This window comes from Lactonifactor longoviformis DSM 17459, assembly GCF_900129135.1.
In the GTDB taxonomy this organism is placed as follows: domain Bacteria; phylum Bacillota; class Clostridia; order Lachnospirales; family Lachnospiraceae; genus Lactonifactor; species Lactonifactor longoviformis.
This window is the reverse complement of the sequence record NZ_FQVI01000009.1, coordinates 1-57,671: the sequence shown is the minus strand read 5'-3', so window position 1 is coordinate 57,671 and position 57,671 is coordinate 1. Positions and strand designations below refer to the sequence as shown.

The following is a 57,671-nucleotide window of genomic DNA, read 5'->3' as shown; positions in this document are numbered from 1 at the left end:
AAGTGGCAGAACTGGTGCAGGAGATCCGCAGGATGAAGGGGTGCGAGGTTGCTGTTGCAGCAAAAGACGCCATGTATATCGAACGGGCAGATACAGGCCTTTATGATCTGCTGGTAAATGGGTATCACAATCAGGTAAAGGTGGTTGAGGATGTTTTAAAAGAGGATATCCCCATTATTAAGGTATCTATTTACTGCAAAGACGGCGTGGACGGAATAAGTCAGGGCGTGAAATCGCGGTGGGAAGGCACCTTCCGCACCATGCTGGCCGGCCGGATCTGGATTGACTTCGCAGACTACAGTGCTGACAAAGGGAAAGCGATCCAGAGTATTCAGAAATCACTTCTGATCGACCGCTCGGAAACCATGGCATTTGGTGACAATGGAAACGATCTGGGTATGCTGGCAAATGCGGAGGAAAGCTATGCCATCGGAAATGCCAGGGAAGAAGTAAAAGAGGCAGCAAAACACATTGCGGACACTAGCAGAAATGATGGGGTAGTAAAAGTATTAAGAAGCCTGGTGGAGACAGATGGAAATTAAAGGGAACGGGGAATTCGTATATGAGGTCACTGGAGACGGCGTAAAAGTTTTACGCTGTTTTTCCTTTGGGCAATATGCGGGAATTCCCGGGGAGATAGAGGGAAAACCTGTTGTGGAACTTGCTCCTTATGCATTTTCTGAGCATTTGGATGGAACAATAAAAGAAAAGATAGATGCCGCAGGGCCTGCGGACCCTCTGAGCGCCCGGCAGGCACTCTGCGGAGAGCGGCTGAGGGAAATCTCTCTGCCTGAAACCCTGGAGAGAATCGGACGTTATACTTTTTACAACTGCAGCAGTCTGGAAAGGATTCAGTTTTACAGCAGGACGAGGGACATAGGAGCTGGTGCCTTTACCGGGTGCCATCGGGTGAGGACCCTGGACTTTACTGTGTGCGGCCAGGATGCGGCAGGGCTGAAGGAACTGCTGACTGAGCTGACGGAAGTCCTGTGTGTCTGCTATCACGGGGAGGAGGATGCCTGTCTGTGGTTTCCGGAATATTACGAGGAGGGGGTTGAGAATACGCCAGCCCGAATACTGGAAACGCATGTGCACGGCACGGGACTTCACTACCGCAATTGTTTTTTTGAAAAAGAGTTTCAGTTTGAAGAATATGATTCCCTGTTTTATCTGGCAAAAGCCCAGGAGAATCCCCGGCTGGCGGCCCGAATGGCTATGGGAAGGCTTCTGTATCCCTTAAGGCTGACGCCGGAGGCAGGAGAAAGGTATATAGAATATCTAAGAGAGAATGCCGAAGGCGTAGGATGCTTTCTCATAGAGAAAAAAGAGCTGAATCAGCTGGAATTTCTGGTTAGGAATTGTCTTCCCGAGGGTCAAAACGGCAGAGAGGTGCTGCGTGTTTTGACAGAGAAGGCAGGAGCCGAGGGGGATGCTCAGGCCGGCAGTTTTCTTTTAGATTTCAGCCATACCATGTATCCCTCCGTGAGAAAGCGTTTTGTGTTATAGTAGAAGAATAAAGGAGAGTCTATGAATGCGCTGCAGGAACAGGAAAAACGACAACTAAAGGAACAGGAACTTGGAAAAGAGATTCTCAGAAATGCCAGAAATGAGCTGTATCTGGGGATGCGGTTTCTGGATGTGGCTCTGTCCTCCCTTGCCTTCACCCCTGAGGAGGCTGTGGATGGGGTGGGCTGTGACGGAAGATGCCTGTATTTTCATCCCGGAATTCTTTTGGAAAGATATAAAGAGGGAAGAGTCTGGGTGAACCGGGCTTATCTTCATATGATTCTTCACTGTCTGTTTAGGCACATCTGGGGAAGGAGGGAGCGGGAGGACCGAAGATGGCATTTAGCCTGTGACATAGCTGCAGAATATGCCATTGACGGGTTTCTGCAGAAAAGTATACGGCGCAGACAGGATATGCTGAGAAAGAAGGTATACCAGATCTGCCAGAGCCGGCTGAAGGTAGTGACCGCTCAGGGAATCTACAGAATGCTGGAGGAAATGTTTCCCGGGGAGGATGGAATGATCCGCCTTTCCCACTGGGAAGCTGAATTCTACGCAGATGACCACAGCAAATGGAAGCAGAACCAAAAGGACCCCAGACAGCAGCAGATGCAGCAGCGGTGGGATGACATCAGAGACAGGATGCAGACAGAGATGGAAACGTTCTCCAAGGAGGCATCGGAGGAATCTAAAAGTCTGGCAGAGCAGGTACAGGCTGAAAACCGTCAGAGATACGATTATAAAGATTTTCTCAGAAAATTCTCTGTGATGCGGGAGGAAATCAGGGTGGATATGGATACCTTTGATTACATTTTCTACCACTACGGGATTTCCCTTTACGGGAATATGCCTCTGATAGAGCCGCAGGAGACAAAGGAGATTAAAAAAATACAGGATTTTGTGATTGTAATCGACACCTCTATGTCCTGTAAGGGAGAACTGGTGAAGAAATTTTTGGAGGAGACTTACTCTGTGCTCAGCGGGACAGAGAGCTTCTTTCAGAAGGCAAAGATTCATATTATTCAGTGTGATGACCGGATTCAGCAGGATAAGGTGATCACAAACCGGGAAGAACTGGAGGAATATATGAGCCATTTCCAGATAATCGGGCAGGGAGGAACGGATTTTAGACCGGCATTTGCCTATGTGAATACACTGGTGGAACAAGGAGCGTTTGAAAAGCTGAAAGGTCTGATCTATTTTACGGACGGTTATGGTACCTATCCTGCGGCCATGCCCCTGTATGAAACTGCCTTTGTCTTTCTGAAGGAGGACTATCAGGATGTGGATGTGCCTCCCTGGGCCATCAAACTGATACTGGAACCGGAGGATTTGGTGGACGCAGGGTTAGAAGGGGACTGAGAAATAAAAGGAGACATACATGAATATCAAAAGGGCAAAAGAAGAAATTAAGAATTCTATAGAGGCTTATCTGCTGAAAGATGAGGAAGGGGAATATGTTATCCCGGAAATCCGGCAGAGACCTGTGCTTCTCCTGGGAGCCCCGGGCATCGGAAAGACGCAGATTATGGAGCAGATTGCGAAAGAGTGCAGGATTGGACTGGTTTCTTACACCATTACCCATCATACCAGGCAAAGTGCCATCGGCCTTCCTTTTATCTCCGAAAAGGAGTTTGACGGCAGGCTGTATTCTGTGACAGAGTATACCATGAGTGAGATTGTGGCATCTGTCTACGAGAAGATAGAGGAGACAGGGCAAAGAGAGGGGATTCTTTTCATCGATGAAATTAACTGCGTGTCGGAAACACTGGCTCCTGCCATGCTCCAGTTCCTCCAGTGCAAAACCTTTGGAAATCACGCCATTCCCAGAGGCTGGCTGATAGTAGCAGCGGGGAATCCACCGGAGTATAACAAATCCGTAAGGGAGTTTGATGTGGTAACTATGGACCGGGTAAAAAAAATTCAGGTAGAGCCGGAGTACCAGGCCTGGAAGGAGTACGCTTACAGAGAAAATATTCATGGGGCCGTGATTTCCTATCTGAATACAAAACCCGGGAATTTTTATCAGATGGAGACAACTGTGGACGGAAAGATTTTTGCCACGCCCAGAGGCTGGGAGGATTTATCCAGGCTGATAACAGTTTATGAGACACTGAAGAAAAAAGTGGATCGGGAAGTTGTCATTCAATACATTCAGCATCCAAGGATAGCCAAAGACTTTGCTAATTATCTGGAACTATACTATATGTATCAGGCGGATTACCAGGTGGAACAGGTGCTGCAGGGGAAGATTGACGGTCTGCTCCTGAAGAAACTGTCCCATGCATCTTTTGATGAGCGTCTCAGCGTGATCGGCCTGTTGCTGGAGCGCCTTAGCACTTCTTTCCGGAAAGAACAGGAGATGGAGGCTTACGTAGAGCGGCTTTATCAGCAGCTGAAGAGAATAAAAAAGCATCTGGAGGAAAGTATTGTTCTGGAAGAAGCCGCAGCGGCTCCCGGGAAGGCTCTTACACAGGAGATCTCCCTGATAGAACAGGAATTGGAAAACAAGAAGAAGGCAGAGATTCTGGGGAGGGAAGAGAAGGCGACATTGGTTCGGACAATCAATACACTGGAAGCTTACCGGTCAGTTCTTTGCACTGAGAAGGCAGAGGATGCGGAGACAGCAATTGAGCGGCTTCAGGAATTGTTTCTTGAGGAAACGGAAAAGCTGGAAGCCTGCCAGAAGAAATCAGAGGACAGACTGGAGAATGTATTTGACTTTATGGAGGCGGCATTCGGAGAAAGCCAGGAGATGGTGATCTTTATGACAGAGCTCAATGCCAATGTTTACAGTGTGAAATTTCTTCAGGAATATGAGTGTGAGAGATATTACAGGTATAATAAGCAGTTATTGTTTGAGGAAGCCAACAGAGATCTTCTTGAAAGGATTAACAGTTTATGAATAGAAAAGGAGAGACAAGACAGGTAAAACTGATAGCCATGGATATTGACGGAACGCTCCTGAATTCTCATAAGCAGCTGATGCCAAAAACAAAAGAGATCCTGGAAAAGGCCTCAGCTCAGGGTATTCATGTAGTAGCAGCCACCGGAAGAGCATTTACTGCACTTCCGTCGGCAGTGAGTAAATGGGGGATTATGGAGTATGTGATTACCTCTAACGGCAGCAGTCTGTTTTCCCTGAAGGATCAGATGCGCATCTACGGGCGTGATATGGAGCGCCGCACCGTGGAGGAATTGGCTGGGCTTTTATTCTCCTGTCCGTGTCCGGTTGAGGTATTTATTGAAGGGCAGGCATATGCGCCCCAGTCTTACGTGGAAAACCCCGGAGCATACCGGGTATCCCCGGAAAGCGCAGCCTATGTCCAGAAAACCAGAAAGCCGGTCAAAGATATAAAAGGATTTATAAGAGAGAACCTTGACAGGATAGAGGGAATGGACTTGGTAGTTTCGGATCCGGAGCTGAAAAGGGAGCTGCGGAGCAGGGCAGAACAGATTCCGAACCTTTACGTAACTTCCTCCCTGGACCGGTATCTGGAATTCGGACCGGCTGGTGCCGGAAAGGGCAGAACTCTGGAGGAGCTTCTTGGCAGGCTGGGTCTGAAAAAAGAGCATATGATTGCGTTTGGAGATGGTGAGAATGACAGGGAAATGCTTGAGGCAGCCGGCCTTGGGGTTGCTATGGCTAACGGGAACCCTGAGCTAAAGGCTGCGGCGGATACCGTGACGGCATCCAATGATGAAGAAGGAATCTGGGAAATCTTAAAAGAGTATCTATAAAAACTGCAGGTTTTTGATATAATGAAGATATGCGGGTGAAGCAGGAGTGTGCAGCCCGGTTTCCTATTATGGATGAAGGGATTACAAGGGGGGCTTTTGTCATGACAAAAGAGGAAGAAGCAATACATAATAAGGAGTATGTTTACAGATGCATACCCCATAGGGCGGCCTGTGACCGAGAGGGCAGACTATACTGCAGAGCTGCCAATGCAGTGCTGGAGAATCCGGTTTACTGCAGCTATTGTCCATGCTTTGCAGGGAGAGACGGGAAGGAACAGCCGGTCTGCCGATATTATGATTTCCCATGGCAGGAGAAGACAGACAGCCGTACGCCTAACCAGTGGAAAAAATATGCGGATGGACTGATAGGCGCCGGGCTGGTGCCGGTATTTCCTGATTATATAATAAAGAGGGATGAGACAGAGGAGTCCATTGAGCAGGCACTGCAGTTTGCCGCAGAGGCTCATAAAAGACAGGTCCGTAAGGGGACGGGGATTCCGTATATTGTGCACCCTATGGAGGTTCTTTCCATCTTAAGAGGGATGACAGAGGATCCGGATATTCTTATGGCAGGGGTACTCCACGATGTCCTGGAGGATACCCCCAGCGGGGAACTTGAACTGGAACAGCGGTTCGGGCCGAGGGTGCTGAAGCTGGTGAAGAAAGAGACTGAAGATAAGAGACGGCATCTCCCGGCAAAAGATTCCTGGAAAATCAGAAAAATGGAGATGATCAGCCAGATTAGGAGAGAACCCGCTGAGTTAAAAAAAATAGTGCTTGCGGATAAGCTGTCCAATATGAGGGCTACCAAAAGGGGCTACGACAAAGAAGGCGAAGCAATATGGCAGAGGTTTAATGTCACGGATCCCGGCATGCACCGGTGGTATTATATGACAATTGGGGAAATTCTGGCAGAGTTGGAGGATACCCAGGCTTATCAGGAATACATGCATCTGTGCAGAGAAATTTTCGGACAAGTACGGTCAAAAGGATAGAAGGTCTGGATATGAACTATGACATCCTGTACAGCGCAAGAAAGACGCTGTGCATACAGATTACAGAAAAAGCAGAACTGCTGGTGAGGGCACCCATAGGGTGTCCAAAGAAAATAATAGAAGAATTTGTGGCTGCGAAAGAACCCTGGATTCAAAAGAAAATTGCCGGAAGAAGGGGAGAGCTTAAGAAAGAGGCGGCCCCTCCCTACTCCCCGGAGGAAAAGCAGCGACTGATTGAGCAGGCGGGAAAAAAGATCGGGGAAAAGGTGCGGGTCTACTCCAAAATCATGGGAGTTACCTGTACACGGATTACCATTCGGGAACAGAAAACACGCTGGGGAAGCTGCAGTGCAAAAGGCAGCCTGAACTTTAACTGGCGGCTGATTCTGGCTCCGGAGAAGGTGCTGGAATATGTGGTGGTACACGAACTTGCCCACCGGAAGGAGATGAATCACTCCCCTGGGTTTTACCGGGTTGTGGAGGATGCCATGCCGGACTACAGAATATATCAGAGGTGGCTGAAAGAGCATGGCAGGGAACTGTGGGAAAGAGCATAAGGAGGTCAGTATGGAAGCGTATTTAATAGAAGAGATGGCTGCTGAGGCAGGCTTTACAAAGGCTAAAGTGATAAAAGTGGAACAGCTGGTATTCAATGCCGATTTCCGGCGCTACTGTGAAGAGAACCTCTGCGGCAATTACGGGGACAATTATTCCTGCCCTCCGGACTGTGGTACACCGGCACAGATGGAGGCCAGGGCCAGAGAATATGAAAATGCACTGGTATTTCAGACGGTCTGTGAGGTGGAAAACATGAATTCCCAGGAAGAGCTGGCAGGTTTGAAAAAGGAACATAATAAGAGATCCAGAGCTTTTATCAGGAGGCTGAAGGAGGCGGGACTTACCGGTCTGCCTATGCTGGCCGGTCCCTGCGATCTGTGCCGGCCCTGCAGAAGAGAAAAGGGGGAGGACTGCGCCTATCCGGAACAGATCAGCTCCTGCCTGTCTGCCTACTGTGTACAGGCAGATAAAATGGCAGAGGCCTGTGATATGATATACTGGGGAAACGGAAGACAGATATCTTATTTTAGTCTGTTCTTATATCATTAGACAACAGGAAAGGAAGAGAGAATGGCAATTACTATTGTACAACGTCAGAAATTGCTGCAGCAGGTAGAGCGTGTACTCCATGTACCGGGTAACTTTACCAAGGAAATACTGGAGATGGCGCTGGTACTGGATTGCGCAATGGAAAAGGAAGAATTAGAGGAGACTGTTATAGAGCTTGTAAAAACTCTCAAGGGCCACGGACAAGTGTTCCGCAATGTCAGGCTGAATGTACTCTGGTGGAAGGAAGACGGAAAGGTGGAATCCACCGTGGCGGCTATGCCCCGTCTGATGATGCCTGGGTTTTACCAGGAATTTGAACCTGTGAAAAGAAAAAAGACTCTGGAAAAACTGGCGGGATATCTGAAAATGTATTATGCCAGGTCTAAGCTTATCATAGTTGTGACGAACGGAGCATATGAAATCGGAGATCAGGACCAGGCCAAAAGAAACGGAGAGCCTTTTTTAAAGCGGAAATTTCTGCTCTGGAGGAAACAGGAGGTATTCGATTACAGAGAGACGCTGCTGTTAGGATAAAAAAGAGAAAGCTGTAGTAAAATACGGCTTTCTCTTTTTTTAGATCTCCTCGTCCATCAGATTTATATTGTGCGGTTCTTTGTAAGTTGAGAGAACGATATTGGTACTGGTTTCTCCGAACTTCTGAATTTTGTTCAGAAAGTTATCCAGATCCATGGTGCTCTTGAAGAGTACTTTCAGCAAAGCAAAATAATGTCCTGTAATCCCGTGACACTCAATGACATTGGGACAGGTCTGTACATAGGAATAGAACTCATCTCTGGCTGCAGTTTCCACAGCCACACTGATAAAGGCTGTCACCATAAATCCCACAGCTTTATTGTCCAGATTGACAGAATAGCCTTTGATAATATTATCTTTTTCCATTTTCTCTATTCTTGTTTTGACTGCAGGGGAGGTGAGTCCTACAGCCTCAGAAATCTGTTTAAAAGAAGTTCTCCCATTTTGGCTTAATATTTTAAGTATTTCTTTATCTAATTTGTCCATGAATATTCCCCGCCTATGGTTTCCCCGCTTCATGCATACTGAAGCAGAGAATGATTTTCTGCATGTATATGATACCATAAGATACTCTTCTGTTGTTAGTATTATTTTCGGAAATCAACAAAATTTTATTTTTCCGTCTTTTTCAAAGGCAAAGCGTGAATTCGCAGTTGACAAAGCAACTAATTTCTGCTAAGATTTCCCTAACGGAATTACTAAAACATACTATTTAGGTGGTTAAACTTTATAAAATAAATTTTTTATCCAAGCATACTTTATTTTATAAAGAATAAGCTGTGAAAAAACCAGAATGAACCGGTGGATACAGCAGCCTAGAGGAATGATTGCAAGGTAATTTACAAAAGATTATGGAGGCAATGCTATGAAAAAAAGAATTAGTTTGCTGTCAGCCCTGATATTGTCAGCGGCGCTTGTACTGTCAGGATGTTCAGACGCCCCTGCGGAGTACGGAGATTCCAAAGGGAGCGGGGAATCGGATACCTCGGAGGCTGCGTCATCAGGTGTGCAGGATACTTCCAAAGAGACAGATGGGGATCAGTTGATTGTGGCCATTCAGTCTGACCCCAGCGGGCTGGATCCCCATATGGTGACCGATAAGGCGGCAGGGATCTGTATTGAGAACATGTACAATACGTTATTTACATACACGGAGGCATACGGGGAGGTAGCTCCTTCTTTGGCTGAATCCTATGAGGTTTCAGAGGATGAGCTTGTGTATACCCTTCATCTTCAGGAGGGAGTTAAGTTTCACAGTGGGAATCCTATGACCAGTGAGGACGTGAAATATTCCATCGAGAGAATTATGAATGGGGGAGCACGGGCATCCCAGTTTGACAAGGTTTCGTCTATCGAGACGCCGGATGAAAATACTGTTGTGATTACACTTTCCTCCCAATATGCACCGTTTCTTACCTATCTTGCCAATTCACTAAATGCCATTGTGGAGAAGGCAGTAGTAGAGGAAAATGGAGGAAGTCTTGCCAATGCAGACGCAGGGTCAGGCCCTTATAAACTAGAACAGTGGACGGAGGGCAGCAGTCTGAACCTGACAGCCTTCCCTGAATACTGGGAGGAAGGACTTCCAAAAGTAAACAGCCTTGTGCTGAAGACAATTCCAGATGCCACGGCACGTGCAACTGCCCTGAGAAACGGCGAGATTCATATGATTATCGATGCCATAGATCAGGAGATTGCAGTTCTCAAGGGCGCAGAAGGGGTAACCATGGAATCTGTTCCGGGAACCTTCTGGGAATATGTAGGCATGAATTGTGAGTCAGAATATCTGAAGGATGTAAAAGTGAGACAGGCTGTTGCCAATGCAGTTGACAGGGATGCCATTAATACTGCCGTAAAAATGGGGAATGCCGAAGTACTAAAAGAGGCTAATATTCCATCCACCCATGAGTACTACGGCGGTGATGAAGTATATCCTGCCAGAGATTTGGAAAAGGCAAAAGCTCTGTTAAAAGAAGCCGGCTATGGGGAGGGCGAGATAACATTAAAAATCACGGTCGGTTCTGACTGGCAGTATCAGGTAGATGCGGCTCAGATGGTGAAGCAGCAGCTGGCAGAGGCAGGCATTGAGTCTGAGATTTCCGCACTGGAGTCAGGCGTTTATTTTGACGGTCTGAATCAGGGAGATTTTGACTTGACAATCTGCGGCTGGTCAGGCTTTGTAGATGCAGACGAATATTTATATAACCTGTTTACCACAGGAGGGGCGTATAACCAGCAGAAGTACTCCAACCCTGCGGTAGATGAGCTGTTGGAACAGGGCCGTTCCACTCTGGACAAAGAAGAGAGAATGGCAATTTACAAAGAAGCACAGAAAGTAATTGCAGAAGATGCCCCCATGGCGTTTTTATACATGAACAATTTTACGGTTGCCATGCGGGATAATGTTAAGGGTTATACGGTGCATCCAACCGCTACTACCATTTTCCTGAAGGACGTTTATTTTGAGTAAATTATGAAATTCCGGAAAGAGTCTGATGCGTCAGGCTCTTTCCTGTATTTTGCATATCTGTGAAAGGAGAAGAGAATGCTTCGATATATTCTGAAACGGTTGGTTAGTATCATTCCCGTGCTGCTGGGAATCTCTGTGGTAGTCTTTTTTGCCGTGCGGCTGATTCCGGGTGATTATGCCACGGTTACTCTGGGAACCCAGTACACGGAAGAAGCGGCAGCTGCGCTGCGGCAGAGATATGGGCTGGACCAGTCTATAATTACCCAGTATTTTATATGGCTTAAAGGGATTCTGACCGGCGATTTTGGATTTTCCTATATTTCTAATCAGCCGGTAGCTCTGCTTTTGTTTTCCCGTGTGCCGGTTACGCTGGAGCTCACACTGTTCAGCCTGCTGATGGCTGTATTAGTGGGAATCCCCATGGGCTATTGGGCAGCCTGCAAGAGAAACCGTATGCCCGATTCTGCGGTTACTGTCTTGGGACTTCTCGGGATCTCAATCCCGGGGTTCTGGTTGGGGACCATGCTGGTCCTGTTATTTTCCCTGACCTTAAAGTGGTTCCCCTCCGGGGGATTTGTCCCTCTGTCGGAGGGAATACTGGCGAATCTGAGATGTATGTTTCTGCCGGCGCTTGCTCTGGGGGTGGCAGTCAGCGCTGTGGTAATGCGTTCTTCCCGGTCAGCGATGATTGAGGTGGTAGATCAGGAATATATGAAAATGGGAAAGGCAAAGGGCCTGTCCCAAACCAGGCTGATCTTAAAACACGGGGTTAAGAATACAATGATACAGGTGCTGACGATCTTGGGTCTGCAGACAGGGTCTCTCTTAGGAGGGTCTGTGGTAATAGAACAGATATTTTCCCTTCCGGGCGTTGGCTCCCTCGCTTTGCAGGCGATCAATAACAGAGATTACCTGGTGCTCCAGGGAACCGTATTGTTTATTGCTGTTATGTTTGTATTGATTAATCTAATCGTGGATTTGCTGTATTGCGTGGTAAATCCTCAGATTCGTTATTAGGAGGGCTGGTATGAAAGAGTTTATGCATCGTTTTTTACATAATAAGCTGGCTGTGGCAGGAAGCCTTATCCTGCTGCTGTTTCTCCTGTCAGCCGTTCTGGCCCCTGTGATTGCTCCTTTTGATCCTTACTATATGGACAGTACAGCCGTGCTGATGCCGCCCGGGGGAAAGCATCTTCTTGGGACGGACAATATGGGGAGAGATATTCTGTCCAGAATCATCTATGGTTCCAGAATCTCCCTTCAGGTGTCTCTTGTCTCTGTGAGCATTGCCACAGCAGCAGGTGTATTTCTGGGGGTGCTGGCCGGATACTTCGGCAAACTTACGGACGGGATCATTTCCAGAGTGATTGAGATTATGTTTGCTTTTCCTGAGGTACTGCTGGCACTGCTGATTATGGCTATTCTGGGTCCGAGCCTGAATAATATTATGATTGCCATTGGTATTGTCTATACTCCTATTTTTGCCAGAATAACAAGGGGGGCTGTCCTTACGGTAAAGGAATCCCTTCATGTGGAGGCGGCCAGATCCATAGGTGTATCTGACTTCTCTATTATAGTGCGTCATATTCTCCCCAATGTGCTGGCCCCTATCCTGGTGCAGATTACCCTGTCTCTGGCCTTCGCAATCCTGTCAGAGGCAGCCTTAAGCTTTTTGGGGATTGGCGTGGAGCCTGACATTCCTTCCTGGGGAATTATGCTGAACAACGGTAAATCATGGATTGAGATTGCCTGGTGGGTAGGGGTATTTCCTGGAATCGCCATAGCCCTGGCTGTGCTTGGATTTAATATTCTTGGGGACGGGCTGCGGGATGTTCTGGATCCCCGTCTCAGGAATGTGGAAAATTAGAGAGGGGGAACTGCTGTGAAAGAGGAAAATAATATTGAGAACCTTCTGGAGGTTAGAAATCTGCAGGTAGAATTCGCCACCAGACAGGGACATATGCATGCGGTCCGGGGCGTGAACTTCTCTCTGAAAAAAGGAGAAATCCTGGGCCTGGTAGGAGAGTCCGGATGCGGAAAATCTGTGACAGCCAATTCTCTTCTGGGATTGGTGGGTAAGAAAAAACATGAAAAAGTAACCGGTGAGGCCTGGTTTCACGGTGAAAATATACTGGATAAGCCGGAAAAGGAGCAGCAGAAACTGCGGGGAAATAAAATCGCCATGATTTTTCAGGACCCCATGACTTCACTGAATCCTGTTCTAAAAGTGGGGAGACAGGTGGGAGAGGTTTTGGAGATTCACCAAAAGAAAAAGAAACAAGATGCCCTGGAGGAGGCAATTATCCAGCTTCAGAAAGTGGGAATCCCCTCTGCAAAAGAGCGGGCGGAGGACTATCCTTTTCAATTTTCAGGGGGAATGCGCCAGCGCGCTATCATTGCCTCCTCTCTGATGTGTCAGCCGGAGATTCTGATTGCGGATGAACCTACCACAGCCTTGGATGTAACCATACAGGCACAGATTCTAGACCTTTTGAGAGAACTCAGAGATACTTACAAAGTTGCCATTCTTCTGATTACCCATGATCTGGGTGTGGTAGCGGAGTTGTGTGATACGGTGGCTGTTATGTACGCGGGAGAGATCGTTGAGAAGGCTTCGGCAGGAGAATTGTTTTCACATCCCCTGCACCCCTATACCAAAGGGCTGATGGCCTGCGTTCCGGTTCTGGGGAGAAAAGAAAAGCTGATCCCGATTCCCGGACAGCCTCCAAAATTATATGAAGAGAAGGCAGGATGTCAATTCGCGGACCGGTGCCCAAAGCGGAGGCCGGAGTGCAGCCGGGATACCTCACTTTTGGAGATTGCTCCCGGACATTATGTTTCTTGCAAGGAGGTGGGCAGGATTGGATAGAGAAATAATACTGGAAATCAGCGGCCTGTCCAAAGAGTTTGCAGTCAAGGGAAGAATGTTTCCCTATAAAAAAGAAATGCTCAAAGCAGTACAGGACGTTACCTTAACCCTTGAAAAGGGTGAGACTTTGGGAATTGTAGGTGAGTCGGGCTGCGGGAAATCCACCCTTGGAAGGCTGATTATGCGTCTGATTGAACCTACCCGGGGAAGTGTGGTTCTGGAAGGAGAAAATCTGACGGAATTATCCTCCCAGAAGCTTCGGAAACATAGAAAAGACTTTCAGATGATTTTTCAGGATCCATATGCTGCATTTGATCCCAGAATGAGCATAAAGGCAATTCTGGAGGAGCCTCTGCGGACACACGGCATTCCAAAAGAACAGTGGGAAGAGAGAATTACCCGAATGCTGGAAATGACAGGAATTCCTCTGGATGCTTTGAAACGGTATCCCCATGAATTCTCAGGGGGACAGCGCCAGCGGATCAGTATTGCAAGGGCAATTCTTCTGAATCCTAAGGTTATCATTGCAGATGAGCCGGTGTCAGCCCTGGATGTATCCATACAGGCACAGATACTAAATCTTTTGAAGGATCTGCAGGAAAAATTCCAGATGACCATGCTCTTTATCTCTCACAATCTGGCATCTGTCCAGTATGTGAGCCATAGGGTAGCGGTTATGTATCTTGGAAGAATTGTAGAGATTGCTCCATCAGATGCTTTGTACGAACGGCCGCTGCATCCCTATACTCAGGCCTTGATCTCTGCGATTCCTGTACCGGTGCCCGGCGCTGGGATACAGAGAAAGAGGCTGACGGGAGAGGTTCCAAGTCCCATTCATCTGCCCCGGGGCTGCGCGTTCCGGATGAGATGTCCCTATGGGGACGAAGCATGTGCCGGAAAAGTACCGGAACTTACAGAGGCAGAGCCTGGCCATTATGTGGCCTGTGACAAATATAAAAGTGCGGAGGTAATCCATGAAATTTAATACATATTCTATTATTGCTGTGTGCAGAGAGACCGGATGCATGGGGGGCGCGGCAGCCTCTTGTTTTCCGGGGCTGGGGGCGTTCTCGCCTTTCATCAGAATCTCACACGGGATCATAGCTTCCCAGGGATGGGTAAATCCTTTTCTGAACGAGGATGTAATGGGAAGAATCCAGCGGGGAGCGTCCGCGGAGGAGGCGCTGCACAAGGCACTCCAGGAAGATAAGGGAAGGGAACTGAGGCAGATATCTGTGGTAGACTATAAAGGCAATACAGCGGCCTTCACAGGGAGTGAGAACGATCCGGTAAAACTTCATCTTCGGGGGGACGGGTATGTGATAGCCGGCAATATTCTTACAGGGAAAGAGGTGCTTCTGGAGATGGAGGAGGCATTTCTAAAGACCAGAGGAAACCTGGCAGACCGGCTGATGAATGCGCTGTCCGCAGCGGATCGGAGCGGCGGAGACCGCAGGGGAAAACAGGCAGCCGTTATCCGGGTAGATAAGATCCAGGGATTTCCCTATATAGATTTCCGTGTAGATGATGATCCGGAGGCAGTATCAAAGCTGAATCAAATCTACCAGAAGAATAAGGAACATATTTTTGAGACCTATGACAGCTGGGTAGATAATGTGAGAAAAGGGATTAAAGGGTAACGATTATGTGTAAAGAGAAGAAAATGGATATTTTAAGCGAGGCAAAGAAGCGGCAGGAGGAGCTGGTTTCCACCAGGAGGTATCTTCATCAGCATCCTGAGGCAAGTATGCAGGAATATGAGACGGCAGAATATGTCCGCCGGAGGCTGGATGAAATGGGGATTCCATGGTTAGAGGCCGGAAAAACAGGAACGGTAGGCATGATTGAGGGAAACAGCCCGGGCAGAATCCTGGGCCTGAGAGGAGATATCGATGCACTGGAGATGACAGAGCTGAATCCGTGCAGCTATGCTTCGAAAAATCCCGGCCTGATGCATGCCTGCGGACATGACGGGCATACGGCTGCCCTCTTGGGTGCCGCCGCCTATTTGCAGGAGCACAGGGATAGAATCCCGGGAAAGATAAAACTGATTTTCCAGCCGGGAGAGGAAAACGGCCAGGGGGCCAGGACGGTGGTGGAAAGCGGCGCAGTGAAGGATGTGGACGGCATATTTGGGCTCCATGTATCGAATTCTCTTCCTATAGGAGAGGCAACCATACGAAAAGGGGTGATGTCCTCTGCTAATGATAAGTTCCGCATCTGGATCAAAGGGAGAGGCTGCCATGGTTCTGCGCCGCAGAACGGTGCAGATGCTTTGCTGGCGGGGGCATCTCTCGTTCAGTCTCTGCAGAGTGTGATTACCAGGGAGAGCGATCCTCTGAAACCAACAGTAATGACTGTTGGGATCTTCCAGAGCGGAACCGCCTTTAATATCCTTCCGGAAGATGCTTATATTGAAGGCAGCATCCGGGTGCTGGAAGAGCGTCAGAGAGCAGTGAACAGAAATGCCATCCGCAGAATCGCGGCAGCTACAGCAACTGCTTACAAATGCCAGGCGTCCGTTGACTTTGAGATTACCGCGAAAGTGGTGTTCAATGACCATAAAATGACAGACACAGCCATCCGTGCAGCATCGAAAATACTGGGGGCGGAGGCGGTAAAAGAACAGGAACTGAGTCTGGGAGCCGAGGACTTTGCGGAGTATCTGGAGACAGCTCCGGTAACCTACATAAATATAGGATCCAGAAATGAAGAAAAAGGAATTTCCTCCCCTCACCATCACGGAACCTTTGATATTGACGAAGACTGCCTGCCCATCTGTATGGCCATGTATATACAGTATGCATGGGAATATTTTGGCATTGAGTAAACAGCATCACAATTGCATATAAAAGACAGGAAAACGGTATCCCTATGCTTAAGCGTGCAGGATACCGTTTTCCTGTCTTTTATATTTCATCTGCTCTTCTTAGGATCTCTTCCAAATGAATCTCGTTTTGCAGGGCTCCCGGGCGTTCCACCGCGATGGACGCAGCAGCATTGGCATATCTTGCACATACCTTCAGCCCCCGATGATTCAGGAGTCCATGGATAAATCCGCCTGCGAAAGCATCCCCGGCGCCTGTGGTATCCACACAGCGGGCGCCGGGATAGGCTCTGGTATAAAAACGTTCTCCGGCAGAGGCACACAGACATCCCCTGGCCCCCAGTTTAATGACAATATGGCCAACCCCAGCCTGAAGAAAGGCGTCTGCAATCTGTTCCGGATCCTTCAAACCGGTCACAAGCCTGGCTTCCTCCAGATTAGGGAAGAGGTAATCCACATAAGGCAGATAAGGCCGCATATCTTCTATCGTCTCTTGGTTTTTGCGTTTTGTCATATCTGCGCACAGGATGGCGCCGGCCTTTTTAGCTGCCTGAAAAATGGCGGCCAGTTCCGGTGCCCTAAGATAAGGAAAGACAAAGATGCTTGCAAAGGATATCAGACTCGTATCGGAGAAAATATCCAGGGGGATATCCTCAAGCGTTAATCTGCGCAGACTGCCTCTTTGACTGGTGATAAAGCTTCTCTCTCCGGCAGCGTCTACCAGCACCAGATTAATGCCGGTGGAGATAGCTGGATCACGGATTACATGCTCTGTATTGATAAATGTCTGGTGGCAGTAGTCCAGTATCATCTGACCGGGAAGATCAGCGCCTATTTTGCTGATGAGTTCCACCGAGTGGCCCAGATTAGCAAGCAATGCAGCCTGATTCATAGCATCCCCTCCCAGAGACATGGTGACAGACGGTACGGGATGGGAACCAGTTTCAAAGACAGATGCGTCTACCGGACCAGCCGGGATATCTATAATAGCAGCGCCGATGATGGCAGCGTCGAACGTTTTAAGCATGTGAATCCCTCCTAAGTCGGAAATATCGCAAGAATCAATAGATTTCCTGTTTCTAAAATACTATCTCACATAGGAGAGAAAGTCAATAAGCCCAAATGGATTCTGCGGACTGACAGAGAAAAGTATGAAAACATACAAAGTTCCTATCAAAACCTATTTACAGCAGAAACACAGAAAGAAAATGTACATTTTGCATAATAAAATTACAAAAACAGAGGGGGACGGTTGTTATAATTGTATAAAATAGGAGGCCGATTTCATGGGAAAGGGGGTCAGGATACGGTACGAGACAGAAGGGAGGGATAAAACACACAGCATTTAGTTTGACATTGGGAAATGAATAGAAAGAAGGAGGAGTAAGAGGATGAAGCAAAAGAAACTGATGTCAGGTTTTTTGGCAGGTGTGATGGCACTTTCTGCGGTGATGGCAAACAGCACAATCGTAAGCGCAGAGGGTAATGAACAGGGACTGCCTCAGCCTGTAAAGACCTATTCCTTTGAGAATGCACTGGACGGCAGTTCCATGCACGGGAAAAAGATGGCGGCGTATACCGGTGAGGCTGTCTATGCGGAAGGGTATGACGGACAGGCTGTCAGACTGGGAGACTATGGACTGAAACTGAATCACCCCTATACGGGAGAGGAATACACAGTATCTATGTGGGTCAATCCATCACAGGCGGTGCCGGTAAATGGCTCCCTGCTGTATATAGGAGCTGCGCTGGGTGCAGAAGAACAGTGGGTATCTCTGGCCGGCGATAATAACGAAGTCCTCAAAGTCTGGACAAATGATAAGGTGACCGGTGAGTTTGGATACAAAACCCCCATCTCTAATGTAAATCTGGAGAAAAACCATTGGACTTTGGTCACGGTAACCCAGTCAGGCTATGATCTTACCCTGTATCTAAATGGCAGTCCGGCAGGCTCTGGACAGGCAGCCAAGGCGCTGACAGCAGAGAGCAACGACATCAGCATTGGGGTGAATAACTGGGATGATTTATACAAGGGACTGGTTGACGAGGTACAGGTATACGATCAGGCTTTGACGCCCTCCCAGGTTTACCAGCTGTATGACCCCAGAAGTGCAGAGGAAATCTTTGAGGAAGAGGGATTCACGGCTGACGAGAGAATCACGATGTACGAGGGAAGCACCCAGCAGATCCAGGTGAATCTGCCGGGCGGTGTGACAGAGGAAAATGCTGAGATATCTTTTGAGGCTTTGGATGGCACCATAGCTTCTGTGGCTGAAGACGGTACCGTACTGGGGCTGAAAGAGGGCAAGACAACGGTGACTTCCACAGTGTCTGTGGGAACAGTCACACAGACAAAGGATACAGCGGTAATTGTAGTAAAAAATCCTACAGAGCGGGAAGAGGGCGTGGTAGCTGACTATACAATGACAGCGTCCATAAACGGTGTAATTCCTGACGCCTCCGGCCTTGGAAATGACGCCTCCATTGTAAACCCGGAGACTGTGAGGTTTGTAGGAGACGGCGAAAGGGATGTGATGGAAATCACCGGCAATAAAAGCTATATAACCCTTCCGTCCGCTATCTACGAAAGCCTTACGGATAAAGAAAATTTTACAGTGGAGGCTACGTACGCCAGGAGTCCAAAATCAGGAGCAGCTTCCTGGCTCTTCTGCATTGGATCGATTCCGCAGGGTACAGGAACAAATTATATGTTCTATGCTCCATACTTCCAATACAGCGGCGGCAGCATCCGGGCAGGAATTAAGAATGCGTCTTCCGAAAATCTGATCAATTCATCTCAGGTGCTGGCGAATGATGAGTACTATACCGTAGATATGGTTTTTGAAAATGGGAAAGTATCTCTGTTTATTGATGGGATAGAGGCAGGGCCTGCGCTGGACACAGGCTTTAGTATGGAGGAAATTGTTACTGCAGGGACTAAGGACGGAATCCTGGGATACCTGGGCAAATCCTGCTGGAGCGCAGACAGCAATTTTATTGGAAAGATCGATTCCTTTAAAATCTACGATAAGGCCCTGAGCGAGGAAGAGATACAGCAGGCGGATCCTTCGTATCAGGAAGCACTTCAGGCAAAGGTGGACGCTGCTCTGACAGAAGACAAGATTCTGGGAAATAAAAATACCGGACTTGATAACGTAAGCTACGATCTCAGTCTGCCGTTAAAATTAGACGGTCTGGATGTAAGCTGGTCAGCGGAGAGTGATCTCATAGCTGCAACCGGAAAGGTATATAACGGGGATACTGACCGGGAGGTAACGCTGACGGCAACTGTTACCGCGGGCACATTGAAAGCAGAAAAGCAATTTATTATTACGGTGAAGGCATTCGATGCAACAGCGCTGAACCAAAAACTGGAACAGGCAAATGCGCTGGATCTGAGTAACTTTACAGAAAAGTCAGCCAACGCCCTGCGGGATGCTGTGGCAGCGGCTTCCGGGGCAAAGACCCAGACAGAAGCGGATACCGGGATTGCCAAAATAGACCGGGCGGTGCAAAAACTTGTGTTTAAGCCGGAATATCAGGATCCTTGGGCGGTAATTGACGCCAGTGCGCCAAAAGAGGAGGTGGTATATAAAGCCGGAACCTCAGAGAAGCTCTATACAGTTCCTGACGCGGTAAAGGGTGCGGTGAATGTGACGTATGCATCCGATAATGAAGCAGTGGCAGTTTACAAGGACGGAACAGTAACTGCAGTTGCAAACGGGACTGCAATGCTGACCACGAAAATTGAGGCAAAGAGCAACGGATTCACTATGGAATACACAACATACGTGATTGTAAGTGAAAAACCAGAGCCGCAGCTGAAACCTGGCTGGAAGCTGTCTGATGGCAAGTGGTATTATTACGAAGATGGGAAGAAAAAAACAGGCTGGTTCTATGACGCTAGCTACGGGAGCTGGTTTTATCTTCAGGAGGAAACCGGAGCCATGGCCACAGGCTGGCTGCTGGACGGAACAACCTGGTACTACCTGAAGAGTAACGGGGCGATGGCTACGGGCTGGCTGTTGGACGGAACAACCTGGTATTACCTGAAGAGCAATGGGGCAATGGCTACGGGCTGGATACAGCTGGGAGGAACCTGGTACTATCTGAAGGACAGCGGAGCGATGGCTACGGGCTGGCTGCTGAACGGGAATATCTGGTATTATCTGAGAAGCAATGGAGCGATGGCCACAGGCTGGTTGCTGGACGGGGGAACCTGGTATTATCTGAGAAGCAGCGGAGCGATGGTCACAGGTTGGCTGCTGGATGGAAGAACCTGGTATTACCTGAAGGGCAATGGAGCGATGGCTACAGGCTGGCTGCAGTTGGGCAGCCAGTGGTACTATCTGAAAAGCAGCGGAGCTATGGCTGCCAATGAATGGATAGGCAGATATTATGTGAATGGCAGCGGAGTATGGTCAAGAACAAGGCAGACCTCCTGAAGACAGGAGAAGCAGGTATATGGAAAGGAGAAAATATGAAGTTATCAAGTGCAAAACGTATCTTAGCCGGTGGTTTATGCGGCATTATGCTTGTATCGGCAGTTCCCCCTGCAGAGGTCATGGCAGCGTCTGACATCTCATCCGTTGTAGAGTCAAATCTGAATATAAAAGAATCCCAGATTCGCCAGCAGCTGACAGGGGATCTGGTTCTTCCGGATACAGTGGAAGGGCTGGATGGAGCTTCTATACAGTACAGTGTGGCAGAGGAGGACGCCCCTTATGTGAAAGTGGAAGGGAATACTCTTAAAATTACCCGTCCTTATGCGGGGCAGGGAAATTATGATTTTACTCTGACAGCAGCTGTGACGGCAAATGATGCCAGCTGTGTAAAAGAATTTCCCATGACCATTAGAGAGGGAAATAAGGATGACTCTTATGCGGGATATCTGTACGTATGCTTTGCCAACAAAGGGGGAAGCGATGTGCAGCAGATTCACTTTTTTCTCAGTGAAGATGGTCTGAACTGGACAGCGCTTAATGGCTGTAATCCAGCGTTTCTTGCGGGGAGTGATTATACGGACCGCGTGTATAAAACAGACAATGTAAATTATGCGGTGGCAGAGGGAACTGCCATAGAAGAGACCACTGCAGGGGATGCTTCTGTCTTGTTTCCCTTCGAGGGCGAGGATCAGGGAATCCGGGATCCGTATATGCTGCGGGGGGCTAAGGCAGACGGCAGCGACTCTGATAAAGTATGGATTCTGGCAACGGATCTCAACACTATGGCCCCCCAATACGGGGGAAACTGGGGCACTATGTCACACGATGGCAGTACCAGCCTTTTCATCTATGAGACAGAGGATTTTGTAAACTGGACAAGGCGCTGGGTAGACGTTGGATCTGAGATAGAAGCAGGCGCTGCCTGGGCTCCGGAAGCCATATACAATCCGGAGAAAGACAATTATCTGATATACTGGTCCTGCCGTGTCGCTACAGACGGATACTCCAGAAACCGTATTTACTGCAACGAAACCGAAGACTTTGTAACCTTTGGCCCTACAAAAATGTATGAGCAGGAAGCTTTTTATAAGAATTGGGGCAAACTGGTGAATGCCAATGACGGATATGGCAACATTGATACTTCTCAGCTCTGGGTAGCAGATACAGAGACCGGAGATCCCTACGGAACGGTCTACCGGGTGGTCAAGGATGAGACGGACAACCACATAGAACTGATGAGTGCGGACTCTGTTCTGGATCCCAACGTGGAGTATGACAGTAGTGCTCCCGGCAGAATTACTCCTTATGAAAAGGACGGTACCCTGTTTACTACACTGGAAGAACTGAATGGAGCAGGATATAACGACTATCAGAGAGCGGACGTGGTGTGGAACTGGTTCAGGAATGAGTCTACAGGCAATCATTTCCAAAAAATTGATCAGGCGGGTATGGAGAAGTACTCCGGCGCCTATGAAGGTGCCACCATGTTTAAGTTCTTTGACCGTGAGGAATGGTGTGTCATGATCGACTACTACGGAAGAAACAGTGTGCGCTATGAGCCATATGTGACATATGACCTTTCCCGGCCAGACAGTATCCGGAAGGTTTCCGACGGTTACGGAAGAACCGGCGGGGATGTAGGATGCCATGGGGGGATGATTCCTGTTACACTGGAAGAATACAATACTCTTCTGGATACCTACAACAGTGATGCCGGTGTGGACAACTATCATGCACTCAACTATATTTCCGTGGATAAAAGAGAACTGGAAGAGGTTCTCGGACAGCTGGATAAGGCGATCAGCGATACAGAACATTATACAGCGGCCAAGATTCAGAAAATGAAAAACTGGAAGAGTCTGGGAGAGTCTTATGCAGAGGATCCCACGGTTTCATTTGAAAAAATCAGTCAGGTAGTGGCAAATGCCAAAAATCTGATAGGCGAGGTAAAACCTGAAAAGTTAAATACCTGGAGCTATGAAGAGGGAAACTGGTATTATTACAATGAAGCAGGTGAGAAGGCTAAAGGCTGGCTCAAGCTTCTGGATACCTGGTATTATTTGAAAGATGACGGCGTGATGGCCACAGGGTGGCTGAAGCTGGGGAACACCTGGTATTACCTGAAAGGAAACGGAGCGATGGCCACAGGGTGGCTGAAGCTGGGGAACACCTGGTACTATCTGAAAGAGAGCGGGGCGATGGCCACAGGGTGGCTGAAACTTGGCAGCACCTGGTACTATCTGAAAGAGAACGGAGCGATGGCCACAGGGTGGCTGAAGCTTGGCAGCACCTGGTACTATCTAAAGGACAGCGGAGCGATGGCCACAGGCTGGCTGAAGCTTGGCAGCACCTGGTACTATCTGAAGGACAGCGGAGCCATGGCCACGGGTTGGCTGAAGCTTGGGAATACCTGGTACTATCTGAAAGACAGCGGAGCCATGGCCTCCAGCCAGTGGATTGGAAAATACTATGTAAATGCCAGCGGAGCCTGGATTAAAACCAGGTAAGACGAAAGGGCGCATTCCCTGGGAGGAACGCGCCCTTTTTGCGGAAAAGGAAGCGGAGATACGATTTTATCCTTTCATGTGCCAATAAAATGTGGTATTCTTAGTATACTTGGGGGAGCACCCCTGCTATATGCTCTTTGGGAAGGCATCAGGATATGTTCTGACTGCAGATATGAGGCGGAGAATGATTTCGAATACTGCCCAAAGTGCGGGAAAAGACTTGAGGAGTGATAAACATGGAATATATAGCAAGATTGGGAGAAATCGTGCATGAAGCGGCCGCGCCGGCTCTGCTCATATGTACGGTGCTGGGACTGATAAACTGCTTCTTCGGACTCCGTCTTCTAAAAATGTGGGTAAGCATGATAGGATTTGGTATTGGCATGACGGGCGGTTATATGCTTGGCATGCATTTTGGAAATACGATAGCAATCGCTGTAATCTGCGCCTTGATAGGGGGGATTCTGCTGGCAACCCTGGCATATTGTATCTACCGGTGGGGAATCTTTCTTCTGTGCTTTTTAATGGGTACGGCTGTGTGTTATCTGTTGATTCATCCTACATCCTCGGGCAGTTTTTTTGTCTGCCTGATGGCCGGGGCAGGGGTTGGCGCCCTGGCGCTGAAATTTGTTGAGCCTGTAATTATTATCAGCACCAGCCTTCAGGGAGGAATTATGGCAGGAACCTGCATTGGCAATCTTCTTCATGCCGGGGAAAAGTGGATGGGATACGCGCTGGGAGTACTGTTTGCCATTCTGGGAATTCTAATCCAGTGGCTTGGATGGAGGCGCAGGCTTCGGGATGAAGAAATGGAAGAAAATACTTTTCAAGAAGATGGAATTGATGATACAATAGAAGAGCGATGAGAGAAAATACATAGAAGGCCGCACTCTGCTGAGTGGGGCTTTTATCAGAAAGGATCATGGAAAGACAATGGACAAAAACCAAGTGTTAAAGAAGCTGCAGATGATGGAGGTTATGTACGTACCATATGCAAGAGCAACCAATATGCCTTTTATTGTCTGCGATGAAGAGACGTATAACGATCAGATATTCATATTCAGAGAAGAAAAGGATGTACAGATATTCGCCAAAGAATATACCGCCAAGAGCATTCCCCTTATGGGCGTAAAGTTTAAAAACGACCAATTTCTGAATTTTTATACCAGTCTGTTTACTATGGGGGTAAATGCCATCGTATATACAGAGGGTGAGGAATCTGTGGAACTGGAGCTGCTGGAGTTGGTGCAGCCGCCGGACTATTCCCAGCTGCCGGAAGAAAAAAGACCGCTTTCCAATCCCCAGCTTCAGCTTACCGGTCTTTATTTTATGCAGGAACTGCGCAGAAAAGTGGACAATGAGGAAAAAAAGAATCTTCCGGAGCTGGAAGAAGAGATGGCGGCCAACCTGGTGAAGGCCCGTTATATTGTCTCCATGCGGGTAAATGAAAAGGATGACCAGGAAGTAGAGGGGGGCAAAAAATCAGAGGTACAGGTGCCCTTTGTAAAAAATAACAATGGTGAGATCTTTCAGCCGGTATTTACGGATGTGGGTGAATTTAATAAATTTAACAGGGAGAAGAATCTGAAGGGAGTAGTAATGAACTTTGATAAGCTCCAAAGTATTCTTATGGAGCAGAGCAAAGGGATCGTGGTAAATCCTCTTGGATTTAATCTCATTATTTTAAAGGAGCAGATTCCGGCGTTCGTGAAAAGATTTGAACAGGAGTAAAATGCAGGAATGATAATAGATTTTCATACGCACATATTTCCGGACAAAATTGCAAAACCTACCATAGATACATTGGCGGTGAATTCTGATGCTAAAGCTTATACAGACGGCACCAGAGATTCACTTCTGGCATCCATGAGGGAAGCCCATGTGGATCTCTCTGTGATTCTTCCTGTGGTTACCCGGCCGGGACAGTTTCCGTCTGTGAACCGTTTTGCCCGGGAGATCACTGCCCGGGAGTTTTCCCTGGGAGAACCCAATCTGATATCTTTTGGGGGAATCCATCCGGAGACGGGTAATTATAAGCAGGAGATTGATGATATAGCGGCAATGGAACTAAAGGGAATAAAACTCCACCCGGATTACCAAAAGCTGTTTATCGATGATATCAAATATCTCAGGATCATTGACAGAGCGGCCGAAAAAGGTCTGATTATCAGTGTTCACGGAGGCAGAGATGTGGGGATACCCGGTGAAATCCACTGCACGCCCAGGCGTGTGCAGAATCTCCTGAAACAGTTAGATCCGGATAAACTGATTATCGCTCACATGGGCGGGTATGACTGCTGGGATGAGGTGGAGGAATACCTGGTAGGGCGGAAGCTTTATTTTGATACAGGGTATTCTCTGGGTATTATGCCTGACGACCAGTTTCTGAGAATTGCAAGAGGACATGGCACAGATAAGATATTGTTTGCCACAGACAGTCCGTGGAGCGGCCAAAAGGAAAATATAGAATGCATCAGAAGACTGAAGCTGAAACCAGAGGAAGAAAACGCTGTATTCAGCGGCAACGCCGTCAGACTTTTGAAAGGATAGAGGGTTAGATATGACCGTTTATTTTATTTATCACAGCAGCTTTCTCGTGGAGACAGAAGAGGTATATTTGCTGTTTGACTATTTTAAGGGGGATATTCCTGTGCTAGATTCCCGGAAACCCCTGTTTATTTTTGCAAGCCACAGACATCAGGACCATTTTTCTGAGGAGATATTCCGTCTTCCTGCTGCAAAAGGACGGAAAGTAACCTATATTCTTTCCGATGATATCTGGAAGAAAAGAGTTCCTCCGGATAAAAGAGATGTGACAGTTTTTCTGGGACCGGGAGAAACCCAGAGCTTCGGAGCGGTGGAAGCAGAGACATTAAAGTCTACGGATGAAGGTGTCGCATTCCTTGTGTCCGTTGGGGATCATGTCATCTATCACGCAGGGGACTTGAACGACTGGCAGTGGGAAGGGGAGCCTGAGAAGGTAAACCGCTCATACAGGGAACAATACCGCAGTGAGATTCAGAAGTTAAGGGATAAGAAAATAGAACTGGCGTTTTTACCATTGGATCCCAGGCAGGATACATATTTTGCCGACGGATTTGACTGGTTTATGAAGCATGTATCCGTTCAGTGGGTATATCCTATGCACTGCTGGGAGGATGAAACTGTCACGGAGAAACTCAAGGAGCTGCCTTGTTCCAGGGAATATGCAGATAGAATTATAGTAAAAAGCCCTTTTAAAACGGACTGAAATTAGATACAATATTTATATAGAACACGATAGGAAGGAGCGCTTGTCATGAAGATTGACATGCATTGCCATACAAAGGAGGGTTCCCTTGATGGAAAGGTCCCCATTGAGGAATATATTGAAAAGCTGAAATCTGAAGGGTTCGGCGGAATGCTGGTAACAGACCATAATTCATACCACGGTTACCGTCATTGGAAAAAATATATTAAGGGCAAGAGGCATACGGACTTTCTCGTGTTAAAAGGAATCGAGTATGATACGTTTGGGGCAGGACACATGCTTGTAATTATGCCCGAGACAATTAAACTGCGTATTCTGGAACTGAGGGGTCTGCCGGCACATCTGCTGATCTCTATCGTTCATGCCTGCGGAGGGATTATTGGTCCGGCCCATCCCTGCGGAGAAAAGTATCTAAGTATTACGAACACAAAGTCTTATTATAAAGACCCGAGGATTATCCGAAGATTTGATTTTATTGAGGCATTCAATGCCTGTGAATCTGAGGAATCCAATGCGTCTGCGGCGAAGCTTGCGGAAAAGTACGGAAAGCCCTGTTTTGGAGGAAGTGATGCCCATAAGATAGAGTGTGTGGGAAAAGCTTACACAGAGGTTCCTGACGAAGTAAAAAGCGAATCAGATTTGATAGCCTGCGTAATGAAAGACACTCCCTTCAAAGTTGGCGGCAGCTATTATAATAAGACAACAAAGGAAAAGATGGGTAAGGCGAATAAAGTGCTGGTATATTCCTTCTGGGTATATAATAAGGTGGCCGGGCTGTCAAAAGCACATAAAAGAAATGAAAAACTGAAATCAGAGTATTCAGAAAAGGAATTATAACAAGGGAAGGAACATCCCTGGATGTGAGGATATAAGTATGGAAAAGAAAACAATTCAGGTAGCTCTTCTGGGCCTGGGAACCGTGGGCACAGGAGTTTATAAGGTACTTCAAAATCAGAGGGAGGAGATGCTCTCTAAGCTGGGAGCCGAGGTGGAAATAAAAAGAATTCTGGTACGCAATCTTGAGAAAGCGGCAAAAAAGGTAGAGGATGACTCAGTACTTACCAATCGCTGGGAAGACATTATCCATGACGATGCCATATCTGTTGTGATAGAAGTGATGGGTGGAATGGAACCTGCCCGCACCTATATTATGGAAGCGCTGGCAGCAGGGAAGCATGTGGTGACGGCAAACAAAGACCTCATAGCAGTAGACGGCAAAGAACTGCTGGATATGGCGGGAACCCATCACAGTGATCTGCTTTTTGAGGCGGCGGTAGCAGGAGGAATTCCCATAATCCGCCCGCTGAAACAATGCCTGGCAGGCAATCATATTACGGAAGTAATGGGGATCATAAACGGCACCACGAACTTTATTCTGACCAAGATGACAGAAGAGGGAATGGAATTCGAGGAAGCATTGGCTCTTGCCACTGAGCTGGGGTATGCGGAAGCGGATCCCACCGCGGATATTGAAGGGTATGATGCAGGACGAAAACTTGCCATCATGGCCTCCATTGCTTTTAACTCAAGGGTTACGTTTGACGACGTCTATACCGAGGGCATAGCCAAAATCACTGCCAAGGACATTAAATACGCAAGAGAGATGGGCTGTGATATAAAGCTTTTGGGCGTGGCCAGAAACACGGATACTGGGATCGAAGTGCGGGTACATCCTATGCTGATTCCGAGTGCTCACCCCTTAGCCTCAGTAAAAGATGCATTTAACGCAGTTTTTGTCCACGGGGATGCCGTAGGGGACACGATGTTCTATGGCAGCGGTGCAGGCGAGATGCCGACAGCAAGCGCCATTGTAGGTGATGTCTTTGATATAGCCAGAAACATCCGGTACCAGTGCAGCGGCAGAATCAGCTGTACCTGTTATAAAGAACTTCCCATCAAACAGATTGGGGATATCCGCAGCAGGTATTTCCTGCGCATGCAGGTGGATGACAAGCCGGGGGTTCTGGCAAGCGTGGCCAGTGTTCTGGCTAATAACTCTGTAAGTATTGCCCAGGTCATCCAGAAAGCAAAAAGCTCAGAGACTGCTGAGATTGTGGTGATCACAGACTCTGTGGAAGAAAGACATTTTAATGATTCCCTGGCAATCTTTCAGGGGATGTCCGTGATAAGAAAAATCTCTTCCGTAATCCGAGTGTATGGTGAATAATGCCGTTTTATGCCGAATAATGCAGTAAATCTTAACACATCTTAACTACCGGTATCTTTCACTGCCCTTTATAATTATTTCTGTATAGAAGATCGTGAGACAGGAAAAAGGAAAGGGAGGTCAGGGATGAATGAGGCAGTATTGAGGGATGAGTTAAAGAAACTGCAGCAGGAGAACAGTATGTTAAAAGAAAGCATTATTGTTCTGAAAAAAATAATTACGGTAAAAAATCGGACCATAAACAGGATGCTGGACCGTTACATACTGCAGCAAAAATAGGAAGAGGCTGAAACCTCTTCCTATTTTTGTATGTCCCAGACGGTTCCTCTGCCGGAGCCGGGAAAGGAGAAAACGACGTGAATGATTCTGTAGAAGAAGATAAAATTTCTGAGGACTGTCCTCTGGTCCAGGTTATGACCCTGGAAGAGTACAGAAATTCCCGGGAGAGGGTTACCCAGGAGCTGATTTTTGAGAGAAATCTTAATCACATTCATTACTGCAAAGCAGATTGGCTGGATCAGGCAATCTTCGGGACCTTTTTAATACCGAGAAAGGAAGCACTGCTGGGGGATAAAAGCGGTTTCAGTTTTTATCTGGATCGAAAACGGCTGCTGTTTATTGATGACACTGGCTTTGCCCAGTCACTTATGAACAGCATAGCAGAGGAGAAAAGCTCAGAAAAAACGTCACTGGTACATTTGCTTTTTCAGTTTATGGAATACATGATTCGGGACGATGTCCTTTTCCTTCAAAAGTATGAGGAAAAGCTTACCACTATGGAGGAAGAACTTCTGGATAAAGGATTGGACAATGTGAACCGGGCAATTCTGCGATGCCGCAAAGAGCTCCTGCGGCTGAACTCCTATTATGAACAGCTTGCCGATATGAGTGAGACTCTGGTGGAGAACCACAATGGCTTTCTGGATGAAAAGGACTGTTATCTGTTTCGCCTGTTCGGGGACAGAGCATCCCGGCTGTATTCTAACACGCAGGCCTTGAAAGAATATACGATGCAGATTCGCGAAATGTATCAGTCTCAGATTGACATCAGACAGAACCGCATCATGTCTTTTCTGACCATTGTTACCACGGTTTTTATGCCCCTTACCCTTATCACTGGGTGGTATGGAATGAATTTTGATAAAATGCCGGAGCTTCACTGGGAATATGGATACCCTCTGATTGCCTTTCTGAGCCTTTTCATTATATTGCTGGAGATCTGGTATTTTATAAGGAAAAGGTGGTTAAAATAAAAGAAGAAGGCGGGAATATTCCAGCTTTTTTTCTTTCATTGACAAAGTGTGACAAAAATCTTAATTTTTGTTAAGATCTTTGTTTTCCTCTGCTATCAGAAAAAAAATTATGCTATAATGTTAGCGTTATTGTGAAGAGAGTAGGAGTGTAAATAGAGATGTCGAAGAAAAAAAAGAAGCTACAGGAGAATCAGGTAGAAGCAGCAGGTGCCGTGGATCCGCGAATTGACGAGGCAATGGCCAAGATCGTTCAGGACACCATAGGCAATGATACCGTATATGACCAGCCTAAGAAAAAAAAGAATAGAAAGGCTGCAAAGGCCTCTGGCCAAAAGTCTAAGATGAAGAAGAAAAAGAGTAAAAATACGGCGTTAAAGGTGACCGGTATCGTTGCAGGTGTTGTTATATTGCTGGCAGGTGCAGCTTATGGGGTCGGCGCATACTACTATCACGACAAGTTCTTTAAAGGAACAGAGATTAACGGGATTAACTGTGAGAATATGACTGTGGAGGAGACAGAAGATCTGATCCGCAGGCAGGTAGAGGATTATAAGATAACTGTTCAGTTCAGGGGAGACCAGGCTCAGGAGATTCTGGGAAGTGATATCGGTTATCAGTATGTATCCAACGGAGACGCAGAAAAGATTTTAAAGGAGCAGAATCCGCTGCTGTGGATTAGAGGCTATTTTAAGCCGGAAAAATACGAGGCGGCTAAGAATATATCCTTTGACGAGAATCAGCTGAGAACCAAACTGGATTCCCTGGACTGTATGATAGCCGAAAACCAGGAGGCGCCCCAGGATGCCTATGTTACCTTCCAGGAGACAGAATTTGTTATAGTGGATGAAGTACAGGGCACAACCATTGATGAAAATACCATGTTTGAGGCGTTAAAGACTGCGGTCTCTGAAAGCAGGCCTGATGTCTCTGCTGAGGAAGCAGGTGCCTATGCCGCACCTTCCGTTACAAAAGATAATCAGGATCTGATCGCCCAGAGAGATATGCTGAATACTTATGCCAAGGCAAGCATTACCTATACCTTCGGAGAGCAGACAGAGCTGCTGGACGGATCTATTATAAAAGACTGGTTCGATTATGACGAGAACGGCAATATAATTGAAAATGAAGATACCTTTAAGGCAAATGCAAAAGAATATGTAAAGTCTCTGGCTGCCAAATATGACACCGTGGGGAAAGAGCGATCCTTTCACAGCACGGCAGCAGGTGCTGACATTACGGTGAAGGGCGGCTCATATGGCTGGAAAATCAACCAGAAGAAAGAGGTAGCACAGCTGATCGAGGAGATTAAAGCTGGTACAGTCACTACAAGAGAACCGATCTATTCGTCAACTGCCGTATCCAGAGACGGCAATGAAATAGGCAATACGTATGTGGAGGTTGACCTGGGAAATCAGCATATGTGGTTTTATAAAGACGGACAGCTGATTGTAGACTCTGACTTTGTATCGGGAAATATGTCATACAAGGACCGTGTAACTCCTTCCGGTGTATATTCTCTCTATTACAAGCAGAGAGACAAGACACTGAGAGGAAAGAAGAATCCTGACGGAACTTATGAATATGAATCACCGGTTAAGTACTGGATGCCTTTTAATGGAGGAGTGGGACTTCATGACGCTTCCTGGAGAAGTAATTTCGGCGGGAATATCTATAAAACCAGCGGGTCTCACGGATGCATTAACCTACCAAGAAGCAAAGCGCAGGTGCTGTATGAAAACATTGAAAAGGATGTACCGATTGTCTGCTTCTATTAATTAAGCAGTATACCTATCAAAGACGCCCCGGGGCAGAATACACCGGGGCGCAGTTATCATTAGAATACATAGTGTTTAGGAGGATAAGAATGGAACTAATGAAATGTCCCCAATGTGGCTCTCAGTTTCCTGAGAATACCAGAAAATGTCCGGTCTGTGACTATATCCTGGATGGAAGCGGCTATTATGAACCGGAGAGTGATATTTCTCAATATGAGCCCCCCTATGGGTCCGTGTATGAGGAAAGACCGGAGCAGACGGGAGGGACCGGTTTGGCCATAGCTTCTATGGTCCTGGGAATCGTTGCTATTGTACTTACTTGTCTGTTTATTGGAATTCTGCCAGGCATAGTGGGATTGGTATTGGGAATTGTCTCTATTGCCAAGGATAAGCCCGGAAAGGGAATGGCGGTGGCCGGGATTGTAACATCGGCCATCGGAATTGTCCTTTTCTTTTTGATGTTTGCAGTGATATTGGCAATTCCCACATAATGTTTTGGATAAAAGGGGTGATGCCGCGGCTGAATTAACCGCGGCATCACCCTTTTTTGAATTAGAAGAAAGGAGGCGTATATTCATTGTTATTTTTTAGAAGCCATTCCCAAAAACTTTTTCTTGAGAAGCACCACTGCTGCCCCGGCAGATACAGCTGCCATCAGAGAAAGCATAAGTATGGGTGCAGGATCTCCTGTTTTGGCAGCTTTTAATGTTTTGGTTTTGCTGTCAGAGTCATTGGAAGAGGAGACGGATTTTACAAAGGTGGCAGTAACTGTGACATCTTCTGCCGGCATGACAAAGGAATTTCCCTTTATGGCTTTTTTATTCACAAGTATATTTTTGAGCTTATATCCTTTGCTGGCCTTTGCAGTGACTGTGATCTTATCTCCTTCTTTTGCAGTTGTCTTAGAAACAGTGATCGTTCCGTTTGACGGGTCTTTCACTGTAATCTTATAGGTTTTCTCTGATACACTTATCTTCTGTTCTGCAGTTTTGCCTTTATAGGTGATCGTGACCGTTTTGTCACTGGTTTTCAGCGCTCTGTCAGGGGAAATTGAGAGGTCTTTGCTGTCAATTGCCAGCTTGGTAGAATCGCTGAAGACAGCGGTGACTTCCATTCCTTTTGTGCTGAACGTTTCCCCTTCGGTGTACTTTGTCTTATCCGGTGGGGTGGTAATGGTAATCTTCTCCAGGGTGACAGCAGCTACGACCTGAATCTTCTGTTCTGCGGTTTTGCCCTTGTAGGAGACAATAACTTTTGTATCGGTGGTTTTCAAGGCACCGTCAGGGGTGATGGACAGCTCCTTAGTATCTAAAGCCTTTCTGGTACTGTCGCTGTAAACTGCAAATACCTCCATTCCCGCAGGATCAAAGACTTCACCCTCTGTATAATTTACTTTCTGAGGGGGAGCAGTAATCTGGATACGTTCCATCACAAGAGCAGGAAGTACTTTAATATCCAGTGTGGCCGTCTTGTCCTTGTAGCTCAGGGTGATTTTTGTATCTTGGAGCGTCAGGTCCTCCTCAGGGGAGAAGCCGATATCTTTCGTATCCAAAGCCTTTTTTGTAAGATCACTGTAAACAGCACTGACCTCCATACCCGAGGGATCAAAGCGTTCCCCTTCTGTATAAGTCAGTTTATCCGGCTGATGAGTTACTTCAATACCTGTGAGGGTGACAGCCGGCTGTACCGTGACAGAAAATGAAGTAGATTTACCCTGGTAAGTAATGGTTATAACGTTGTCGCCGGCGGTCAAAGGCCGGTCAGGAGTCATAGTCAATTCCTGACTGCTGATGACTTTCGGCGCCCCGCTGGTAAAAAAGGCGGAGACTTCCATACCTGCCGGGTCAAATGTCTCTCCCTCTGTGTAGGAAAGCGTATCCGGCAGTTTGGTCACCTCGATCCGATCCAGTGTAACCGCAGGTGCTACACGGATAGGGAAGCTGGCTGTCATTTGACTGTAGCCTACAGTAACCAGTGTGTCAGTTGTTTTCAGATTATCAGTAGGTGATATGGTATATTCTCCGGGGGAGAGAACCTTTGGATCTCCTTTATCGTACACAGCTGTGACAGTAAGTCCTGTGATATCAAGGCTGTCTCCTTCCTCATAATCGGTACGGTCAGGAGGAGTAAGCCTGAGCTCAGTCAGGACAGGAGGGGGATCCTCCTTTGGCTTCTGCTCCTTTACAACGGTTATGGGCTGAACGGCCGTGAGCCCCAGATAAGTAATGGTTATCTGGGTATCTGCAGGGGTCAGACTGCCTTTGGGAGCAATGGTATAGTCAGAACCCGAGAGCACCTCAGAGGGAACCTGACTGTCCTTTTTATATACGGCTGTCACTGCCATGCCGGCAGGATCAAACGATTCCCCTTCTTTGTATTCGGTCTTTTTGGGAGGGGATGTTACGGTAATCTTTTCGGGAGCTGATTTGACAATTACTTTGACTTCTTTGCTTTTCAGGGCCGTTTCCGGGGATGCCGCAAGCTTGGCTTCCACAACATAGATGGTAGTTCCGGCTTTTTCAGTGTCCGGAGTGTAGACCGCACTGGAAGCATTCTTAAGCGGCGAGAGCTTTCCTTCCGAGGAAGTATACCACTGGTAGACGACAGAACTGCCGTCTTTGGCAGTGGCTGTGCCGTCAAGGGCTTCTGGTGTTTTGCCTGTACCGTACGTAAATGTTGCTCCGTTTTTCATATAATCCTTTGCAAAGGCCAGACCGTCTGCAGCATCTTCGGCCCATGCAGTGACGGGCACACTGCCTGCCGTTAACAGTAATGTTAAAAAGATAGATAAAATACGTTTCCTGGTTTTCTTCATATCCATTCGCCTCCAATCTATAGTGGGCACAGCGCACCTTTCGCTGACCGCCTGGCTAATTCTGAAAAGTGTAGAAGAAGAACATAAATAGTCTGTATTTATATAAGTATTATATAATTTATTATGACTAAAGTAAATTAAGATTCAATGAATTTTGCTTAATATCTTAGGTAATAATTACTGAAAATGGAGGCATTTTTTTGGCGTGATTCAGGAAAGAAATAAGCGGGTCAGATCCCCAAGAGCGGCAATGCTGTAATCGGGATCCTCTGTGGTTCCAAAGCCATAGGAGGCAAATACAAAGGGAATCCCTGCTTCCCTGGAGGCGCAGTGATCGCCGTCTGTATCCCCCACATAGACTGGTGCCTGCAGATGGTGGCGGCGAATGATTTCTTTGATATTAGCGGCCTTAGCATTGCCTGTATCCCCCGGGCAGAGGTGGTCCTGAAAGTAGTGTCCGAATCCAGTATTCTCAAGAAATACTTCAATATATCCTCCCTGGCAGTTGCTGACAATATACAGGGGATAGACCGCTGACAGCTGCTCTAGCGTACACTCCAGGCGGGGATACAGAGGTACCTGAGCCCGAAGCAGCACCTCATGTTCTCTCTCACAGCACAGATGAATTAGTTCCAGCTGTCTTGCAGGAGATTCATTGGGAAAGAGCGCCCTGGCTATATCCGGAAGTGTACGGCCAAACAAAGATTTGAGAGTTTCGGCTGTGAGAGGAGGAATGGAAACCTCCTCCCGGATCCGGATCTGGTTCCACGCTTTTGCCACCAAATGAGTGGAATCCCACAGGGTTCCGTCTACATCAAAAATAATACTATCTATTGGTTTCATATTCGTTCTCCTTTGTAGTATAATAAGTCCTGTGACCGGACCGTCTGTATGCAGATGCTGCAGAACGCCGGCGCATGTGAATATTGTAAAGAAACTCATCTAAAAAAGCAAGAAATATTAGATACGGGGGATACTATGAGATACAAAAGTGTACAGGAGGGGATTTTCTTGAGACGTCCCAACCGGTTTATCGCCCATGTGATCACTGAGGGAAAAGAGGAGGTCTGTCATGTGAAGAATACAGGCAGATGCAAAGAGCTCCTGATTCCCGGGGCTAAAGTTTATCTGGAAAAGAGCAGCAATCCCAACCGGAAAACAAAATTTGATGTGATAGGTGTAGAGAAGGGGAATCTTTTGATTAATATGGATTCTCAGATTCCCAACAAGGCAGCGGGGGAGTGGCTTGCCAAGGGGAACCTCTTTTCCGGCAGTGCGCTCATACGCCCGGAGACAAAATACGGCAATTCCAGGTTTGATTTTTATGTGGAAGATTGCGGAAGGAAAGCGTTTCTGGAGGTTAAAGGTGTCACTTTGGAGGATGAAAAAACAGCCAAATTTCCCGACGCACCTACTTTACGGGGCGTGAAGCATGTGTTAGAGTTAGGGGAGTGTGTACGGGCAGGGTATGAGGCTTATCTGCTCTTTGTGATTCAGATGAAGGGGGTAAGGAAGATGATGCCCAACTGGGAGACACACCCGGAGTTTGGAGAAGCGCTGATAAAAGCCCGGGATCAGGGGGTCCATATTCTGGCTTATGACTGTCTGGTGGAAGCGGACAGAATTGAGATTATGGATGCCGTGCCTGTATCCCTGGAGAGACCGGAATAGAAAGGCAGAAAAATGATACCGAGAGAGATTGTACAGCCGCTGCTCGGCTGGTTTTATGAAAACAAGAGAGATCTGCCCTGGAGGAGGGAACCTTCGGCTTACCATGTATGGCTGTCGGAAATTATGCTGCAGCAGACCAGAGTGGAGGCAGTGAAAGAATATTACAGCAGATTTTTGGACGCTCTTCCGGAGATTGAAGATCTGGCCGCCTGTCCGGAAACCCGGCTGCTGAAGCTCTGGGAGGGGCTGGGTTACTATAACAGGGTGAGAAACATGCAGAAGGCGGCCAGGACAGTGGTGGAGCATTACGGGGGAGCGCTTCCTCCGGATTACGAACAGCTTTTGGAGCTTCCCGGCATTGGAAGCTATACGGCAGGTGCCGTGGCGTCTATCGCATTTGGGATTCCGAGACCTGCCGTGGACGGCAATGTTCTGCGGGTAATCGCAAGAATAACGGAAAATGAAGAGGATATTCTAAAGCAATCGGTAAAGACTAAGACAGAGAGGGAACTGGCAGAGATTATGCCCAAGAACGCTCCGGGAGATTTTAATCAGAGTCTGATGGAGCTGGGAGCCCTCGTATGCATACCCAACGGTATGGCAAAATGCGGGGCGTGTCCTCTGGCGGAACTTTGTCTCGCGAGAAAGCATGACCGGGTCATGGAGCTGCCGAAAAAAGCGGGAAAAAAGCAGAGAAGGCTGGAGAAGAGGACGGTTCTGCTAATCCAGGATGGGGAAGACTTTGCCATACGGAAACGGGAGAAAAAGGGTCTGCTGGCCGGTATGTATGAATTTCCCAATCTGGAAGGCTATAAGAGTCAGGAGGAGATTCTGGAGTATGTCCGGGAACTGTCCTGTCAGCCTGTGCGCATCCAGACGCTGACACAGGCAAAGCATATATTCTCTCATGTGGAGTGGGAGATGAAGGGGTACCGGGTACTGATAGAGCCCAGGGAAAAGAGAAATACAGATGGTCTCCTTTTTGTGAACAAAAAAGAGACAAAGGGAAAATACCCTATTCCGGCTGCCTTTGCAGCTTACAGAAAATATCTCGAGGAGGACATATAAATAGATGAAATTACTATCCATAGCAGTTCCTTGCTACAACTCAGAAGCTTATATGCGCAAGTGCATCGACTCCCTGCTGCCGGGAGGAGAGCAGGTAGAGATTATAATCGTAGATGACGGCTCTGGAGACAGCACAGCCGGGATCGCAGATGAATACGCAGAGAAATATCCGGGCATTGTAAAGGCAGTACATCAGGAAAACGGAGGGCACGGCGCTGCAGTCAATACGGGAATTAAAAATGCTACCGGACTGTATTTCAAGGTTGTGGACAGCGACGACTGGGTGAATCTGGAGGCATACCAAAAGATCCTTGACACTATCAAGGATATTGCCGGGGGACCGTATACTCTGGACATGCTGATCAGCAATTTTGTATATGAAAAGCAGGGTGCCAGGAGGAAGAAGGTAATGAAGTACACCAAGTATCTGCCCCAGGACCGTATCTTCACCTGGGAGGATATGAGACATATGGGGACAGGCAAGTACATTCTGATGCATTCGGTGATCTACCGTACAAAGCTGCTTCGGGAGTGCGGGCTGGAGCTTCCCATGCATACCTTTTATGTAGATAATCTGTTTGTATACCAGCCGCTGCCCAGTGTACGGACAATGTATTATCTGAACGTTAATTTCTACCGCTATTTTATCGGGAGGGAAGATCAGTCTGTCCATGAAGACGTAATGATTCGAAGGATTGATCAGCAGATAAAAGTAAACAAGCTTATGATAGATTCTATTGCAATGAAACGTCTCGACAATAAAAGAATGCGGCAATATATGCTGAACTATCTGGATATTATCACGGCAGTGTCATCTATTATGCTGATCCGATCCGGGACAGATGAAAACTTTGAAAAGAAGAAAGAACTCTGGAAATATCTGAAGACGGCAGATGCCCATCTCTACCGCAGACTTCGTTTCGGACTGCTGGGACGGTGCGTGAATCTTCCGGGAAAGAGCGGCCGGGAGGTATCCGTTGCCGTCTACCGGGTCGTTCAGAAGTTTTATGGATTTAACTAATAAAAAGGTTCCTGCCGGTAATCGGAAGGAACCTTTCACATTCTTATTTGGCTGCAGCTTCTGCAGCTTTGGCTTTCTGAGGGGCCGTTCTGGGCTTGTATATGACCTGGTAACAGATAAAATATAAGGCGAAGGCCGTAATAACATCCAAAAGCGTATGCTGTTTTAAAAACACAGTTGCCAGGACAATCAGCACAGTGAGAATCAGAGTGCCGCCTTTGACCGCTCGGTGTTTTTTCAGCCCTTCGCACTTGAAGATGGCCGTACATGCCGCCACAGAATTATAAACATGGATGCTGGGCAGTATATTGGTCGGTGTATCGATCCGGTACAGGTGCTTTACCATGTCCACAAAGATATTATCCCGGGCAAATACTACAGGCCTTAGATCCTGGGCATTGGGATAGACATAAGAGATTACCAGAAACAGAGTCATACCGATTCCCAGCGTTGTGATGAGCCTGTAATAATCGGCTTTATTCTTGTTGATAAAGGTAAAATAAAATACAGTTGCCGCTATGAATGCAAACCATAAGAAGTATGGCACTATAAAGTATTCACAGAAAGGAATGGCATCATCAATTTTCATATGAATGATATGAAAACGTACATTATTCCGCTGTTCCAGGTACGTAAATCCCATCATGTAAAGTATACCGAAAACAGGTATTATCCAGGCGTGTTTGTATTTTTTAATGATATTCAAAGGGGTCACCTCTTTAATTTATTGGTGAATATTTTTAATCAACTGCATTATAGCACAGGGATCTGAGGATAACAATGCAGTTCATTTATATTTAAGAAAACGTTCACAAACTGGCTATTTATCTTGTAAGCAGATAAGACTCCCGCCGCTATTGGTGGTGAGTAAATAACAAAATCGTCTTGATGGGAGTCCAATCTCCTTCCAAGATAAAGCCCCCGGCGGCTCGCAGCAAGTACGCAGAGGCGTACTTGAATTATGAATGGGGTATAAAATTGTCAAAGATCAGGGAATCATACCGGTTCAGGCAGCGTTCATATGCTTTCTGAGATCGTATAGTCCATACCATAGTCATGGTTCCCAGCAGGCTGCGGAGTATGCAGAAGCTTATATTATTAGTGTCTTTATAGCAGTAAGAAATAAAGTCCGGGCGGCTCAGCACGTTGGTGAGCAAATGTTTGACCAGGAAGCTTAACAGGTATCCGCCCTCCGCCACAGGTCTTGTCAGGTTGCTGGACAGCTGCCCTCTTACAACATCCGGCCGGTGCACCCGATACCAGAAAAGGGCCAGAGAATTAAATGATTCAATGCAGTAACTGCCTTTGTAACCAGCCATTGCTTTATCTACCAGTGCGCAGGTAGAGGTGCTGAAACAGGGCAGCTTAATCTCTATCAGGAGCGGCACCTGTCCGTCTACCAGCTTCAGCACCTGGGAGAACAGAGGAATCTGTTCCTTGGTATGCAGCAGAGTGAGCTCTTTTAGCTGCTCATAAGTTTTCTCTCTTACGTGGATATCCAGGCCGCACATACGGCTCAGCGTGCTGTCGTGGAAGACTACCAGCTGCTGGTCCTTGGTGAGCTGCACATCCAGTTCAATTCCATAGCCTTTGCTTACCGCCCGGGAAAACGCAGGTAGAGAATTCTCCGGAATTCCTTTTTCATTGGAAAACAGCCCTCTGTGGGCAAACAGAATATGTCGGAAGCTTCTGCTCTCTCTTCGATGGGTAAACCTTGGGAGAATACAGAATATGTAAAGAAGGAACAGGATTAGCAGGCATGTCAGTATTTTCATTATTATTCAGACCTTTCTCTCTATATAATGCCGTATCATTGGGAGGAGACTCAGCCTGGGGTAATGACAGAAATCTGTTCGCTGGCTGTGGACAGGGAAATGGAATCCGCATATCCGCAGGATTCCCCGTCACTGTGTACCGGCAGGGGACGGTCTGTGTGAATATCTATCTGCCTGCAGGAAAACATATGTATCCCTTTTAGATGAATATGTTTTCCCCAAAAAGCTGTGGGGAGCATCAGAAGAATTTTGGGTTTGCTCAGATTTCCCACAACACAGATATGAAGCTTTCCGTCATCGCTTTTTGCTCCGGGGGCAAACTGAAACCCTCCCCCTTCGTATTTTTGGTTCATGGCTGCGGCAAAATAAAGTCTGGGAAAATGCAGTGTCTGCTTTTTATCCAGGCATATGCGGGCCTGACAGGGTTTGAATAAAAAAAGCTGCCGGAGCGCTATCCCCACATAGGTAAGCTTGCCCAGTCCCAGGTGATTCAGTGTGTCCTTGATGGGGGAGGCGAGGGCTTCATGGCAGATGGCCGCGTCAAAGCCGATACCTGCACTGACGCCAAAGCATCTGGTGTGATACCGGGTTTTCAGGGTGCCGATGTCCATCTCTGCAACGGCGTGGGAAGAAAGTATGAGAGAAAGCGCCTCAGCGGGATCGAAGGGGATTCCCATTCCCCGGGCAAAGTCGTTTCCTGAGCCGGTAGGTATGTAACCTAAAGTAATACGGGCAGGGTGGGTGAGACCGTTCAGAACTTCGTTGACGGTTCCGTCCCCTCCCACGACGACGATGGTGCATGTGTGGTGCCTGTCTTCCAGTTCATGGGCCAGGCGGGCAGCGTGTTTTTTATATAGTGTAAAATAAGCTTCATAGGGAATCCCGCGGGATTCAAGCTCATGCTGGATCTTATCCCAGATCACTGCACCATACCCGGAGCGTGAGCGGGGGTTGATTATAAAATAGTACATAATAGTTCTCCTTATCCTATTCCTATTGTAGCAGTTTGATGCATGCAGAACAAGGAAAAATGAATTTGCATTTGCCGGAAAGTGTGATACTATGAAAAAGGAAATACAAAAGCCTAAGAAAAAGGAGAAAAGCATGAACGAAGATTTTGTGACATTTACCATTCGTAAGAAAAAAAACATTGCATTAATTGCCCATGATAATGAAAAACCAAAATTAATCCAGTGGTGTAAAGATAATTATGAGATATTAAAAGAGCATTCTCTCTATGGAACCGGCACAACGGCGAGGATGATTACGGATAAAGCAGGCCTGTCAGTAAAGGGATACAACAGCGGGCCCCTGGGCGGTGACCAGCAGATTGGGGCGAAGATTGTAGAAGGAGTCATAGATTTTGTGGTATTCTTCTCGGATCCGCTGACTGCTCAGCCCCACGATCCTGACGTGAAGGCTCTGATGAGGATTGCTCAGGTCTATGATATCCCTATGGCAATTAATAAGGCTACGGCTGATTTTATGCTGAATTCCAGATTCATGGCGGAAGAATATGACCATGAAGTCATTAATTTTAAGAAAAGCGTAGACGATCGGGCAGAGACTATGTAAATCTTGTGTGCCCGGATTCCGGCTGCCTGCATACACTAATTATAAAGCAATGCAAGGAGTCTACAATTGGCATATAAGATAGTAATTGATGCCGGACACGGTGGCACGGATCCGGGTGCGGTTTATCAGGGACGGCAGGAAAAGGACGATAATCTTCGCCTGGCACTGGCGGTAGGCCAGATTCTGGAGGATAACGGAGTAGATGTAGTATATACCAGAACCACAGACGTGTATCAGACACCCTTTGAAAAAGCTACCATAGCAAATGAGTCCGGAGCTGATTTCTTTATCTCATTCCACCGTAATTCCAGTCCCCGGCCCAACCAGTATTCCGGAGTGGAGACGCTGGTATACGATAAATCAGGAGAAAAGCTGGATATGGCAGAGAATATCAACGGCGCTCTTGGAGAACTGGGATTCAATGAGCTGGGGGTGACGGCCAGACCGGGGCTTGTGGTATTGAGAAGAACCAAGATGCCCGCGGTACTCATCGAGACAGGATTCATCAATACAGATGAAGACAATCAAAGGTTCGATGCACAGTTTGATGAGATTGCACAGGCAATTGCTGCGGCTATTATGGGAACCTTAGATGAGGAGACCGTGGAGGAACCTACCCTGTATCGGGTTCAGGTTGGTCTCTTCCGGGTAAAGAGCAATGCAGATAATCTGCTGTACGAATTGCTGGATAAAGGCTATCCCGCATTTATGCTGGATGAGGACGGATACTATAAGGTGCAGGTAGGCGCTTTCAGACAGCTGGATAATGCCATTAAGATGGAGCAGAGGCTGCGCAGGGATGGATACAGTACTTTAATTACAACGTAACAGGGTCTGAGACCCATAGGCACATCTGCTGCCTGTGGGTCTCAGACTTTTTTCTGTGCTTTGTCCTATCCTGCAGCTTCTTCGCCCTTCCTCGCTGCTTTCATATCCAGAAGTTTCTTTTCCACACGCATCAGTCCCTGCTCATAATGTTCGATTTTCAGATTCAGCCGATCCAGGGAGGCCTGCATATCGCGCATACGTTCCAGAAGCTGGTCTCTTTGTTCCGTTAACAATGTCTTTCTTGCCTCCAGCGTGGAATCTCCCTTCTGAAAAAGACTTACGTATTCGATCAGGGCGTCAATCTGGACCCCCGACTTTCGCATGCACTTCATAAGCTCGATCCAGGCGCAGGATTCTTCGCCATAATCCCGGATGCCGCTTTTCGTCCTGGGAACAGGGGGGATCAGACCGATCCGCTCATAATAGCGAAGGGTGTCCGCCGACAGTCCGAATTTTTTGCTTACTTCTGTTATCGTCATAGGGAATCTCTCCTTTTTACCTAAGCGTTTGGCTTTTTATTTGTATCATACCATCTGAAGGCGGGGGCAGGTCAAGTAAGTTTGGAAAAACAGGTAAATTTTTCTTGAAATCCCTGCCCCTTAATGATAAAATGTTAACAATTCGTGAGGGAGTAATTGGCGTGGATACGTGGTAAGTCAACATACTGGCCGTGACGGCCTGGCTTATCTTAAATAATGAGACTCATGTATGGTGCCCACTGTACATGCGTCTTTTTTTATTACTCTGAAAAGTTCTTTGAATTTTCTGTGCAATAAAAAGCTCTCTGGGCTGGACGCGCTGCTGCAAAATCTTCCCCATCGTGTGGGAATATCATGCAAAAGCAGAAAAGGGCAGTTGCGGCACACTAGTAGGATAATACAGGAGGATGGAACATGGGAATTATGGAATTGTTTTTGCTGGCAGTAGGATTGTCTATGGATGCCTTTGCGGTGTCCGTCTGTAAGGGGCTGGCCATGCAGAAGATTACAGTAAAAAGGGCCGGGATCGTAGGGCTGTGGTTCGGGGGATTTCAGGCGCTGATGCCTTTGCTGGGATATGTGCTGGGAGTGCAGTTTAAGGAAAAGATCACTGCAGTGGATCACTGGATTGCATTTGTGCTTCTGGCTTTAATAGGAGGGAATATGGTAAGGGAAGCCCTGTCCGGGGAATGCGCAGAGTGCGGTGATACCGATGCATCCCTGGATGTAAAGACAATGTTTCTTTTGGCAGTGGCTACCAGTGTCGACGCTCTGGCCGTAGGCATTACCTTTGCGTTTCTTGAGGTGCACATCATCCGGGCAATTTCCTTCATAGGCATTGTGACGTTTGTCCTCTCGGCGGTTGGTGTGAAAGTCGGAAATATTTTCGGGACCAGGTATAAAGCAAAGGCAGAGCTGGCCGGCGGAGTCATACTCATACTCATCGGTGCAAAGATTCTGCTGGAACATCTGGGATTCCTGTAAGAAAAAAGAAAAAGTTGGGATAATGTGATAAACGTCACCGAACATAAGCATTGGATCCGTTATAATTACTGATGTAAGAAGCGGGACAGGAAAGGGAAGTTGGAGTGTACCGTATGAGGGATATTGTAAGAAATGAAGTGAAGAAGCTAAAGATTTTCCAGGAGGTTCCGGAAAGTTTGATCCAGACAATACTGAACCAGGCACAGATAGTTGACTATGAAAAAAAGGAAATGATATACCGTGCAAAGGAATCAGTGGGATTTGTCTATATTGTGCTGGACGGAGAGGCCGTAGTCTATAATATTACAAAGCACGGCAACCGCAAGGTCATTTTCATCCTGGGGAAGGGCAGCCTTCTCAATTACAATATCATAAGCAAAACCCAGGCGTCGGTCTTCTGTGAGGCGGCAAGTGGGCTGACGGTGCTGAAAATCCCTCAGACCCTGTTTGTTAAAATGATGGAACAGGAACCTGCCTGGATGTGCGCAGTTATGAGAGAATATGAGCGGTACATCTGGCGGCTGAGCCATCAGCTGAAAAATACCACAGGCAATATGTATCTGGAGCGGAAGATTGCAGCGAAGCTGTGGAAGCTGGGCAGAGATTTCGGCGTGCAGACTTCAGCGGGTGTGAAGATCGACATAGAGATGACTATGAATCTTATGGCAGATCTGGTGGGAGCCCCCAGGGAAAATGTCTCAAGGGCATGTAAAAACCTTAGCAACCAGGATTTGATTGTTTATAAAAACAAACATTTCTGGATTCCGGATCCTGAGGAGCTGGCCGGATTTTATAAGGCCTAATCATGGGTCACAGATACAGGCAGAGATGGCTGATATTCAGAAAGGATGGAAACAATGGGTACGTTATTGCAGAGAGAGACAGCAGATGCATTGTTAGAGCGGCTGCTGGAAACTTACCGGGTTTATGCCCCCAAGGTATTTCCTATGGAAGGGTGCTTCTCCGACACGGACAGTATCCGGTACGGAGAGATTCAGGGATGGGACGAGATTGTATGGGATAAAAAGTCAGACTACAGCTTTAAAGAAGTGCTGCTTCCCATCTCCCAGACAATTCTTTATTTCACAGAAGATGAGATGAAGGTCCCAAAAGAGGAAGAGAAAGGTAATCTGATTCTTGTAAGGAGCTGTGATCTTCACAGTGTCAGGCGTCTGGATGAGATCTATTTGAAAAATGGCGCGGAGGATTATTATTATAAAAGGAAAAGGGAGAATACCAGGTTTATCCTCATGGGTTGTCCGGAGTCCTTTGACTCCTGCATCTGTGTGTCTATGGGAACCAACAAAAGCACAGACTATGATGCCTATCTTAAGATGGATAAGCAGGGGGTTTACCTGGAGTGCCAAGATGAGGAACTGGGCAAAATCCTCAAAGCATTTCAGGGTAAAGAAACGGAACTTCCCGTAGAATATGTGACAAAGAACCCGGTTCAGACCGAGATTCCGGAAGACTTGCCGGAAGGAATCCAGAACCACGCAATGTGGAAAGAGTATGCCGGCAGATGCATCGGCTGCGGCCGCTGCAATTTTGTCTGTCCTACCTGTACCTGTTTTACCATGCAGGATATTTTTTACAAGGACAATGACCGGGCAGGAGAGAGACGCAGAGTATGGGCTTCCTGCCAGGTGGACGGCTATACAGATATTGCAGGAAACATCAGCTTCCGGCAGGACCAGGGCCAGAGAATGCGCTTCAAGGTATTACATAAAGTATATGACTATAAGAAAAGATTCGGATATCACATGTGCGTGGGCTGCGGCCGCTGTGAGGATGTATGTCCGGAATATATCTCTTATCTGGCCTGTCTTCAGAAATTAGGCCGGGCGGCAAAGGAGGGACAGGACAATGAGTAATGAATATATCCCTTTTTTATCTCAGATTAAAGAGGTACAGAAACATACAGAGATTGAATACAGCTTTCGTATGTCTTATGTGGGTGACGTACAGCCGGGGCAGTTTTTCGAGGTCTCCATCCCGAAGTTCGGGGAGGCGCCTATCTCAGTGAGCGGAATCGGGGAAGGCGACGTAGAGCTTACCATCCGTAAGGTGGGTAAGGTAACGAATGAAATATTCGAGAACCGTGTGGGCCAGAGTCTGTTTATGAGAGGGCCCTACGGCAACGGTTTCTCCCTGGATCTCTACCGGGGAAAAGAGCTGATAATCGTGGCCGGAGGCACCGGGGTTTCACCGGTCAAAGGGGTGATAGACTATTTCGGAGAGCACAGGGAAGAGGTGAAAAGCCTCTCGGTCATTGCCGGCTTTAAATCCCCCGGGGACATTCTGTTCAAGGACAGCATAAAGCGGTGGGAAAAACAGATGAATCTCACGGTGACGGTAGATCATGCAGATGATCCGGGCTGGAAGACAGGGCTTGTGACTGCATATATTCCGGAGATTCCCATAGAGAATCTTAAGGATGCAGCGGCAATTGTGGTAGGACCTCCTGTAATGATGAAATTTTCAGTGGCAGAATTGCTGAAACGGGGAATAAAGGAAGAACAAATTTGGATCTCACAGGAGAGAAAAATGTGCTGCGGACTTGGAAAATGCGGCCACTGCAAGATGGATGACACATATATCTGTCTGGACGGGCCGGTGTTTAACTATACAAAGGGAAAGAAATTATTCGATTAGGAGGCAGACCGTATGGATATCAATACGAAAAAAGTGAAAAAGAATGCCTTCCGTATTTCAAAAGAAAGAGGGATCACAGCTTCCAGAGTGCGGGTTCCCGGAGGAAAATGCAGCGCAGAAGTATTAGGCGTGGTCAAGGATATTGCAGAGACCTATGGAAACGGAAGTGTACATCTGACTACCAGACAGGGGTTTGAGATTGAGGGAATCTCCCTGGAGGATATGGATAAGGTAAATGAAATGCTGCAGCCCGTGATTGAAAATCTGGGAATCAACCAGGAGATACCCGGCACCGGTTACCCGGCTTCCGGAACAAGAAATGTTTCTGCCTGTATCGGAAACCGTGTCTGTCCCTTTGGAAATTATAATACGGCGGCATTTGCAAAGCGCATCGAGGATGCTATCTTTCCCAATGATCTTCATTTTAAGATAGCCTTGACCGGCTGTCCTAATGACTGCATTAAGGCAAGGATGCATGATTTCGGAATCATCGGCATGACCATGCCCCAGTATGATCCCGGCCGCTGTGTGAACTGCGGGGCCTGTGAAAAAGGCTGCGATCAGCTTTCGGTGAACGCTCTTCGCCGGGAAAATTATAAGGTGGTGCGCAGCGAAGAGAAATGTGTGGGCTGCGGGGTGTGCATTACCAAATGTCCCACCAGGGCATTTACCAGAAGCAGACAGAAATATTACCGTCTTACCATCATGGGCAGAACAGGAAAGAGGAATCCCCGGTTGGGAGAGGACTTCCTGGTGTGGGCGGATGAAGATACAATCGTTAAAGTAATCCTGAATACCTATGGGTTTGTGAAAGAATACATTGACCCCAATGCGCCCGGGGGGAAGGAGCATGTAGGTTATATTATCGACCGGGTAGGCTTTGCCGAATATAAAAAATGGGCGCTGGACGGCGTAAGGCTGCTCCCTGAGACTATTGTAAAGGACCATGTTTACTGGAGCGGTGTTCACTACAGGTAACACTGGCAATAACAAGCAAAAACAGCAAGGCGGATATTGAGCTGCTACGGCGGTAATATCCGCCTTTTTGCTTTCCTTTGCTAAAAGGTGCTGACTGTCACATCCGCTTTTTGGAGGGCAGCGTGACTGGAAGTGATTTACAATGAAAGAAAATGGCGGTATCATTATCATATGTAAAAATTCCAGCCGGAAGGGAGTACCTAATGGAAATTATCAAAGGAAAAAGTGCATTCGCAGCCATTGCTGTGGGAAAAATTGCAGTTTATAAGAAAGAAGACCAGCCGATAAAAAAAAGGCGCACCGAGGATCCGGAGGGGGAAATCGCCCGTTTCCGGAAGGCAAAGGAAGAGGCAGCTGACCAGCTTCAGAAGCTGTATGAGAAGGCGCTGAGGGAAGTGGGGGAGGCCGGCGCCATGATCTTTAAAGCGCACCAGATGATGCTGGATGATGGAGAGTATCAGGATTGTGTTCAGCATATGATTCAGACCCGGAAGGTGAATGCGGAGTACGCAGTGGGGACTGCCGGAGAACATTTTGCGAATATATTTGCCGCTATGGATGACGCTTATATGAAGGAGAGAGCAGCGGATATAAAGGATATCTCAGAGCGGGTAATCCGAAATCTCATCGGAAAGGGAAGGCAGGACAGGGACTTTACGGGCCCGGTGATCGTCGTGGCAGATGATCTGGCGCCCAGTGAAACCGTACAGCTGGACAAAGATAAGGTACTTGCTTTTGTCACCAGCCGGGGCTCTGTCTACTCGCATACGGCAATCCTGGCCAGAACCATGAATATTCCCGCTATTGTCAATACAGGTATCGATCTGGAACAGGATCTGGACGGAAAAGAGGCGGCTGTGGATGGGGTTCGGGGAATCCTATATCTGGATCCCACTTTAGAGGTGCTGGAGGAAATGAAAAAGCGCCGGGAAGAAGAACAGCAGAAAAAAGAACTTCTCCTGGAACTAAGGGGAAAGGAAACTGTTACCCTGGATGGAAAAAGGATAAAGCTGTATGCTAATATCGGAAGTGTTTCTGACATTGCGGGTGTACTAAAGAATGATGCCTCGGGGATAGGTCTTTTCAGAAGTGAATTTCTCTATCTGGAGAAGAAGGACTATCCGACAGAAGATGAGCAGCTTGCTGCATATAAGACCGTTCTGGAAAATATGGGGGGCAAGAAGGTGATTATCCGAACGCTGGATATCGGAGCGGATAAGCAGATTGACTATTTCCATATGGAGAAAGAGGAAAATCCCGCTATGGGCTGCCGGGCTATCCGGATCTGCCTGGAAAGAAAAGACATTTTCAAAACGCAGCTGCGTGCTCTGTACCGGGCCTCTGCTTTTGGCAATCTTTCTATTATGTTCCCTATGATTATTTCTGTGAAAGAGGTGGACGAGATCCTTGAGATTGTGGAAGAGGTAAAAAATGAGCTGAGGGAAGAAGGAATTGCTATGGGGGAGGCGGAATTGGGGATTATGATTGAGACTCCTGCAGCCGTTATGGTAAGCGATGAGCTGGCAAAAAAGGTTGACTTTTTCAGCATCGGAACCAACGATCTCACGCAGTATACCCTGGCCATAGACCGCGGGAATGCCAAGCTGGACAGATATTATGACGCCCATCATCCTGCGGTGCTGCGGATGATCCAGATGACAGTGGAGAATGCTCACAAACATGGAATCCGTGCGGGAATCTGCGGAGAGCTTGCCTCAGATATGGAGCTGACGGAGACATTTCTTGCCATGGGGGTTGATGAATTATCCGTAGCTCCCTCCTATATTCTGGGACTCAGAAAGAAGATACGGGAGATAAAAATAAAAGCATAGGCAGTGACGGCATTCCTTTTTCATTGTTTTTTCAGCGGAAATCAGTATAATAGAGGTATGCAGTCTGTACCCGCATCTGCTGAAAGGAAGAGTGAGCATGGCAATTACGTTAAAAGCGATCCGGCAGGAATCTTACCCTGCCTCCTATACAAGGGGTAATACTCTATATACGAATCAACAGGTGATCACCTGCCGTTCCTGTGAATGGGAGGGGGAGGGGGTCTCTACAGTAAAGGCAGAAGTTCTGGGAAAAGATGAGGAGCTTTACAGGGTAGAGCTTACTGTGGACGAGGCCAATGACAAGATTACAGATTACAGCTGTGAATGTGAAGACAGCCTGATTCACGAAGGGATGTGCAGCCATTGCGTGGCCGCGGCCCTGCACTATTGGAGGGAGTCTATCCTTCAGGAACAGAAGCAAAAGGATATCCTCGGTCAGGCGCCGGGGGAGCTGCCGGCAGTCTCCGGGGCCAGGGTGTCGTCTCCGGAGATTACAAGCTTAATTTACCGCTATTCTATGAGAGAAAAGGCCAGGTATTTTCAACCGTCTGTGGCGGGAAAGGTTGAGCTGGAGCCGGTGCTTAAGAAGTATTCCCAGACGTGGAGGCTGACATTCCGCATCGGCATGGACTATAAATATGCACTGAAAAATATCGGAGACTTTCTGGAAGCAGTGGAAAATGGGGAAAAGATAACTTACGGAAAAAAGCTGTCCTTTATACATGAGAGAAGTGCCTTTACCCCTCAGGCACGGGAGTTCATTTCCTTTTTGGAGATGGCATATAAAGACAGAGAAGAGCTCAGAACAGAAACTTATTACTATTCCAGAGAAAGATACAAGCGTAATCCCCAGGAGCTGAATCTCACGGAAAGAGAGGCGGCAGAGTTTTTTCTGCTGATGAGGGGAAAGAGATGCCGCTTTTCGGACAGCACTGAGAGCGGCGGTGAGCTGTCAGTTATTGAGGGAAATCCCCCTCTTGTAATTGAAATTACCGCCCGGGACGACGGGTGCTGTATGGTACTTCCCCGGCTTGAGGTACTCTCCTCGGATGAATCCCTGTTTGTACGGATGGGGGAAGCTGTGTACTGCTGTTCAGAGGACTTTGCCAGGGATATGAAAGAGGTGTGCCGGTATGGGAACTGGAGGGAGTGCGCTCATCTGGAAATTGCGGTGAAAGATATGAATGCATTCTGCAGTACCATATATCCCATGCTCAGGGAGCATGCAGAGGTGAAACTCCACGGGGATATCGGCGCCTATATGCCCGAAGAGGTGCAGATACGCATCTATCTGGATCTGGAAAGGGAGAAGCTTACCTGCCGCCTGGAGTCAGAATACGGGGATAAGAGCTTTAATATGCTGGGGACTTTTTCTGTGGAAGACATGTACAGGGACATTGCCAGAGAAAGCCGGGCCGTCTATACTGCAAGGGCATATTTTGACAATACCGGGGATAAGAAAGTTCTTACCCTCCCGGTAAACCAGGACGACAGAGTCTACCAGCTTCTTGCCACAGGGATGGATCAGCTGCGTCAGACGGGGGAGGTATTTGTATCCGAAAACCTGAAAAAGCTGTCTGTCCGCAGAGCCCCCAAGGTCACAGTGGGCATTACCCTGAGCGGGGATCTTTTAGAGCTTACCCTATCCTCGGAAAAACTTCCGTTTGAGGAGCTGGAGGCGCTGCTGCAGAGCTACCGCCAGAGGAAGAAGTATTACCGGCTTAAGGACGGTGATTTTTTCCGTCTGGAGGATAATTCTGTGAGCGCTCTGGCTGAGATTATGGAGGGTCTTTCCCTTGCCAGCAGGGATCTGGAAGCGGGAAGCTGCAGGATACCCAGATTTCGGGCATTTTATCTGGACCAGGTCTTCAGGGAGGCGAAGGAAGGCATTGAGATACAGAGAAGCCAATCCTTTAAATCTATGATCAGAAATATGAAGTCCGCGGATGACAGTGACTTTGAGGTACCGGACCACCTGAAAGGGACTCTCCGGAATTATCAGAAGGCGGGCTACCGCTGGCTCTGTACCCTGGAGGCTATGGGCTTCGGAGGGATTCTGGCAGATGATATGGGACTTGGCAAGACCATACAGATGATCGCATTTCTCTGCGCCAGGTACGAAAAGGAAGGGGATGCGGCAAAGCCTTCCCTTATTGTATGTCCGGCCTCGTTGGTGTATAACTGGGAAGGAGAGCTGGACCGTTTTGCCCCACAGCTTAGAAAAAAGGTGCTGGTGGGAGACCGGGAAGAGAGAAAAGAGATTTATGAGCATTACAGCGAATTCCAGATTCTGATTACCTCCTATGACATTTTAAAAAGGGATGCGGAGGATTACCGCAGCCTGAATTTTTACTGTGAAGTGCTGGACGAGGCACAGTATATTAAAAATCATATGACCCAGTCGGCAAAGGCGGCCAAAAGCGTGAGAGCCGGGGTGAAATTTGCACTTACCGGTACCCCCATAGAAAACCGCCTCAGTGAGCTTTGGAGTATCTTTGACTATCTGATGCCGGGAATTTTGGGGAAATATTCCGGGTTCCAGAAGGAATATGAGATACCTATTGTACACAACAGCGACAAAATTGCGGCCCGCCGCCTGCAGAAAATGATAAAACCCTTTGTGATGCGCCGTCTGAAGAAGGATGTTCTGAAGGAGCTTCCGGATAAGATTGAACATGTGGTATATTCTCGTCTTCAGGGAGAGCAGGAGAGAGTCTACGCGGCAAACGTACAGAAGCTGCTGTCACAGCTGGAACAGCCGGCTGGGGCCAGGAGCCAGGGGGAAAAGTTTCAGGTGCTTGCCCAACTCACCAGACTGCGCCAGATCTGCTGCGATCCCGGCCTGGTATACGAAGACTATAAAGGGGAGTCTGCGAAGGTGGATACCTGTATGGAACTTGTGGACAATGCCATAGAGGGGGGACATAAGGTTCTGATATTCTCTCAGTTTACCACAATGCTGGATATTCTGAAAAAGCATCTGAAAAAGAAGAGGATACCATATCATATCCTGACGGGATCTACGAAAAAGGAGGACAGGGCAGAGCTGGTAAAAGCATTTAATAAGGATGAGGTTCCGGTATTTTTAATCTCCCTGAAGGCGGGGGGGACGGGGCTGAATCTGACAGCGGCCAGCATTGTGATTCACTTTGACCCCTGGTGGAATATTGCCGCTCAGAATCAGGCCACAGACCGGACACACAGGATCGGCCAGGAGGAGAAGGTGACGGTTTTTAAGCTGATTGCAAAGAATACGGTAGAGGAGAAAATATTAAAATTGCAGGAGGATAAGAAATTGCTGTCGGATCAGATTATATCAGAGCACGGCGTCTCAGTTGCGGCTATGTCCTCAGAGGAGATCGCCGGACTGCTGAAGGAGGAGACGTAGGAATATGGAGAAAGAGAACCGGGAGTTTCACGAGTCACTGCGAAGAGAACTGGAGGATATGGCGGAGCCGGGATTCCGGGACTTTACCAGCAGACTCATGCCGGGGGTGGAAAACGTTCTGGGCGTCCGCCTGCCCAAATTGAGAAAGATTGCAAAGAAAATTGCAAAGGGCGACTGGGAGAGCTATCTCTCCAATGCCTCAGACGAATCCTATGAGGAGATTATGCTTCAGGGGATGGTAATAGGATGCTGTAAGACAGGCTTTGAACAGCGATGCTGCCAGATTCAAAGATTTGTTCCCAAGATAGATAATTGGTCCGTGTGTGACAGCTTCTGTGCAGGGCTGAAGGCGGCAAGAGAAGAGCCGGAAAAGATGTGGGACTTCCTCCAGCCTTATCTTTATGGAAGCGGAACCTATGAGATCCGGTTTGCTGTGGTTATGCTGCTGATGTACTACAGAGAGGAGGTTTATATGGATGCCGCATTTACAGCATTTGATCGCATAAAGCATGAAGATTATTATGTAAAAATGGCGGTGGCATGGGCTGTATCCATGTACTTTGCGGCGTATCCTGTGCAGACCATGGAATACCTGAAGCACTGCCGGCTGGACGACTTTACCTACCGCAGAACACTGCAGAAGATAACGGAGTCCCTACAGGTAGATCCTGAAACGAAGCATAAGGTACGAGAGATGAAAAGAGCGACCTGACAGCTGGGATAATAATTCTTATTTGAAGAAAAAATAAAAATAATTTTGCACTACCTAAAAATTTTTGTATATAATAGCAGAAATCAGTTGCTTTTTCCGGAGAAGTTTAGTGATTTTCCGAATGGATTTCTGCAGGTATAAGGGATATAATAAATACAGTTCAGAGAAAAAGAGGTGTTGCAAAATGTTTACAGTCGCTTATGTTGCAGTATTTGCTTTGCTTGCTGTGGAGTTATATCCCATTGTAAAAAAAGGAATGCAGAAATAAGATAGAGATAATAGTCAGACGGAATGGAGAGAGGACCAAAACGGACGGGTCTTTTCTCCTGTTTTATTATAGAGGGGGGATAGAGGAATGAAGAAATCGCTGATGTATGGAATCGCTGGTTCTTTCTTTTTTGCTTTTACGTTTATACTTAACCGAAGTATGAACCTGGGCGGTGGATACTGGATGTGGAGTGCGAGTCTCCGCTACTTATATACAATGCCCATACTGCTGGTGATTTTGTGGAGAAACCGTCAGCTGAAAGGAATCTGGGAGGAGATCAAAAAGCAGCCCTGGATCTGGATTCTGTGGAGCACCGTGGGATTCGGGCTTTTTTATGCACCCCTGTCTCTGGCATCAGCTTACGGGGAGTCCTGGCTGATTGCTTCCACCTGGCAGATTACCATAGTGGCAGGGGTGCTTCTCACCCCTCTGTTTGGCCATAAGATTCCGGTGAAAAATCTGGCCTTCTCTCTGTTGATTCTGGCAGGGATTTTCCTTATGCAGGGATCCCATCTGAGGGAAGCCGCTGTGAGTGATGTGCGGATGACGGTTCTGCCCATTCTGGTAGCCGCGTTTGCCTATCCTCTGGGCAACCGTAAGATGATGTCTCACTGCCCTCCGGAGATCACGGCAATGCAGAGAGTGTTTGGCATGACTCTGTGCAGCATGCCTTTTTGGCTGGCCGGCTCTGTATTTGCCTGGAGCCGGGCGGGACTGCCGGATATGGGACAGCATGCACAGTCTTTCCTGGTAGCACTTTTTTCCGGTGTAACGGCAACCTACCTGTTTTTTAAGGCTACAGATATGGTGAAACAGAATCCCCGCCGTCTGGCGCTGGTGGAGGCGACCCAGTCTGCGGAGGTGATCTTTACCCTTCTGGGAGGGATTCTGCTGCTGGGGGACGCACTTCCCTCAGGGCTGGGATTTGGGGGAATCACTCTGATACTGGCAGGGATGATTGCGAACAGCCTTATAACCCGGTAAATTGCTTGGAAGGCCTGGAAGATGACAAACCTCCGCGTGAGAGTAATGGCGGAATCCCGGACTGTGACTTACTCACAGAAAAAGGGAAAAAAGAGTGGTAGAATACAGCCATAAGATAAACAAGGAGGTAATCATTATGAAGATAACAACTAATAATTTTGATACAGAAGTAATGCACAGTGACAGGAAGGTATTGCTGGATTTCTATGCTGACTGGTGCGGACCCTGCAAGATGCTGGCCCCGGTGCTTCAAAATCTGGAGGGAGAGCTGCAGGATGTAAAAATCGGAAAGATCAATGTAGACGAAGAGGGAGCTCTGGCCTCCCAGTTTGGAGTTATGAGTATCCCCACTCTGGTGGTATTGGAAAACGGCAAAGAAATCACCAGAAGTGTAGGCGTCCGCTCGGAGAATGATATTCGCCGAATGGTGGGCAGATAATTGACAAGAAATGCTCAGGTTGATATGATGGAGGATACAAGAGTGAGGTGATCGGAATATCCTCGGTCCCTGGGAGGTTAATGTCATGTATCAAAAAGAACTACAAAAGGATTTTCAGGAACTGCTGCCTTTCTGGAAATCCATCAGCAGTCATTCACAGGAAACCTTAATAAATCATTCAGAGCCCGTCACTTTTCCCCCAGGTACTGCAATGCATGCAGGGGGGGAGGAGTGTTCCGGGCTGTTTCTGGTCCTTGAAGGGAGAGTCCGGGCTTACATTGTGACAGAGCAGGGAAAGGAGATTACCCTGTTTCGCCTTCTGAGCCGGGATATCTGTATTTTTTCAGCTTCCTGTATTATGAAAAATATTAGTTTTGATGTCTTTGTCTCCGCGGAGACAGAGGTAAAGGCGATAAGGATACCGGCACAGTGTTATAATGAGATAACAGACAGCGAATTGGCAGTGGCAAAGTATACCAATGAACTTTTGTCCTCCAGAATGTCCGATGTGATGTGGGTGCTGGAAGAAATTGTTTTTACCAGCTTTGATAAGAGACTGGCTCATTTTCTCCTGGAGGAGGGAGAACTGGAAGAATCCGATGTGTTAACTATCACTCATGAACAGATTGCCAATCATTTGGGAAGCGCCAGAGAAGTAGTCTCCAGAATGCTTCGGTATTTTGCAAATGAAGGGTTTGTGAAAGCAGAGAGAGGCAGTATCCGTCTTCTGGATAAAGAGGGACTGGAGGCAATCTGAGGAGCGGAAGACCGGGTGCTGCAAACGATACAGGAGAGATGACAGACAAGATGGAAGAGATAAAAAAAGAAGTATGCAGGAAAAAGTGGGAGAACTTCTGGTATTACCATAAGTTCCATGTGATTATCGGTGTTTTTGCAATTGCAGTAATTGCCGTATTCGTGAGAGATAAGGTAAAACAGATAGACTATGACTATACTGTGGCAGTTGTCACTGGGGAGGGGATTCCCCAGGATGCGATAGATGAACTGCAATCTGTCCTTGAGAACATTGCTGCTGACAGAAATAATGACAAAAAGGTACATGTGCTGATTCAGAACTATGCCATTGGGGATAAGAACGGGGAGAGCAGCAACCCGCAGATTACCATGGCAAATCAGCAGAAATTTATTGTGGATGCCCAGACAGGAACCAGTATGATCCTGATTTATACAGATGAAGTGTATGAGATGTATAAGGATCAGAGCTTGTTTGCTGTGGAAGGCGGTATACCGGTTAAAATGGAGGAGTGCTCTGCCTTCGCAGATGTGAAGGATGGGGATTCCCTGAGAAATCTGAACATATCTCTTAGGAATATAGACGAATCCCTGTGGAGCAAAGAGAAAGATCTCAAAGCCTATTATGAAGACAGCGAAAGGCTGCTGGAGAGGTTTGTGGATGGAGATAAATAAAAAGTTTTTGGATAACATTACGGATTTTATTTTTCCTGAGGATGCACCCGCCAGTGCCGATATCATCTTTATCCCGGGGGACGGCTACCCCCAGATGGCGGAGCGGGCAGCCCGGCTTTGGAAGCAGGGGTATGCTCCGCGGATACTTCCCTCGGGAAGGTACAGTGTTCTCCAGGGAAGCTTTGCTGGTGTGAAAGACAAACAGGAAGTCTATGGGGATGACTATAAAACTGAGTGGGAATTCCTCTGTCACGTACTCACCTCTCATGGCGTGCCCCGGGAGGTTATTCTGAGGGAGGAGGCAGCCACTTATACCTACGAAAATGCTATATATTCCAGGCAGGTGACAGATCATGCGGGGCTGACCATCCGAAGGGGGATTATCTGCTGCAAGTCTTTTCATGCCAGGAGGTGCAAAATGTATTACCAGCTCCTTTATCCGGAGACGGAATTTTATCTGTGTCCGGTGCAGGTACAGGGGATTGCCAGGGATACCTGGCATCAGAGCAGAGAGGGGATTGAGACTGTCCTGGGTGAGGCCGGCAGGTGTGCCGGCCAGTTCCGTGAGATACTTCTTACCGGCAAATATATAACCGGACCTTGAATTATAAGAATTTATGTGCTATGATATCTCAGGCATAAGTAGAATAAATAATCGCAGCTGGCAGGCCGAAAGGCGTCAGATGAGGAAAGTCCGGGCTTCGCAGGGCAGGATGCCGGATAACGTCCGGTGGAGGCAACTCTAAGGAAAGTGCAACAGAAATGTACCGCCAGAAAACTGGTAAGGGTGGAAGGGCAGTGTAAGAGACTACCGCCTTCCTGGTAACAGGAGGGGCATATGTAAACCCCATCCGAAGCAAGACCGAACAAAAAGCAATGTGGCTGCCCGTCACGCTTTTAGGTGGGTCGCTGGAACCTGCTGGCAACAGCAGGTCTAGATAGATGATTATTCACGACATAACCCGGCTTATCGTTTTGCTTATGCCTTATGGTACGGCGAAGGCCGTATATGCCCAAAGGGTATGTATTTGAAGGGGCTGTGAAAAAAGTCCCGTAAAAAAAGAACGCTTTCAGGTATACAAACCTGGAGGCGTTCTTCTTTTTGTGGTAAAATTAATCTACTATGAACAATAATACCGAGAAATATTATACCGCAAAACAGGGAAGGCTGCCACTGTTTTTTTCGGATTGTCTGGATCTCTGTGATCCAGTATTAGCATTTGACAGAATCATGGAGGAGATTGGAATAGAAAGATATCTTAGGCCAGAGCCCTCACATAAACTGGGCCGGCCCGGATATAATCGGGTCAACATGCTAAAGACAG

At 47.5% G+C, this 57,671-nt stretch carries 54 protein-coding genes, 1 other RNA gene and 1 pseudogene (1 of these 56 running past the window's edge); 48 read left to right on the top strand and 8 right to left on the bottom strand.

What is annotated here, in order from left to right; genetic code table 11:
* The 9 genes in view from BUA56_RS10270 to BUA56_RS10230 are tightly spaced (at most 29 nt apart) and all read left to right on the top strand, a layout consistent with a single transcriptional unit that may run on beyond the window.
* On the top strand, window positions 1–542 hold the 3' portion of the coding sequence (locus BUA56_RS10270) for an HAD family hydrolase (protein WP_072851315.1). The gene continues 259 nt to the left of window position 1, outside the view; 542 of the gene's 801 nt are visible here — the last part of the coding sequence; the start codon falls outside the window, past its left edge; the stop codon is at window positions 540–542.
* Window positions 532–1,506 (top strand): leucine-rich repeat protein, encoded by a 975-nt coding sequence (locus tag BUA56_RS10265; protein WP_072851314.1) that lies wholly within the window; start codon window positions 532–534, stop codon window positions 1,504–1,506. The genes BUA56_RS10270 and BUA56_RS10265 overlap by 11 nt, the downstream gene beginning before the upstream one ends.
* Window positions 1,507–1,527: 21 nt before the next feature.
* Entirely contained in the window at window positions 1,528–2,868 is a 1,341-nt protein-coding gene (locus BUA56_RS10260) for a vWA domain-containing protein (RefSeq protein WP_072851313.1), read from the top strand.
* Window positions 2,869–2,887: 19 nt separating this feature from the next.
* Window positions 2,888–4,411, top strand: a complete 1,524-nt coding sequence (locus BUA56_RS10255) for an AAA family ATPase (protein WP_072851312.1) — start codon at window positions 2,888–2,890, stop codon at window positions 4,409–4,411.
* Window positions 4,408–5,247, top strand: a complete 840-nt coding sequence (locus tag BUA56_RS10250; RefSeq protein ID WP_072851311.1) for a Cof-type HAD-IIB family hydrolase — start codon at window positions 4,408–4,410, stop codon at window positions 5,245–5,247. The genes BUA56_RS10255 and BUA56_RS10250 overlap by 4 nt, the downstream gene beginning before the upstream one ends.
* A 29-nt stretch (window positions 5,248–5,276) precedes the next feature.
* Window positions 5,277–6,242 carry an HD domain-containing protein gene (locus BUA56_RS22605; RefSeq protein ID WP_242946756.1) on the top strand — a complete coding sequence of 322 codons (966 nt, stop codon included), beginning with the start codon at window positions 5,277–5,279 and terminating at the stop codon, window positions 6,240–6,242.
* Between the two features lie 11 nt (window positions 6,243–6,253).
* Entirely contained in the window at window positions 6,254–6,799 is a 546-nt protein-coding gene (locus BUA56_RS10240) for a M48 family metallopeptidase (RefSeq protein WP_072851310.1), read from the top strand.
* Between the two features lie 10 nt (window positions 6,800–6,809).
* The gene (locus BUA56_RS10235; RefSeq protein WP_072851309.1) at window positions 6,810–7,349 is read left to right on the top strand and encodes a DUF2284 domain-containing protein; all 540 of its coding nucleotides are present in this window, start codon (window positions 6,810–6,812) and stop codon (window positions 7,347–7,349) included.
* A gap of 21 nt (window positions 7,350–7,370) precedes the next feature.
* Entirely contained in the window at window positions 7,371–7,883 is a 513-nt protein-coding gene (locus BUA56_RS10230; RefSeq protein ID WP_072851308.1) for a hypothetical protein, read from the top strand.
* Window positions 7,884–7,922: 39 nt separating this feature from the next.
* Here BUA56_RS10230 and BUA56_RS10225 read toward each other — a convergent pair whose 3' ends face one another.
* The gene (locus BUA56_RS10225; RefSeq protein WP_072851307.1) at window positions 7,923–8,369 is read right to left on the bottom strand and encodes an Lrp/AsnC family transcriptional regulator; all 447 of its coding nucleotides are present in this window, start codon (window positions 8,367–8,369) and stop codon (window positions 7,923–7,925) included.
* Between the two features lie 379 nt (window positions 8,370–8,748).
* Here BUA56_RS10225 and BUA56_RS10220 point away from each other — a divergent pair, with 379 nt between their 5' ends.
* The 7 genes from BUA56_RS10220 (at window position 8,749) to BUA56_RS10190 (ending at window position 16,052) form a co-directional block, all read left to right on the top strand.
* The gene (locus tag BUA56_RS10220) at window positions 8,749–10,353 is read left to right on the top strand and encodes an ABC transporter substrate-binding protein (protein ID WP_072851306.1); all 1,605 of its coding nucleotides are present in this window, start codon (window positions 8,749–8,751) and stop codon (window positions 10,351–10,353) included.
* Between the two features lie 75 nt (window positions 10,354–10,428).
* On the top strand, window positions 10,429–11,370 hold the full coding sequence (locus BUA56_RS10215) for an ABC transporter permease (RefSeq protein WP_072851305.1): 942 nt from the start codon (window positions 10,429–10,431) through the stop codon (window positions 11,368–11,370).
* Between the two features lie 10 nt (window positions 11,371–11,380).
* Entirely contained in the window at window positions 11,381–12,220 is an 840-nt protein-coding gene (locus BUA56_RS10210; protein WP_072851304.1) for an ABC transporter permease, read from the top strand.
* Between the two features lie 15 nt (window positions 12,221–12,235).
* Window positions 12,236–13,222 (top strand): ABC transporter ATP-binding protein, encoded by a 987-nt coding sequence (locus BUA56_RS10205; protein ID WP_242946755.1) that lies wholly within the window; start codon window positions 12,236–12,238, stop codon window positions 13,220–13,222.
* Window positions 13,215–14,207, top strand: coding sequence for an ABC transporter ATP-binding protein (locus BUA56_RS10200; protein WP_278320854.1), 993 nt, complete (start codon window positions 13,215–13,217; stop codon window positions 14,205–14,207). Before BUA56_RS10205 ends, BUA56_RS10200 begins: the two co-directional genes overlap by 8 nt.
* Entirely contained in the window at window positions 14,197–14,862 is a 666-nt protein-coding gene (locus tag BUA56_RS10195) for a DUF1028 domain-containing protein (RefSeq protein WP_072851300.1), read from the top strand. Before BUA56_RS10200 ends, BUA56_RS10195 begins: the two co-directional genes overlap by 11 nt.
* Window positions 14,863–14,885: 23 nt before the next feature.
* A complete protein-coding gene (locus tag BUA56_RS10190; RefSeq protein ID WP_072851298.1) occupies window positions 14,886–16,052 on the top strand; it encodes a M20 metallopeptidase family protein in 1,167 nt (388 codons plus the stop codon).
* A gap of 79 nt (window positions 16,053–16,131) precedes the next feature.
* On the opposite strand, the gene BUA56_RS10185 is transcribed toward BUA56_RS10190, so the two are convergent.
* Complete coding sequence (locus BUA56_RS10185) at window positions 16,132–17,076, bottom strand: carbohydrate kinase family protein (protein ID WP_072851296.1); 945 nt, start codon at window positions 17,074–17,076, stop codon at window positions 16,132–16,134.
* Between the two features lie 364 nt (window positions 17,077–17,440).
* On the opposite strand from BUA56_RS10185, the gene BUA56_RS10180 reads away from it, so the two are divergent.
* From BUA56_RS10180 to BUA56_RS10130, 12 genes are all read left to right on the top strand, one after another.
* Complete coding sequence (locus tag BUA56_RS10180) at window positions 17,441–20,494, top strand: LamG-like jellyroll fold domain-containing protein (protein ID WP_072851294.1); 3,054 nt, start codon at window positions 17,441–17,443, stop codon at window positions 20,492–20,494.
* Window positions 20,495–20,529: 35 nt separating this feature from the next.
* Complete coding sequence (locus BUA56_RS22600) at window positions 20,530–23,001, top strand: immunoglobulin-like domain-containing protein (RefSeq protein ID WP_207650928.1); 2,472 nt, start codon at window positions 20,530–20,532, stop codon at window positions 22,999–23,001.
* Between the two features lie 236 nt (window positions 23,002–23,237).
* On the top strand, window positions 23,238–23,867 hold the full coding sequence (locus BUA56_RS10170; protein ID WP_072851290.1) for a TM7S3/TM198-like domain-containing protein: 630 nt from the start codon (window positions 23,238–23,240) through the stop codon (window positions 23,865–23,867).
* A gap of 67 nt (window positions 23,868–23,934) precedes the next feature.
* On the top strand, window positions 23,935–24,732 hold the full coding sequence (locus tag BUA56_RS10165; RefSeq protein WP_072851288.1) for an SseB family protein: 798 nt from the start codon (window positions 23,935–23,937) through the stop codon (window positions 24,730–24,732).
* A gap of 9 nt (window positions 24,733–24,741) precedes the next feature.
* The gene (locus BUA56_RS10160) at window positions 24,742–25,551 is read left to right on the top strand and encodes an amidohydrolase family protein (RefSeq protein ID WP_072851286.1); all 810 of its coding nucleotides are present in this window, start codon (window positions 24,742–24,744) and stop codon (window positions 25,549–25,551) included.
* A gap of 10 nt (window positions 25,552–25,561) precedes the next feature.
* The gene (locus BUA56_RS10155; protein WP_072851284.1) at window positions 25,562–26,251 is read left to right on the top strand and encodes an MBL fold metallo-hydrolase; all 690 of its coding nucleotides are present in this window, start codon (window positions 25,562–25,564) and stop codon (window positions 26,249–26,251) included.
* A 48-nt stretch (window positions 26,252–26,299) separates the two neighbouring features.
* Window positions 26,300–27,088 (top strand): PHP domain-containing protein, encoded by a 789-nt coding sequence (locus BUA56_RS10150; protein WP_072851283.1) that lies wholly within the window; start codon window positions 26,300–26,302, stop codon window positions 27,086–27,088.
* A 37-nt stretch (window positions 27,089–27,125) separates the two neighbouring features.
* On the top strand, window positions 27,126–28,418 hold the full coding sequence (locus tag BUA56_RS10145; protein WP_072851282.1) for a homoserine dehydrogenase: 1,293 nt from the start codon (window positions 27,126–27,128) through the stop codon (window positions 28,416–28,418).
* A gap of 126 nt (window positions 28,419–28,544) precedes the next feature.
* Window positions 28,545–28,697: a hypothetical protein gene (locus BUA56_RS22975; protein ID WP_158640996.1), complete on the top strand. Its 153-nt coding sequence runs from the start codon at window positions 28,545–28,547 to the stop codon at window positions 28,695–28,697.
* 77 nt (window positions 28,698–28,774) lie between these two features.
* A complete protein-coding gene (locus tag BUA56_RS10140; RefSeq protein WP_072851478.1) occupies window positions 28,775–29,671 on the top strand; it encodes a magnesium transporter CorA family protein in 897 nt (298 codons plus the stop codon).
* Window positions 29,672–29,829: 158 nt separating this feature from the next.
* Window positions 29,830–31,446, top strand: coding sequence for a L,D-transpeptidase family protein (locus tag BUA56_RS10135; RefSeq protein ID WP_072851281.1), 1,617 nt, complete (start codon window positions 29,830–29,832; stop codon window positions 31,444–31,446).
* Window positions 31,447–31,535: 89 nt separating this feature from the next.
* On the top strand, window positions 31,536–31,937 hold the full coding sequence (locus tag BUA56_RS10130; protein ID WP_072851280.1) for a DUF4190 domain-containing protein: 402 nt from the start codon (window positions 31,536–31,538) through the stop codon (window positions 31,935–31,937).
* 89 nt (window positions 31,938–32,026) lie between these two features.
* Here the strand turns inward: BUA56_RS10130 and BUA56_RS10125 are convergent, their stop codons facing one another.
* Both BUA56_RS10125 and BUA56_RS10120 read right to left on the bottom strand, forming a co-directional pair.
* A complete protein-coding gene (locus BUA56_RS10125; RefSeq protein WP_072851279.1) occupies window positions 32,027–34,261 on the bottom strand; it encodes a bacterial Ig-like domain-containing protein in 2,235 nt (744 codons plus the stop codon).
* A gap of 210 nt (window positions 34,262–34,471) precedes the next feature.
* Window positions 34,472–35,104 (bottom strand): HAD family hydrolase, encoded by a 633-nt coding sequence (locus tag BUA56_RS10120; RefSeq protein ID WP_072851278.1) that lies wholly within the window; start codon window positions 35,102–35,104, stop codon window positions 34,472–34,474.
* 135 nt (window positions 35,105–35,239) lie between these two features.
* Between BUA56_RS10120 and sfsA the strand changes: the two genes are divergently transcribed.
* Genes sfsA through BUA56_RS10110 form a run of 3 tightly spaced genes read left to right on the top strand, consistent with a single transcriptional unit; the run spans window position 35,240 to window position 38,021 of the window.
* A complete protein-coding gene (sfsA, locus tag BUA56_RS23630; RefSeq protein WP_103710837.1) occupies window positions 35,240–35,932 on the top strand; it encodes a DNA/RNA nuclease SfsA in 693 nt (230 codons plus the stop codon).
* Between the two features lie 12 nt (window positions 35,933–35,944).
* Window positions 35,945–37,000 carry an A/G-specific adenine glycosylase gene (mutY, locus tag BUA56_RS23625; RefSeq protein ID WP_187143902.1) on the top strand — a complete coding sequence of 352 codons (1,056 nt, stop codon included), beginning with the start codon at window positions 35,945–35,947 and terminating at the stop codon, window positions 36,998–37,000.
* Between the two features lie 4 nt (window positions 37,001–37,004).
* Complete coding sequence (locus tag BUA56_RS10110) at window positions 37,005–38,021, top strand: glycosyltransferase family 2 protein (RefSeq protein WP_072851277.1); 1,017 nt, start codon at window positions 37,005–37,007, stop codon at window positions 38,019–38,021.
* A 43-nt stretch (window positions 38,022–38,064) separates the two neighbouring features.
* Here the strand turns inward: BUA56_RS10110 and BUA56_RS10105 are convergent, their stop codons facing one another.
* The 3 genes from BUA56_RS10105 to BUA56_RS10095 all read right to left on the bottom strand — a co-directional run bounded on the left by BUA56_RS10105 (window position 38,065) and on the right by BUA56_RS10095 (window position 40,767).
* Complete coding sequence (locus tag BUA56_RS10105) at window positions 38,065–38,610, bottom strand: phosphatase PAP2 family protein (protein WP_341443415.1); 546 nt, start codon at window positions 38,608–38,610, stop codon at window positions 38,065–38,067.
* A gap of 370 nt (window positions 38,611–38,980) precedes the next feature.
* A complete protein-coding gene (locus BUA56_RS10100) occupies window positions 38,981–39,796 on the bottom strand; it encodes a glycerophosphodiester phosphodiesterase family protein (protein WP_187143903.1) in 816 nt (271 codons plus the stop codon).
* A gap of 50 nt (window positions 39,797–39,846) precedes the next feature.
* Window positions 39,847–40,767 carry a diacylglycerol/lipid kinase family protein gene (locus BUA56_RS10095; protein ID WP_072851274.1) on the bottom strand — a complete coding sequence of 307 codons (921 nt, stop codon included), beginning with the start codon at window positions 40,765–40,767 and terminating at the stop codon, window positions 39,847–39,849.
* 133 nt (window positions 40,768–40,900) lie between these two features.
* On the opposite strand from BUA56_RS10095, the gene BUA56_RS10090 reads away from it, so the two are divergent.
* Window positions 40,901–41,371, top strand: a complete 471-nt coding sequence (locus tag BUA56_RS10090; RefSeq protein ID WP_072851476.1) for a methylglyoxal synthase — start codon at window positions 40,901–40,903, stop codon at window positions 41,369–41,371.
* 66 nt (window positions 41,372–41,437) lie between these two features.
* Entirely contained in the window at window positions 41,438–42,199 is a 762-nt protein-coding gene (locus BUA56_RS10085) for an N-acetylmuramoyl-L-alanine amidase (protein WP_072851273.1), read from the top strand.
* 65 nt (window positions 42,200–42,264) lie between these two features.
* Here the strand turns inward: BUA56_RS10085 and BUA56_RS10080 are convergent, their stop codons facing one another.
* Window positions 42,265–42,678 (bottom strand): MerR family transcriptional regulator, encoded by a 414-nt coding sequence (locus tag BUA56_RS10080; RefSeq protein WP_072851272.1) that lies wholly within the window; start codon window positions 42,676–42,678, stop codon window positions 42,265–42,267.
* 414 nt (window positions 42,679–43,092) lie between these two features.
* Here BUA56_RS10080 and BUA56_RS10075 point away from each other — a divergent pair, with 414 nt between their 5' ends.
* The 15 genes and pseudogenes from BUA56_RS10075 to BUA56_RS23320 all read left to right on the top strand — a co-directional run.
* Window positions 43,093–43,662 (top strand): manganese efflux pump MntP, encoded by a 570-nt coding sequence (locus BUA56_RS10075; RefSeq protein ID WP_072851271.1) that lies wholly within the window; start codon window positions 43,093–43,095, stop codon window positions 43,660–43,662.
* Between the two features lie 113 nt (window positions 43,663–43,775).
* Window positions 43,776–44,465: a Crp/Fnr family transcriptional regulator gene (locus BUA56_RS10070; RefSeq protein ID WP_072851270.1), complete on the top strand. Its 690-nt coding sequence runs from the start codon at window positions 43,776–43,778 to the stop codon at window positions 44,463–44,465.
* 54 nt (window positions 44,466–44,519) lie between these two features.
* Window positions 44,520–45,536: an anaerobic sulfite reductase subunit AsrA gene (gene asrA / locus BUA56_RS10065; RefSeq protein WP_072851269.1), complete on the top strand. Its 1,017-nt coding sequence runs from the start codon at window positions 44,520–44,522 to the stop codon at window positions 45,534–45,536.
* A complete protein-coding gene (asrB, locus tag BUA56_RS10060; RefSeq protein WP_072851268.1) occupies window positions 45,529–46,317 on the top strand; it encodes an anaerobic sulfite reductase subunit AsrB in 789 nt (262 codons plus the stop codon). Before asrA ends, asrB begins: the two co-directional genes overlap by 8 nt.
* A 12-nt stretch (window positions 46,318–46,329) precedes the next feature.
* On the top strand, window positions 46,330–47,295 hold the full coding sequence (asrC, locus tag BUA56_RS10055) for a sulfite reductase subunit C (RefSeq protein WP_072851267.1): 966 nt from the start codon (window positions 46,330–46,332) through the stop codon (window positions 47,293–47,295).
* Between the two features lie 203 nt (window positions 47,296–47,498).
* Complete coding sequence (ptsP, locus tag BUA56_RS10050; protein ID WP_072851266.1) at window positions 47,499–49,127, top strand: phosphoenolpyruvate--protein phosphotransferase; 1,629 nt, start codon at window positions 47,499–47,501, stop codon at window positions 49,125–49,127.
* A 97-nt stretch (window positions 49,128–49,224) separates the two neighbouring features.
* Window positions 49,225–52,515, top strand: coding sequence for a DEAD/DEAH box helicase (locus BUA56_RS10045; RefSeq protein WP_072851265.1), 3,291 nt, complete (start codon window positions 49,225–49,227; stop codon window positions 52,513–52,515).
* A 4-nt stretch (window positions 52,516–52,519) separates the two neighbouring features.
* Window positions 52,520–53,227: a DNA alkylation repair protein gene (locus BUA56_RS10040; RefSeq protein WP_072851264.1), complete on the top strand. Its 708-nt coding sequence runs from the start codon at window positions 52,520–52,522 to the stop codon at window positions 53,225–53,227.
* Window positions 53,228–53,582: 355 nt separating this feature from the next.
* Window positions 53,583–54,479, top strand: a complete 897-nt coding sequence (locus tag BUA56_RS10035) for a DMT family transporter (RefSeq protein WP_072851263.1) — start codon at window positions 53,583–53,585, stop codon at window positions 54,477–54,479.
* Between the two features lie 136 nt (window positions 54,480–54,615).
* A complete protein-coding gene (trxA, locus tag BUA56_RS10030) occupies window positions 54,616–54,918 on the top strand; it encodes a thioredoxin (RefSeq protein ID WP_072851262.1) in 303 nt (100 codons plus the stop codon).
* A gap of 85 nt (window positions 54,919–55,003) precedes the next feature.
* Entirely contained in the window at window positions 55,004–55,675 is a 672-nt protein-coding gene (locus BUA56_RS10025; RefSeq protein ID WP_072851261.1) for a Crp/Fnr family transcriptional regulator, read from the top strand.
* A 38-nt stretch (window positions 55,676–55,713) separates the two neighbouring features.
* A complete protein-coding gene (locus BUA56_RS10020) occupies window positions 55,714–56,346 on the top strand; it encodes a hypothetical protein (RefSeq protein ID WP_072851260.1) in 633 nt (210 codons plus the stop codon).
* Window positions 56,333–56,950: a YdcF family protein gene (locus tag BUA56_RS10015; RefSeq protein WP_341443414.1), complete on the top strand. Its 618-nt coding sequence runs from the start codon at window positions 56,333–56,335 to the stop codon at window positions 56,948–56,950. The genes BUA56_RS10020 and BUA56_RS10015 overlap by 14 nt, the downstream gene beginning before the upstream one ends.
* A 35-nt stretch (window positions 56,951–56,985) precedes the next feature.
* Window positions 56,986–57,332, top strand: an RNA gene (gene rnpB, locus BUA56_RS10010) — RNase P RNA component class A.
* A 137-nt stretch (window positions 57,333–57,469) separates the two neighbouring features.
* Window positions 57,470–57,671, top strand: a pseudogene (locus tag BUA56_RS23320) (IS1182 family transposase); the annotation flags it as partial.

What these genes read in the sequence shown, in the direction of transcription:
- BUA56_RS10265 (WP_072851314.1), top strand. Translation starts at nt 532, where the DNA reads ATGGAAATTAAAGGGAACGGGGAATTCGTATATGAGGTCACTGGAGAC.
- BUA56_RS10260 (WP_072851313.1), top strand. Translation starts at nt 1,528, where the DNA reads ATGAATGCGCTGCAGGAACAGGAAAAACGACAACTAAAGGAACAGGAA.
- BUA56_RS10255 (WP_072851312.1), top strand. Translation starts at nt 2,888, where the DNA reads ATGAATATCAAAAGGGCAAAAGAAGAAATTAAGAATTCTATAGAGGCT.
- BUA56_RS10250 (WP_072851311.1), top strand. Translation starts at nt 4,408, where the DNA reads ATGAATAGAAAAGGAGAGACAAGACAGGTAAAACTGATAGCCATGGAT.
- BUA56_RS22605 (WP_242946756.1), top strand. Translation starts at nt 5,277, where the DNA reads ATGCGGGTGAAGCAGGAGTGTGCAGCCCGGTTTCCTATTATGGATGAA.
- BUA56_RS10240 (WP_072851310.1), top strand. Translation starts at nt 6,254, where the DNA reads ATGAACTATGACATCCTGTACAGCGCAAGAAAGACGCTGTGCATACAG.
- BUA56_RS10235 (WP_072851309.1), top strand. Translation starts at nt 6,810, where the DNA reads ATGGAAGCGTATTTAATAGAAGAGATGGCTGCTGAGGCAGGCTTTACA.
- BUA56_RS10230 (WP_072851308.1), top strand. Translation starts at nt 7,371, where the DNA reads ATGGCAATTACTATTGTACAACGTCAGAAATTGCTGCAGCAGGTAGAG.
- BUA56_RS10225 (WP_072851307.1), bottom strand. Translation starts at nt 8,369, where the DNA reads ATGGACAAATTAGATAAAGAAATACTTAAAATATTAAGCCAAAATGGG.
- BUA56_RS10220 (WP_072851306.1), top strand. Translation starts at nt 8,749, where the DNA reads ATGAAAAAAAGAATTAGTTTGCTGTCAGCCCTGATATTGTCAGCGGCG.
- BUA56_RS10215 (WP_072851305.1), top strand. Translation starts at nt 10,429, where the DNA reads ATGCTTCGATATATTCTGAAACGGTTGGTTAGTATCATTCCCGTGCTG.
- BUA56_RS10210 (WP_072851304.1), top strand. Translation starts at nt 11,381, where the DNA reads ATGAAAGAGTTTATGCATCGTTTTTTACATAATAAGCTGGCTGTGGCA.
- BUA56_RS10195 (WP_072851300.1), top strand. Translation starts at nt 14,197, where the DNA reads ATGAAATTTAATACATATTCTATTATTGCTGTGTGCAGAGAGACCGGA.
- BUA56_RS10190 (WP_072851298.1), top strand. Translation starts at nt 14,886, where the DNA reads ATGGATATTTTAAGCGAGGCAAAGAAGCGGCAGGAGGAGCTGGTTTCC.
- BUA56_RS10185 (WP_072851296.1), bottom strand. Translation starts at nt 17,076, where the DNA reads ATGCTTAAAACGTTCGACGCTGCCATCATCGGCGCTGCTATTATAGAT.
- BUA56_RS10180 (WP_072851294.1), top strand. Translation starts at nt 17,441, where the DNA reads ATGAAGCAAAAGAAACTGATGTCAGGTTTTTTGGCAGGTGTGATGGCA.
- BUA56_RS22600 (WP_207650928.1), top strand. Translation starts at nt 20,530, where the DNA reads ATGAAGTTATCAAGTGCAAAACGTATCTTAGCCGGTGGTTTATGCGGC.
- BUA56_RS10170 (WP_072851290.1), top strand. Translation starts at nt 23,238, where the DNA reads ATGGAATATATAGCAAGATTGGGAGAAATCGTGCATGAAGCGGCCGCG.
- BUA56_RS10165 (WP_072851288.1), top strand. Translation starts at nt 23,935, where the DNA reads ATGGACAAAAACCAAGTGTTAAAGAAGCTGCAGATGATGGAGGTTATG.
- BUA56_RS10160 (WP_072851286.1), top strand. Translation starts at nt 24,742, where the DNA reads ATGATAATAGATTTTCATACGCACATATTTCCGGACAAAATTGCAAAA.
- BUA56_RS10155 (WP_072851284.1), top strand. Translation starts at nt 25,562, where the DNA reads ATGACCGTTTATTTTATTTATCACAGCAGCTTTCTCGTGGAGACAGAA.
- BUA56_RS10150 (WP_072851283.1), top strand. Translation starts at nt 26,300, where the DNA reads ATGAAGATTGACATGCATTGCCATACAAAGGAGGGTTCCCTTGATGGA.
- BUA56_RS10145 (WP_072851282.1), top strand. Translation starts at nt 27,126, where the DNA reads ATGGAAAAGAAAACAATTCAGGTAGCTCTTCTGGGCCTGGGAACCGTG.
- BUA56_RS22975 (WP_158640996.1), top strand. Translation starts at nt 28,545, where the DNA reads ATGAATGAGGCAGTATTGAGGGATGAGTTAAAGAAACTGCAGCAGGAG.
- BUA56_RS10135 (WP_072851281.1), top strand. Translation starts at nt 29,830, where the DNA reads ATGTCGAAGAAAAAAAAGAAGCTACAGGAGAATCAGGTAGAAGCAGCA.
- BUA56_RS10130 (WP_072851280.1), top strand. Translation starts at nt 31,536, where the DNA reads ATGGAACTAATGAAATGTCCCCAATGTGGCTCTCAGTTTCCTGAGAAT.
- BUA56_RS10125 (WP_072851279.1), bottom strand. Translation starts at nt 34,261, where the DNA reads ATGAAGAAAACCAGGAAACGTATTTTATCTATCTTTTTAACATTACTG.
- BUA56_RS10120 (WP_072851278.1), bottom strand. Translation starts at nt 35,104, where the DNA reads ATGAAACCAATAGATAGTATTATTTTTGATGTAGACGGAACCCTGTGG.
- sfsA (WP_103710837.1), top strand. Translation starts at nt 35,240, where the DNA reads ATGAGATACAAAAGTGTACAGGAGGGGATTTTCTTGAGACGTCCCAAC.
- mutY (WP_187143902.1), top strand. Translation starts at nt 35,945, where the DNA reads ATGATACCGAGAGAGATTGTACAGCCGCTGCTCGGCTGGTTTTATGAA.
- BUA56_RS10110 (WP_072851277.1), top strand. Translation starts at nt 37,005, where the DNA reads ATGAAATTACTATCCATAGCAGTTCCTTGCTACAACTCAGAAGCTTAT.
- BUA56_RS10105 (WP_341443415.1), bottom strand. Translation starts at nt 38,610, where the DNA reads ATGAAAATTGATGATGCCATTCCTTTCTGTGAATACTTTATAGTGCCA.
- BUA56_RS10100 (WP_187143903.1), bottom strand. Translation starts at nt 39,796, where the DNA reads ATGAAAATACTGACATGCCTGCTAATCCTGTTCCTTCTTTACATATTC.
- BUA56_RS10095 (WP_072851274.1), bottom strand. Translation starts at nt 40,767, where the DNA reads ATGTACTATTTTATAATCAACCCCCGCTCACGCTCCGGGTATGGTGCA.
- BUA56_RS10090 (WP_072851476.1), top strand. Translation starts at nt 40,901, where the DNA reads ATGAACGAAGATTTTGTGACATTTACCATTCGTAAGAAAAAAAACATT.
- BUA56_RS10080 (WP_072851272.1), bottom strand. Translation starts at nt 42,678, where the DNA reads ATGACGATAACAGAAGTAAGCAAAAAATTCGGACTGTCGGCGGACACC.
- BUA56_RS10075 (WP_072851271.1), top strand. Translation starts at nt 43,093, where the DNA reads ATGGGAATTATGGAATTGTTTTTGCTGGCAGTAGGATTGTCTATGGAT.
- BUA56_RS10070 (WP_072851270.1), top strand. Translation starts at nt 43,776, where the DNA reads ATGAGGGATATTGTAAGAAATGAAGTGAAGAAGCTAAAGATTTTCCAG.
- asrA (WP_072851269.1), top strand. Translation starts at nt 44,520, where the DNA reads ATGGGTACGTTATTGCAGAGAGAGACAGCAGATGCATTGTTAGAGCGG.
- asrB (WP_072851268.1), top strand. Translation starts at nt 45,529, where the DNA reads ATGAGTAATGAATATATCCCTTTTTTATCTCAGATTAAAGAGGTACAG.
- asrC (WP_072851267.1), top strand. Translation starts at nt 46,330, where the DNA reads ATGGATATCAATACGAAAAAAGTGAAAAAGAATGCCTTCCGTATTTCA.
- ptsP (WP_072851266.1), top strand. Translation starts at nt 47,499, where the DNA reads ATGGAAATTATCAAAGGAAAAAGTGCATTCGCAGCCATTGCTGTGGGA.
- BUA56_RS10045 (WP_072851265.1), top strand. Translation starts at nt 49,225, where the DNA reads ATGGCAATTACGTTAAAAGCGATCCGGCAGGAATCTTACCCTGCCTCC.
- BUA56_RS10040 (WP_072851264.1), top strand. Translation starts at nt 52,520, where the DNA reads ATGGAGAAAGAGAACCGGGAGTTTCACGAGTCACTGCGAAGAGAACTG.
- BUA56_RS10035 (WP_072851263.1), top strand. Translation starts at nt 53,583, where the DNA reads ATGAAGAAATCGCTGATGTATGGAATCGCTGGTTCTTTCTTTTTTGCT.
- trxA (WP_072851262.1), top strand. Translation starts at nt 54,616, where the DNA reads ATGAAGATAACAACTAATAATTTTGATACAGAAGTAATGCACAGTGAC.
- BUA56_RS10025 (WP_072851261.1), top strand. Translation starts at nt 55,004, where the DNA reads ATGTATCAAAAAGAACTACAAAAGGATTTTCAGGAACTGCTGCCTTTC.
- BUA56_RS10020 (WP_072851260.1), top strand. Translation starts at nt 55,714, where the DNA reads ATGACAGACAAGATGGAAGAGATAAAAAAAGAAGTATGCAGGAAAAAG.
- BUA56_RS10015 (WP_341443414.1), top strand. Translation starts at nt 56,333, where the DNA reads ATGGAGATAAATAAAAAGTTTTTGGATAACATTACGGATTTTATTTTT.